Consider the following 56,692-nt stretch of genomic DNA (forward strand, 5'->3'; position numbering starts at 1 on the left):
AACCAGCGTCCGCAGGGAGGCCGGGTCCAGTGCCCCGGTCAGGGCGTCACGCGTCGCGCGCGGCCCACCACGCCCGCAGGCGCTCCTCGGCGAGGTCCGCCCCGAGCGGCCCCTCGTCCATCCGCGCCTCGAGCAGGAAGCGGTACGCCTCACCCACCGCACGCCCCGGCGGGATGTCGAGGATCCGCATGATGTCGTCACCCGTCAGGTCCGGGCGGATCGAGTCCAGTTCCTCCTGCTTGGAGAGGACGTCGATCCGGTCCTCCAGGTCGTCGTACGCGAACGCGAGCCGGTCGGCCTTCCGCCGGTTCCGCGTCGTGACGTCGGAGCGGGTGAGCTCGTGCAGGCGCTCGAGCTGGGGACCGGCATCCCGGACGTAGCGGCGGACGGCCGAGTCGGTCCAGGCGCCGTCGGTGTACCCGAAGAAGCGGAGGTGCAGCTCGATCAGGCGGGCGACCGCGGCGATGGTGTCGTTGTCGAAGCGCAGCGCACGAAGCCGCTTCTTCGCGAGCTTGGACCCGACCAGGTCGTGGTGGTGGAAGCTCACCGCACCGCCGGGCTCGAGCTTCCGCGTCGCCGGCTTCCCGATGTCGTGCAGGAGCGCCGCGAGCCGCAGCACCGTGTCCGGGGCCTCGCCGGCGTGCCGCTCGTGCTCGTACCCGATCGCCTGGGTCAGCACGGTGAGCGAGTGCTCGTAGACGTCCTTGTGGTGGTGGTGCTCGTCGATCTCGAGGCACATCGCGGGGAGCTCGGGCAGGAACCGCTCGGCGAGCCCGGTGTCGACGAGGAGACGGAGCCCGGGCACGGGGTCGTCCGTGTTGAGGAGCTTGACGAGCTCGTCACGGACGCGTTCGGCGGAGACGATCTCGATCGAGTCGGCGAGCTCCGTCATCGCGGCCCGGACGTCGTCGGCGACCGTGAACCCGAGCTGCGCCGTGAACCGCGCGGCCCGCATCATGCGCAGGGGGTCGTCGCGGAAGGAGACGGTCGCGGTCTGCGGCGTGCGGAGCCGTCCGGCCAGCAGGTCCTCGACGCCCCCGTGCACGTCGACGAGTTCCCGCGCGGGCAGCCGCAGTGCCATCGCGTTGACCGTGAAGTCGCGCCGGAGCAGGTCGTCCTCGATGGTGTCGCCGAACGCCACCTCGGGCTTCCGGGTCTCGCCGTCGTAGACGTCACTGCGGTACGTGGTGATCTCGACCTGCTCGCCCTCGATCCGGGCGGCGATCGTGCCGAACTGGCGCCCGATGTCCCACGTGGCACTCGCGATCGGCTCGACGATGCCGAGGACCACGTCCGGACGCGCGTCGGTGGTGAAGTCGAGGTCGGTCACCGGGCGACCGAGGAAGGCGTCGCGCACCGGACCGCCGACGAGCGCGAGTTCGTGCCCGGCATCCGCGAAGGCGCGGGCGAGGACGGCGACGGGCGCGGTGGCGGCGAGTGTGTCGAGACGTTCGACGGCCTGGGCAACGGACTGCATGACGGTCTCGATCATCCCAGATCGACGCCGTCGGTTCTCCACGACACCGTGGTCACGCCGGTCTCTCATGGTCCGGCCTCATACACTCGTCCGAGGTCTGCTCCGATCACGGACCCTCCAGCATGCACATTCTCCGCACCTCGCTCGCCGCCGCCGCGTCCGCCCTGGTCGCCCTCGGTCTCGTCGTCACGCCCGCGTCGGTCACCGCCGCGCAGGCCACGACCACCTCCTCCGCGACCACCCGTCTCGCGCACCCCGCCGCGTCCCAGGAAGGCAAGGCGTCGATCGAGATCGTGCCGTCCGGCCGCGGGATCCTGCAGCCGGACCAGGACCTCTCCCTCACGCTGACAGTCACGAACGACACCGACGCGGACCTGCCGGCCGGCAGCGCCGAGCTCGACATCTTCCGGCAGTACGCGGGCACCCGCGACGTCCTCAGCGACTGGCTCGCCGACACCAGCACGACCGGTTACCTCGGTGCCCCGATGGACACTGTGGACGTCCCGGCCGTCCCGGCGCACCGATCGGTCACGCTCGACGACGTCACCATCGTCTCGGGCAACGTGGCACTCGGCGGGTACACCTCCTTCGGTGCCCGACGCATCGCGGCGGACTACACGGCCGGCTCCACCTCCGCCGTGGACCGCTCGGCGATCACCTGGTACCCGGACTACGAGCAGACCCCGGTCGGCGTCTCCGTCGCGATGCCGATCACGATGCCCGCGAACGCCGACGGGGTGATCGGCGCGAAGGACCTCGCCGCCGCCACCTCCGTCGACGGCACCCTGACGCAGCAGCTCGACGCCGCCCAGGACCACAACGTGGCGCTCGGCATCGACCCGCGCATCATCGCCTCCATCCGGATCCTCGGCGAAAACGCGCCGTCCTCGGCGACCGCCTGGCTCGACCGACTGCAGCGGATGCGCAACGAGACCTTCGCGCTCTCCTACGCCGACGCCGACGTCACCGGTCTCCGCCAGGCGGGCGCTTCGGGCATCCTGTCGCCGATCTCCCTCGACCAGTACGTCAAGACGGAGAACTTCCCGGGCGCGACGACGCCGTCGCCCACCGCGACGAACACGCCGAGCGCGACGACCCCGGCAGCGACGGCGACGCCGGACTCGAACCCGACGACGGACGCCCAGGACGAGCCGGACGACACCGTCCAGACGCTCCCCACCACGGCCTCGCTGCTCGACTTCCCGTACTCGATGTCGTCCATCGCGTGGCCTTCGGACGGCACCGTCGCGACCGACGACCTCGGCGCCCTGGCCACTGCCGGCACGAAGTCCACGATCGTCTCCAGCGGCAACACCTCCGCCGGTGCCGCCACGACGGTCACCGCGTCGGAGAAGATCGACGACCACCAGGTCCTCGTCTCCGACCAGGGCATGTCGACCCTGCTCCGCGACGCGGCGGCGGCGTCCACGCAGCGTGCCTGGTCCGGCGCGATGAGCGAGCTCACCGCGACCCTCGCCACGGCGTCCCGGCAGGGCGGGACGACCGGTCCGGTCCTCCTCACCCTCGGCCGTGACTGGCCGACGGACTCGGCGCGGCTCAGCCAGGCGCTCGACGCGCTGGAGAGCACCGCGTGGGTCTCCCCGTCCGACCTCTCCACCGCGGCCGCGGTCACCCCGGGGTCCCTCACGCTGAGCAGCTCCTCGGACAGCAAGGCGCGGCTCGACCAGCTCCGTCGCCTCGTGCAGTCCGAGCGCAACCTCACCGACTTCGCCTCCGCGATCGAGAACCCCGCCGACCTCACCGCACCGGCCCGCCTGACGACCCTCGCCGCGTCCTCGAACGCGTGGCGTGACGACGACGACGGCTTCGTCCATGCGGTCGACGCCCTGGTGGCCAAGTCCGCGAAGACCGTCTCGAGCGTCGGCATCCTCGACGGCAGCAGCATCACCCTGCTCGGCGACCGGTCGTCCCTGCCGATCTCGATCCGGAACCGCTCGGAATACCCGGTCACGGTGTTCCTGACCGTGCAGCCGTCGAACTCGTTCCTCCGCATCGAGAAGAACGCCGTGAAGGTGACGGTCCAGGCCGACTCCTCCAGCCGCGTGACCTTCCCCGTGCAGTCCGTCGCGAACGGCAAGGTCGAGCTGACGATGTCGCTCACCAGCGCGACGGGTGTCCGGATCGCGGACCCCGCCACCGTCGAGATCAACGTGCAGGCGCAGTGGGAGACCTTCATCACCGCCGCTGCAGCGATCGCCGTCATCGCGATCTTCGGTCTCGGCATCTTCCGCAACGTCCGCCGCCGCATCCGGCGCCGCCGGAACGGCGAGCCGGAGGAAGAGGACGAGGACCCGAACCGCCTCTACGTGGAGACGCCTGCTGCGGAGGAGACCCCGCCGGGAGGCCCGGATCACCTCCCCGGGTCCGCCACCGCTCTCGCCGTGGCCGGGTCCGGTACCTCGCTCGCCGCCGCCCAGGAGCCCACCATCAGCACCACACAGCCCGAACCCGACGTCGACGCCGAGCCGGTCGTCGAACGGAGCCTCGGGCGAGCGAGCGCGATGCTCGCCGCCGGGACCATGCTCTCCCGCGTGCTCGGGTTCGCGAAGACCTTCGTCCTGGCGTTCGCGATCGGCCAGTACCAGAGCCCGTCCGCCGACGCCTTCGCCATCTCGAACCAGCTCCCGAACAACATCTACGCGCTCATCGCCGGCGGGCTCCTGTCGGCCGTGCTCATCCCGCAGATCGTCCGGTCGATGAAGCAGCACACCGACGGCGGGACGGCGTACGTCAACAAGATCGTGACGCTCGGCGGCTCGCTCTTCGTCGTCATCACGATCATCGCGACGTGCTTCGCGCCGTTGCTCGTGCGCATCTACAGCTCACAGTCGACGACGGGCAAGGGGCTCTCGCCGGAGGCCTTCGACCTCGCGGTGCTCTTCGCGTTCTGGTGCCTCCCGCAGATCCTCTTCTACGCGATGTACTCGCTGCTCGGCGAGGTCCTCAACGCACGGCAGGTGTTCGGTCCCTTCACCTGGGCGCCGCTCATCAACAACGTGATCAGCATCGCCGGACTCGTGGTCTTCATCGCCCTGTTCGGCGACCGCACCGTGAACTCGGCCGCAGACGACTGGACCCCGGTGAAGATCGCGGTCCTCGCCGGCAGCGCGTCGGTGGGCGTGCTCGCCCAGGCCGCCTTCCTGCCGTTCTTCTGGCGCCGCGCAGGGCTGACGTTCCGTCCCGACTTCCGGTGGCGCGGCGTCGGCCTGAAGTCGACCGGGACGGCCGCGGGGTGGCTCTTCGCGATGATCCTCGTCACCCAGCTGGCGGGCATCGTGCAGTCGCGTGTCGCGTCCCTCGGCAGTGGCAACGCCGGCAACGCGGTGCTGCAGAACGCCTGGCTCCTCTTCATGCTGCCGCACTCGATCATCACGGTGTCGATCGCGACGGCGTACTTCACCCGCATGAGCCACGACGCCGAACGCGGCGACCTGGACGCTGTCCGACGGAACCTCTCACTGTCCCTGCGCATCGTCGGCCTGTTCACGGTCTTCGCCTCGATCGCACTGATGGTCGTGTCCGTGCCCTTCGGCCGCATGTTCGCCAACACGTTCGACGGCGCGCTCTCGATCGGGGCCGTGCTGCTCGCCTACATGCCCGGCCTGGTGCTGTTCAGCATGCTCTTCATCATCCAGCGCGTCTTCTGGGCGATGCACGACCACCGCACGCCGTTCCTGATGCAGCTCGTGCAGTCGGGCCTGTTCATCATCGGTGCCCTGGCCGTGACGACGCTCCCGAGCCACTCGATCGGCGTCGCGGTCGCCGCGTGCACCACCCTGGCCGGCTCGGCGCAGACGATCGTCGCGCTCGTGATCGTCAAGCGCCGGCTGCACGGCATCGACGGCCCGAACGTGACCCGGTCGCACGTGCAGTTCATCATCGCGGCACTCATCGCCGGGGTCGTCGGGCTCCTCGTGGCGAACTTCTTCGGCGCCTTCTCGGCGGACGGCTTCGCGATGTCCGACTTCACCGGTGCCCTCATCACGGTCGTGCTGTCCGGCGTGGCGATGGTGCTCGTCTACTTCGGGGCCCTCGTCGTCGCGAAGAACGGCGAGATCCGCGGCGCCGTCGACATGCTCAAGGCGCGCCTCGGCCGCTGACTCGCACGTCACCGCACGTTCCCGGGTGCTGCGGAATGGCACGCCGGTAGCATGTGTTGACCCGGTCAGAAGCAACGGAAGGGCACTGAAGGCATGCGCCAGCTCATCATCATCGGTTCCGGCCCGGCCGGGTTCACCGCCGGCATCTACGCCGCGCGGGCCCAGCTCAAGCCGCTCATCGTCGCGTCCAGCGTCGAGACGGGCGGCGAACTCACGAAGACGACCGAGGTCGAGAACTTCCCGGGCTTCCCGGAGGGCATCCAGGGCCCCGACCTCATGATCAAGATGCAGGAGCAGGCCGAGAAGTTCGGTGCTGAAGTCCTGTACGACGACGCGGTCTCCGTGGAGCTCACCGGCGACGTCAAGAAGGTCACGGTCGGCTCCGGCGAGACGTACGAGGCCCTCGCGGTCATCTACGCCACCGGCTCGGCCTACCGCCAGCTCGGCCTCGCCGACGAAGAGCGCCTGTCCGGCCACGGTGTGTCCTGGTGCGCGACCTGCGACGGCTTCTTCTTCCGCCAGAAGAACATCGCCGTCGTCGGCGGTGGCGACTCCGCGATGGAAGAAGCCACGTTCCTCACCCGCTTCGCGGACAAGGTCACGGTCATCCACCGCAAGGACACCCTCCGTGCGTCGAAGATCATGCAGGACCGCGCGATCAACGACCCGAAGATCGAGTTCGCCTGGAACAAGGAAGTGGTCGGGATCACCGGCGCCTCCGCGGTCGAGGGCGTCACGCTCAAGGACACCGTCACCGGCGAGACCTCGGAGCTCGCGCTCGACGGCCTGTTCATCGCGATCGGCAACGACCCGCGCGTGCACCTGGTCCACAAGCAGCTCCAGCTCGCTCCGGAAGGCACCATCGCCGTCGAGGGCCGTACCTCGAAGGCCGTCGGCGTCCCCGGTGTGTTCGTCGCCGGTGACGTGCTCGACCACACCTACCGTCAGGCGATCACCGCTGCCGGCTCGGGAGCGGTCGCCGCACTCGACGCCGAGAAGTTCCTCGCCGACCTCGACGACACCCTGACCAGCGCTGCCGAGGGCGAGACCCCGGCCGAGCCCGTCACCATCTCCGCGTAGGGAATGGTCCGGCGCCCGTCGCCGTTCCACCCACCGAACGACTTCTCGAAGGAGTACACATGTCCAACGCCAAGGCAGTCACCGACGCCACCTTCTCGGACGAGGTCCTGAAGTCCGACAAGACGATCCTCGTCGACTTCTGGGCAGAGTGGTGCGGCCCGTGTCGCGCCGTCTCGCCGATCCTCGACCAGATCGCCGAAGAGCACGCCGGCAAGATCGAGATCGTGAAGCTCAACGTCGACGACAACCCGCAGTCGGCCATGAACTACCAGATCACGTCGATCCCGGCGATGAAGGTCTTCAAGGGCGGCGAGGTCGTCAAGACCGTCATCGGTGCCAAGCCGAAGCCGGCCCTCGAAGCCGACCTCGCGGAGTTCCTCGCGTAGGCACCCGCTGCACCGACTCGAACGCCCCGTCCTCCATTCCATCGGAGGGCGGGGCGTCCGTCCGGGGACGGGGCCACCGGTTCCGGATCGGCCCTCGTCACCGTGCCCGGGTTTCCGGGACGGATGTCGTACTGTGGCTGGAATGCCGAGTGAACGGAGCCCTCGATGACCAACGGCAACAGTCTCGACCCCTGGTACGACTCCTACGCCCAGCGCACCGCCGGGCTGAGCGCCTCCGAGGTACGAGCGCTGTTCGCCGTCGCGTCGCGGCCCGAAGTGGTCTCGCTCGCCGGCGGCATGCCGTTCGTCTCCGCGCTCCCGCGTGAGCTCGTCACGGGCTCCCTGGACCGTGTGATGGCGGAGGACGCCGCGATGGCCCTGCAGTACGGCGGGGGACAGGGTCTGCGGGCCCTGCGCGAGCACATCGTCGACGTGATGTCCCTCGAGGGCATCCGTGCCAGCGCCGAGGACGTCGTGGTGACCACGGGCTCGCAGCACGCGCTCGACCTCGTCACGCGGCTGTTCATCGACCCGGGCGACGTCGTCCTGGCCGAGTCCCCGTCCTACGTCGGCGCCATCGGCGTGTTCCGGTCGTACCAGGCCGAGACCGTCCACGTGACGACCGACGAGCACGGGCTGGTGCCCGAGGCGCTGCGCGAGACGATCGCGAACCTGCGCGCCGCTGGCAAGCGGATGAAGTTCCTGTACACGATCCCGAACTTCCACAACCCCGCGGGCGTCACGATGAGCCGCGAGCGCCGCATCGAGGTGCTCGACATCTGCCGCTCGAACAACATCCTGGTGCTCGAGGACAACCCGTACGGGCTCCTCTGGTTCGACGAGCCGGCCCCACAGGCCATCCGGTCCATCGACGACGAGGGTGTCGTGTACCTCGGCTCCTTCTCGAAGACCCTGGCGCCGGGCTTCCGGGTCGGGTGGGCCCTCGCGCCGCACGCCATCCGCGAGAAGCTCGTGCTCGCGAACGAGTCGGCCGTCCTCGCGCCGAACTCGTTCGGTCAGTACGTCGTCAACGCCTACCTCGACGCGGCGGACTGGCGTGGGCAGATCGACACGTTCCGCGGCATCTACGCCGAGCGCCGTGACGCGATGTTCCAGGCGCTGGGGGAGTTCCTGCCCGACCTGACCTGGACGCGGCCGAACGGCGGCTTCTTCGTCTGGCTGACCTTGCCGGAGTCCCTCGACTCGAAGGGCATGCTCCCGCGCGCCGTGAAGGAACTCGTCGCGTACACCCCGGGGACCGCGTTCTACGCGGACGGTCGGGGTGCCCAGCACATCCGCCTCTCGTTCTGTTACCCGACGCCCGAGCAGATCCGTGTCGGCGTCAAGCGCCTCGCGAACGTCGTCAACGACGAACTCGAGCTCATCGAGACGTTCGGTCCGAGCACCCGGCCGAACTCGGTGGTCCGCCAGACCTCTTCGGTCAGTGGACCGCCGCCGAACATCTCCTGATCAGCACTTTTCCTCGTTCCACCGCAGTACCGGAGGTCCCCACGCATGGCCGAGCTCACCCGTCGTCACGTGGTCGTCGTCGCGGGCGGCATCTCGCACGAGCGCGATGTCTCCCTGCGATCAGGGCGTCGGGTCGCCGACTCGCTGACTGGCTACGGCTGGCAGGTCGACCTCCGGGACGCCGACGCGACCCTGCTGCCGGCGCTGCGTGAATCCCGTCCGGACGTCGTGTGGCCCGCCCTGCACGGCGCCTCCGGTGAGGACGGTGCGCTCCGCGGCATCCTGGAGGCCGTCGACATCCCGTTCGTCGGCTCGCGTTCGACGTCGGCCCGGCTGGCATGGGACAAGCCAACGGCATCCGCATTGGTCGCCAGGACGGGGGTGCACACCCCTCGCTCGGTGACCCTCTCGCACGACGTCTTCCGCGAACTCGGGGCCGTCGGTGTCCTCGACAGCATCGCCGCCGAACACCCGGTCCCACTCGCCGTGAAGCCGGCGCGGGGCGGCAGCGCGCAGGGCGTGACCCTCGTCGAGGACACGAACGACCTGCCCCGGGCGATGGTCACCGCGTACACCTACTGCGACGACGTCGTGGTGGAGCAGCTCATCCGCGGGACGGAGGTCGCGGTCGGGATCATCGACACCGGCGACGGCCCGGTCGCGCTCGCTCCGGTCGAGATCGTGCCGCGGAACGGGTTCTACGGCTTCGAAGCGCGCTACAACGCAGGGGAGACGACCTTCTACACACCCGCCCGTCTGTCGGAGGAGCACGCGGCCGCGGCTGCTGCGGCGGCCGTGGCAGCGCACGAGGCGCTCGGACTCCGCCACATCTCCCGCGTGGACCTCATCATCGACGGGGCCGGGACTCCGTGGTTCCTCGAGGCGAACGTCCTCCCGGGCCTCACCGAGACCTCCCTCGTCCCGCAGGCGCTGTCGGCATCCGGATTCGACCTCGGATGGACCTACGCCGAGCTCGCCGAGCAGGCCATCCGCGACGACCACGCCTGATCTACGCATGACCCGCCAGCTTCATGTTCCACGTGGAACACGGCGCGCAATCGCGGCGGTCGTTGTGGGAACCGGCTCCGTCCTGCTCTGGGCGGAGCTCGTGCACGCGCGAGCTCGTACCCGGCGGCTCGGCCCGACGCCGCGCGTCCGCTCAGGCCCCGGTGCGGTCGTGGTCCTCGGCTTCGCGAACCGCGGCATGCGGGCGAACGTCGTCAACCGATGGCGCGCGCGAATGGCCGTCCGGAGCGCGGGGACCAGTGACGCCGTGACGATCATCACCAGCGGAGGCCCCGTGCGGGGCGAGGCACCCGAAGCCTCGGTACTCGCGCAGTACCTCCGCGACGAGCTCGGCTGGACGGGGTCCTTGCTCCAGGAGACGGAGAGTCGTTCCACGTGGGACAACGTCCGGAACATCATCCCGATGATCGAGTCTGCGGAGTGGATCGTGTTCGCGTCGAACGGCCTCCACGCGGAGAAGGCCCGCGAGTACCTGCGTCGCCAGCGTCCTGATCTCGCGGACCGACTGGTGATCGGCGGCGAGTACCGCTTCGGCGAGATGATCCTCTTGAAGCCGTTGTTCGCCGTGGTCGGTCTTCGGAAGCTCCGGCACCTGCGCTGATCGTGCCAACGTCAACCGAGGCGATGTTCCACGTGGAACCAGGACTGGACGAGTCCGTCAGCGCCTCACTACGGGGCGTAGAGACCGCATCCCTCACGCGGACCCGAGACGGGCATGTTCACGCCGTCAGTCGCCGTACAAGGCCCCTGCGCAACGGCTGAGGGCGATTCATCGCCGCGGGCCGGTCAAGGACGGACATCAGGATCGGTCGTAGGTCGAGACGACGAGCCCAGCCGACGTCCGGACGACGTCACGAAGGTCGAACGCGGTCTGCTGACCCGGCCCGATCAGCTGCCGACCGGATCCCAGGATCACCGGGTGCTGGATGAGGACGATCGTGTCGATGAGTCCCAGCGGCAGGAGTGACCGAACCAACACTCCGCTGCCCATGACGACGAGGTTCCCCGGCTCGACCTCCTTGAGCCGACGGAGTTGCGCGGGGACGTCGCCGGAGATCAGCCGCGACTTCGGCCAGGGGAGCTGAGCGGTCGGGTCCCGCGAGACGACGAGTTTCTCGACGGTGTTGAACCCGTCCTTGAACGGCCCACCGACGGCGTTCCAGTGCCCGACCACGTCCTCGTACGTCCGGCGGCCGAACAGCCACGAGAACGACGGCCCCATGGCCTGCCCCATGGCTGCGCCCAGAGCCCCGTCCGGCCCGGCATCGCCCAGGTCAGCCCAACCGCCGAGTGCGAAGCCGTCTCGGATGTCTTCGTCGGCCCTTCCCGGCGACTGCATGACCCCGTCGAGACTGACGTGGTTGATGACGACGATGCCCATGGCGCGCTCCTCGTGGATGTTCCACGTGGAACGTACGCCGGTTCAGCCGTTCACGCCCTCCGCGCCGAGCTCGCCGAGGATGCGGTTGAGGTCGGCCGCATTGGCGAAGTCGATCGTCACACGGCCCTTCCGCGCGCCCACAGCGATTCGCACGCGGGTGTTCAACCGATCGCCGAGCCGCTCGGCGACGTCGGCGAAGTGCGCGTCGCGCTTCGACGGCTGCGCCGGAGCCTTCTTCGGCGATCCCTGCGCGAGCTGCTGTGCAGCGGCTTCTGCCTGGCGGACGGAGAGGTCCTCGTTGACGATCTTCTCTGCGAGGTACTCCATCGCCTCGGCGTCGGGTGCGGCGAGGATCGCGCGAGCGTGGCCGGCGGACAGCACGCCAGCCGCGACTCGGCGCTGCACGGGGGAGGGCAGCCGCAGCAGTCGGATCGTGTTCGTGATCTGCGGACGCGACCGGCCGATGCGCTGACCGAGCTGCTCCTGGGTGATCCCGAAGTCGGCGAGCAACTGCTGGTACGCCGACGCTTCCTCGAGCGGGTTGAGCTGCGCGCGGTGCAGGTTCTCCAGGAGCGCGTCCCGGAGCATGGCGTCATCGGGGGTTTCCTTGACGATCGCCGGGATCGTCGCCAGCCCCAGTTCCTTCGTCGCCCGGAGACGGCGCTCGCCCATGATGAGCTCGTACTGCGGCTCAGCACCGGAGGCTCCTTCGATGGGACGAACCACGATGGGCTGCAGGAGACCGATCTCGCGGATCGAGTGAACCAGCTCCTGCAACTCTTCTTCGCGGAATTCCTTGCGGGGCTGCTGCGCGTTCGGGACGATGTCGAGCGGGTTCAGGTTCGCGAGACGAGCTCCGGGAACAGCGACGAGCTCCTCAGCGGTGGCACCATCTGCCATCGGTGCCGACGCCGGGGTCCCTCCGGTGGGGAAGAACACGTCGACGGGACGGTCCTGCTGGTCGGATGCCGTGGGGATGAGGGCGCCGATGCCCCGGCCGAGTCCGGTCCGCTTGGGTGCCATCAGTGCTGTGCTCCTCGTGCTGCGATCTCGGCGGCCGCTTCCAGGTAGGAAAGCGATCCGGTGGAGTTGACGTCGTACGCCACGACGCTCTGCCCGTAGCTCGGCGCCTCACTCACCCGTACCGAGCGGGGGATCATGGCCTTCAGGACCTGGTCACCGAAGTGCTCTCGGACGTCCGCTGCCACCTGGTTCGCCAGGTTGGTCCGTCCGTCGTACATGGTCAGGAGGATCGTCGAGACCCGCAGGTTCGGGTTCAGGTGCCGTTCGATGAGCTCGATGTTGCGCAGGAGCTGGCTGAGGCCCTCCAGCGCGTAGTACTCACACTGGATCGGGATCAGGACTTCCTGTGCAGCGACGAATGCGTTGATCGTCAGCAGGCCCAGGGACGGCGGGCAGTCGATGAAGACGTAGTGGTACGGCTCGTCGAGCGAGGAGAGGTACTGATCGAGCGCGGTACGGAGGCGCTGCTCACGAGCGACGAGCGAGACCAGCTCGATCTCCGCGCCGGCGAGGTGGATCGTTGCCGGGACGCACCAGAGCGTCTCGGACTCGGGGGACTGCTGCACCGCATCGGCGATCGGAGCTTCATCGACGATCACGTCGTAGATGCTGGCGACCTCTGCCTGGTGATTGACGCCGAGCGCCGTTGAGGCATTGCCCTGCGGGTCGAGGTCGATGACCAGGACGCGGGCACCACCGCGTGCGAGTGCCGCAGCGAGGTTCACGGTCGTCGTGGTCTTGCCGACGCCGCCCTTCTGGTTCGACACCGTCATGATCCGGGTCTTCTCCGGCAGCGGGAACTGCTCCGAAGCGATCGCACGTCGTCGCCGATTGAGGTCAGCGATCTCGCGGGCGAGCGGTGTCGACGCGTCGTAGTCGGTCGATGAACTCAACGAGTGCCTCTTCCCCGGTTCGATGTTTCACGTGGAACGCGGGGCGCTGCACACGATCCACGAGTGGTCTCAGCGCCGCGCGGCGTCAGTCAACTGTAGCCCGGAAGACGCGCGTGGTCTCCTCGACCACACCGACGCCGAGCTCGACGACTTCGACGTCAGACAAGCGCTTGCGGAGGATGACCTTGCGCGCTGCGGCCATCTCGTCGTCGACGCGCGCACCCTTCATCAGGATGAGCTGACCTCCCGACCGCACGAGCGGCACGGTGATCGGGATCAGCTTCGAGAGGGCACTCACCGCGCGAGCCGTGACCTGGTCGAGCACCAGGGAGTCGGCGACGTCCTCCGCACGCCCACGGAGCACCGTGACGTTCGTCAGATCAAGTCGATCGGCTTCCGACCTGAGCCACTCGACCCGTCGCTCCATCGGTTCGATGAGCGTGAACGTGACGTCCGGACGGGCGATCGCCAGAACGAGGCCAGGCAGCCCCGCTCCGGAACCGACGTCACCAACGTGACCATCGGCCTCCAGGAGGGGAGCCAGCAGGGCAGAATTGAGGATGTGTCGCGTCCAAAGGCGGGGCAGTTCAAGCGGGCCGATCAGGCCCAGCTCCTCACCGCGCCGCGCGAGCTCGTTCGTGAACGACCGCGCGACCTCGAGCCGGTCGCCGAAGAGCGTCGCAGCGGCAGCCGGCTCCGCTTCGAGCACCGGCGCCTCGGACGGCTCCGACGCGGCAGCCGCGTCGAGAGGAGCGTCCGTCATCGGGTGATGACCGTGTGACGGTCGCGACCCTCGCCCTCGGACTCCGAACGGAAGCCCTTCTCGGCGACCAGGTCGTGCACCAGCTTGCGCTCGTAGGACGACATCGGAGGCAGGGACGCCGTGGGGGAGCCGGCCTCGATCCGCTCGACGGCGGTGTCCACGAGCCGCTGGAGCTCGGACGCCCGGGCGTCCCGCGAACCGCCAACGTCGAGGATGAGCCGGCTGAACTCGCCGGTCTCGGCCTGGACGGCGATACGGGTCAGTTCCTGGAGCGCCGACACCGTGTCCGGCTTCGCGAGCACCCGCAGTGCGTTGCCCTCGTCGGTCACCGAGAGGTACACGCGGCCCGCGCGCTCCTCGATCTCGATGTCGCCGTCGAGGTCGCAGATGTCGAGGAGTTCCTCGATGTAGTCCGCGGCGATGTCAGCCTCGTCGCGGGCGTCCTCGACCTCGGTGTCGGTGGTCTCCACGGCTGCGGCGGTGTCCTGCTCGGTCACTTACTTCTTCCCGTTCTTCTTCGAGCGCTGCTTGCCGACCGGCTGCGAACGCTGGGTCGTGACACGCACGGCTTCGATCTCCGCCGCACCGGCACCGGCGCCGGCCTCGGCCAGGACGCCCGCGGGGACGCCGCGACGCTGGGCCTTCTTCGCCAGACGGGCTTCGCGGGCGAGTGCCGCCTCGGAGCCGGGCGTCGGCATGCTGCGGATGACGAAGTACTGCTGCGCCATCGTCCAGAGGTTCGACGCGAGCCAGTAGAACATGACGCCGAGGGGGAACGAGAGACCCGAGATCACGAAGATCAGGGGGAGCACGTACAGCATCATCTTCTGCTGGCGGTACATCGGGGAGGCCTTGGTCTCCGGCGACATGTTCTTCGCGACGAGCTGCAGCTGCGTGATGAACTGCGACGCCGTCATCACGACGATCATGAAGCCGGCGATCGCGCGGACTTCCCAGCCGGAGGCGTTCGTGAACGTCTCGTGCAGCGGGGCACCGAACAGGGCCGCATCGCCGAAGGACTTCGCGAGGTCGTTGGTCAGCAGGCCGATGCCCACCTTGTTGATCTGCGCTTCGTGCAGCACCGAGTACAGCGAGAAGAAGATCGGCATCTGCAGCAGCAGCGGCAGGCAGGAGCTCAGCGGGTTGGTGCCGGTCTCCTTGTAGAGCGCCATGGTCTCGCGGGACATCGCCTCTCGCGAGAACTGGTCCTTCTTGCCCTTGTACTTGTCCTGGATCTTCTTCAGCTGCGGCGCCACCTCGAGCATGCGTCGCTGCGACTTGATCTGCCGCACGAAGATCGGGATGAGCGCCGCGCGGACGACGAACGTCAGGAAGATGATCGACAGCACCCAGGTGATGCCCGCGGAGGGGTCCATCCCGATGCTCTCGAAGATCCAGTGGAAGCCGACGAGGATGGCCGAGACCACCCACTTGAGGGGCCAGAGGATCGTTCCGATGAGGTCCATGAGGACGGTCACGCCTTTCGAGTGCGCTGGGGGAGCAGGACCGGTCGGACGATGCCGACCGGGGACTGCGACTGCTGCCGTGCCGGGGCGAGCACGAAGCCGAACCGGTTGACGTTGTAGGGGCGACGACGGTCAGGGACGTCGTCGATGCCGCCGGCCGCCCAGGGGTTGCAGCGGCCGATGCGCCAGGCGCCCATCGCGGTCCCGCGCACGACGCCGTACTGCTGGATCGCTTCGAGCGCGTAGCGCGAGCACGAGGGGTGGTACCGGCAGACGTTGCCGTAGAGCGGGGAGATCACGGCGCGGTAGGCCCGGAGCACGACGACGCAGGCGTTGCGCGGGAGCAACGCCACGGTCCACAGGACCTGCACCAGGAGCGTCCGGTTCATGCTGCCTTCTCCACACCGCGCGCGAACGATCGCGAGACGTCTTCGAGCAGGGTAGGCCATGTGGCCTGCGCAGCGGCTGGCAGTGCGCGCACCACCACGTCGTACCCGGTGGGGTCCGTCGTCAGCAGCTCGTGGGCGATGCCCTTGAGCCGTCGTCGAACGAGGTTGCGGGTGACCGCGTTGCCGACCGTCTTCGCCACGATGAAGCCGAACCGTGTCGGCTCCGCGGGCCGGGAGACCACCGAGACGACGACGTTCGCCGTGGCGCTCCTGCGGCCACGACGGACGGTCATGCGGTAGTCGTTCCCGAGGACGATCCGGTTCACGCGCGCGAGCACGACGTCACCATGCTGCTCGCAGGCACACCGAAGCGCCGCGCGGCAGGACGGGTCCCGCCGGCACGGCGCCGGATGCAGCTCGGATCGACCAAGCCCGGATCGAGCAAGCTCGGATCGAGCAGGTCCGAATCAAGCAGCTCTTGAATCAAGCAGAGAGCTCGGTGCGGCCCTTGGCGCGACGGGCGGCCAGGATCGCACGACCCGCACGCGTCCGCATGCGGAGACGGAAGCCGTGCTTCTTGGCGCGGCGACGGTTGTTCGGCTGGAAGGTGCGCTTGCTCATGATCTTCTCCACACGGCTGCTCGACGCGAGCCGTCACGAATACGTTTGGTTGACGCAGGTGGGCGCGACCAAGGGGCCGCAGTCAACTTCTCAACGGTACGTGACGGAGCCGGAGAGGTCAAACCCCGGGCGGGACCGGGGGTTCTCCACATTGGGGACAACTTCCGTTCGGTGGGACCGGCCTCGGTCCTTTACAGTTGGTGGATCGAACCGCCCTCCGGCCCGGTACGACGGGGGAGTACCCCGTTCCAGCGGACCAGGGCGGTCGTGGACAAGACTGTGGACAACCCTGTGGGAAGCCCGCGGCACAACGGCGTCGACGAAGCCACCCGAGCCACGGACGACTCGCCGGGAACGGTGTCGCTGCGCCCGCCCGAGCGCCCGGAACGCCCCTGCCCACACACGGACGACACGAGACCCTGGAGACGAGCGCGACATGACGATGCCGGCCGACCCCGTCGAGGACCTCTGGTCTTCCGTCCTCGGACTCCTCGCGGACGACGACCGCATCACGCCGCAGCTGCACGGCTTCCTGAACCTCGTCGAGCCGAAGGGCGTCCTCGCCGGCACCCTCTACCTCGAGGTGCCGAACGACCTCACCCGCGGGATGCTCGAGCAGCGGATCCGTGTGCCCATCACCGAGGCCGTCTCGCGCATCGGCGACGACTCGGTGGCGAACTTCGCGATCACCGTGAACCCGGACATGGCATCGGAGCCCCGCGTCGAGCCGACGGTCCCCTCCTACGCGGAGCCGGTGCAGCAGGCGGTCGAGCAGAGTGCGGCGCCCCGTCAGTACATCGAGGCACCGTTCGTCCCGAGCCAGATCGACGCTCCGGGCACCAGCGGTCGCCCGGAGTCCCGGCTGAACCCGAAGTACAACTTCGACAACTTCGTCATCGGCGCCTCGAACCGGTTCGCCCACGCAGCGGCGGTCGCCGTGGCGGAAGCGCCGGCGAAGGCGTACAACCCGCTCTTCATCTACGGCGACTCCGGGCTCGGCAAGACCCACCTCCTGCACGCGATCGGCCACTACGCCGAGAGCCTCTACCCGGGGATCCGAGTGCGGTACGTGTCGAGCGAGGAGTTCACGAACGACTTCATCAACTCGATCGCGAACAACCGGTCGAACCAGTTCCAGCAGCGGTACCGCGACATCGACATCCTGCTGATCGACGACATCCAGTTCCTCCAGGGCAAGGACTCGACGCAGGAAGCCTTCTTCCACACGTTCAACACGTTGCACGACCACAACAAGCAGGTCGTCATCACCTCCGACGTCGCGCCGAAGCACCTCACCGGGTTCGAGGACCGGATGCGCAGCCGCTTCGAGTGGGGCCTGATCACCGACGTCCAGGCGCCCGACCTCGAGACGCGCATCGCGATCCTCCGCAAGAAGGCGCAGTCCGACCACCTGCAGGTGCCGGACGACATCCTCGAGTTCATGGCGTCGAAGGTGTCGAGCAACATCCGGGAGCTCGAGGGGACGCTCATCCGCGTCACCGCGTTCGCGAGCCTGAACCGGACGGCCGTGGACATGGCCCTCGTGCAGACGGTCCTCAAGGACCTGATCACGCTCGACGAGGACAACGTCATCGCGCCGACGGACATCATCAACCACACCGCGGAGTACTTCAAGCTCTCGGTCGACGACCTCTACGGCTCGTCCCGGTCGCAGGCGATCGCCACGGCCAGGCAGATCGCGATGTACCTCTGCCGTGAGCTGACGAGCCTCTCCCTGCCGAAGATCGGACAGCTGTTCGGCAACCGCGACCACACCACGGTGATGTACGCGAACAAGAAGATCGCGGAGCTCATGAAGGAGCGACGGTCCATCTACAACCAGGTGACCGAGCTGACGAGCCGCATCAAGCAGGACCGCCGGTACCGCTGAGCGCGTTGCGCTCGCGTCCGCCAGAACAAACGTTCTGACCGCCGGGAGGCTCGACTCACCCCGTGAGATCGGCCCACTTCGGCGCGCGTCCACCATCTGAGACGGTTCCATGCGGCGGAGTTCTCACAGTGTGGAAAGCCTGTGGATAACTGTGGAGGACACGCCGGACGGTTGTACACAGACGGGAGGGCCTCTGTGGAGACTGGGGATGGAAGTGGATAGATGAGTTTCATTCATCCCGAGAGCGCCAACAGGCCGCTCACAAGTCACACGGTTGTAGTTCCCTGTCGCTGAGCGGCATCCCCAGGGTTATCCACAGTGTGCACAGGCGTTAATACTCTTGTTCCTGTTTTTCTCTCTGGATCACTGGGCCAACCTTGTGGACGGCCGAATCACACGAAATCCGGGCTCGGCTCCGCTGTGCCACAATGGGGCGGCCGGACAGTCCAACGATCGACAGGGGTCCCAGCTGTGAAGTTCGAGGTCAACCGGGACGTCTTCTCCGAAGCCGTCTCCTTCGCGGTGAAGCTCCTCCCACAGCGAACGACCCTCCCGATCCTGTCGGGTGTCCTGATCCACGCAGAGGGCGACCGGCTCACCCTCTCCTCGTTCGACTACGAGGTGTCGGCGCAGACGTCGATCTCGGCGCAGATCGACGACGCGGGCACGGTCCTCGTCTCCGGTCGACTGCTGAACGACATCGCGAGCCGCCTGCCGAACGCCCCCGTGACGTTCTCCACGGAAGAGTCACGGATCACCGTCACCTGCGGCTCAGCGCACTTCACGCTGCTGAGCATGCCGGTCGAGGAGTACCCGACCCTCCCGGAGATCGGCGCACAGACCGGTGTCATCCCCGGCGACGCGTTCTCCGAAGCGGTGTCCCAGGTCGCCGTGGCCGCCAGTCGGGACGACGTCACCCCGGTGATCACCGGCGTCCAGCTCGAAGTCGGCGACAACGACCTCTCCCTGATCGCCACGGACCGCTACCGCGTCGCAGTCCGCACCATCGCGTGGGACTCCGGCCGCGTCGGCTCCGACCCGATGCACGCGCTCGTCCCGGCCCGCACCCTGCAGGAAGTGGGCCGCACGTTCGGCTCCGCGTCGACGGTGTCGGTGTCGATCAGCGGCACCTCGGACCGCGAGCTCATCGCGTTCCAGGCCGACGACAAGACCGTGACGTCGCTGCTCATCAAGGGCAACTACCCGCCGGTCCGCCGGCTCTTCCCCGAGACCGTCCAAGACCACGCCGTGATCAACACGGCCGAGCTGGTCGAAGCGGTCCGACGGGTCTCCCTCGTCCTGGAGCGCGAAGCGGCGCTCCGGTTCTCCTTCACGGTCGACGGGCTCACGCTCGAAGCGATCGGTTCCGAACAAGCGCAGGCGTCAGAGTCGATCGATGCGTTGCTGACCGGTGAGGAAACGGTGGTCTCGTTGAAGCCCGCCTTCCTCCTGGACGGGTTGAACGCGGTGCACTCCGAGTTCGTCCGGATCTCCTTCACCAAGACGGAGAACCCCAACAAGCCGGGTCCGGTGCTCATCACCGGCCAGTCCTCGCGTGAGGAACCGGCGACGGACGGATACCGGTACCTGCTGCAGCCCAATCTCCTGCTGCGATAGCGCAACAGCCGAACACTGCGCTGACGCGCCACCCCTGCATCAGCGCGACGACGAACAGAAGAGGAAATCATGCACATCGGTCTTGTCGGCCTCGGTCGCATGGGCAACAACATGCGTGCCCGTCTCCGCAACGCAGGCATCGAGGTCACCGGGTACGACGCCAACCCCGCCGTCTCCGATGTCGCCAGCCTCGCCGACCTCGCGGCCGCGCTGCCCGAGGGCCAGAAGCTCGTGTGGGTCATGGTCCCGCACGGCAAGATCACCGACGACGTGATCACGGAGCTCGCCGGCGTCCTCGCCGAGGGTGACCTGGTCATCGACGGCGGCAACTCGAAGTGGCTCGACGACACCACGCACGCCGAGCAGCTCGGTGCGCGCGGCATCCGCTACATGGACGCCGGCGTCTCCGGTGGCGTCTGGGGCAAGGACAACGGCTACGGCCTCATGGTCGGCGGTGACGCCAAGGACGTCGAGTTCGCGATGCCGGTCTTCGACGCGCTCCGCCCCGAGGGCCCGCGCGAAGAGGGCTTCTCGCACGCCGGCCCGATCGGCGCCGGCCACTACGCGAAGATGGTCCACAACGGGATCGAGTACGCGATCATGCAGGCCTACGGTGAGGGCTACGAGCTCCTCGAGGCCAAGGACCTGATCACCGACGTCCCCGCCGTGTTCGCCGGATGGCAGCGCGGCACGGTCGTCCGCTCCTGGCTGCTCGACCTCATGGTGCTGGCCCTCAACGAAGACCCGAAGCTCGACGAGCTCGAGGGCTACGTCGAGGACTCGGGCGAAGGTCGCTGGACCCTCGAAGAGGGCATCGAGCTCGCCGTGCCGATGCCGGCGCTCTCCGCGTCGATCTTCGCGCGCTTCGTCTCGCGTCAGGGCAGCGCGTCCCCGACGATGAAGGCCGTCGCGGCGCTCCGCAACCAGTTCGGCGGCCACGCCGTCAAGAAGTCCTAGGACTTCCCGGGGAAACCCGGCCTCGGCCCGCGTGCACGTCGACCATCTCCAACTGACCGACTTCCGGAACTACCGGGAGGCGGACGTCGACCTCGTACGCGGGCCGAACCTCTTCGTCGGGCGGAACGGCCAGGGCAAGACGAACCTCGTTGAGTCCATCGCCTACCTGTCCACGCTCGGCTCCCACCGCGTCCCCACCGACGCGGCCCTCGTGCGACAGGGCTGCGACGCCGCGATCGTGCGGGCCCGGCTCGCACACGACGACCGGAGCATCCTCGCCGAGGTGCAGATCAACCGGTCGGGGTCGAACCGGGCGCAGATCAACCGCGGCGCGATCAAGCCGCGCGAGCTCCCGCGGTACTGCACGAGCGTGCTCTTCGCGCCGGAGGACCTGGCGCTGGTCCGCGGCGAACCGGCCGGCCGCCGGCGGATGCTCGACGAGCTCCTCGTCCAGATCGCGCCGCGGATGCAGGGCGTCATCGCGGACTACGACCGCACGCTCCGACAGCGGAACACCCTGCTGAAGTCCGCGCGGGCAACCGGCGCGAAGTCCGGATCGCTCGCGACGCTCGACGTGTGGGACGAACGACTCGTGGCGTTCGGCTCCGAGATCATCGCCGCGCGCGACCACCTCACCCGCCGACTCGCACCCTTCGTCGCCGAGGCGTACGCGACCGTCGCCGGTGAGCGGCACGAGGCCTCGATCACCGGTGTGCTGAGCGTCCGTGGCGGCGATCCCGAGGACGCCTCGGCGACGGACCCCGTGCTCGGGACACCAGATGAACCGGTTACCGTTCCCGCCGCGGCGGAGGCGTTCCGCGGAGCGCTCGAGCGACGTCGACGCGACGAACTCGATCGCGGGCTGACGCTCGCCGGGCCGCACCGTGACGACGTCCTCTTCACCCTGAACGGGTTACCGGCCCGTGGATACGCCAGTCACGGCGAGTCCTGGTCCTTCGCCCTGGCGATCCAGCTCGCATCGGCGTCGATCCTCCGCGCCGAGTCGACCCTCGGCGACCCGATCATCATCCTCGACGACGTGTTCGCCGAACTCGACGAGTCCCGGCGCGAGCGCCTCGGGAACGCGGTGGCGGACTACGAGCAGGTCCTCATCACGGCGGCGGTGTTCGGCGACGTGCCCCCACAGCTGGCGGCCCACACCGTCCGGATCGAGTCGGGGACCATCGTGACGGACGAGGCGGAGCCGACCACGGCCTCCCGTCCGGACGACACCACGGCAGCGGACACGACGGAAGCCGGCGTCTGATGCCCCGCCCGTGGAAGCCCACCGAACCGAGCCGGGTGTACCAGCACCTCAAGGCGGTCTTCGGCGACCCGACGAAGCGCGGCGTCGACGCGCGCCGCCGCCGTGCCAAGGAGATCGACGCGGACACCGTGCCGTACGGGCGCGGCCGGGAACCGAAGGGCCTCGGCGACATCGTCGGTTCCCTCGCCGCCGAACTCGGCTGGACCGAGCCGCTCGCCCGCTCCGAGCTCTTCGTGGACTGGCCGAGCGTGGTCGGTGACGAGCTCGCCAAGCACTCCCAGCCGGTCACCATCGAGGACGGCGCACTGGTCATCCGGTGCGACTCGACGGCGTGGGCGACCCAGCTCCGGCTGATGCGCGCGAGCGTCACGACGACCATCGCGGAACGGCACCCGGAGGCGGGGGTCGAGTCGATCCGGGTTTCCGGCCCGGACGCCCCCACGTGGAAACGCGGTCTCAGGACGGTCCAGGGGCGCGGTCCTCGCGACACTTACGGTTGAGCCGACAAAACCATCCCCTCGTGGCGAAATCGGCCGTCCAGGGGCCGTTTTCGCCCTCGGAAGAGGGCCTCCTGCGATAGACTGGGCGGTGCAGTGCGCGGGTGTTCCGCGCGCAGGCAGGAGCACTCTCGACATGGCATCAGGATCTGAACAGGACCGACAGGACCCCCGCGGCAACCCCGCCGCAGAAGAACCGTCGTACGGCGCAGACCAGATCCAGGTGCTCGAAGGGCTCGAGGCAGTCCGCAAGCGCCCGGGCATGTACATCGGGTCCACCGGTCCCCGCGGTCTCCACCACCTGGTGCAGGAGATCGTCGACAACTCCGTGGACGAAGCCCTCGCCGGCTACTGCGACACCATCGACGTCACCATCCGCGAAGACGGCGGCGTCCGCGTGGTCGACAACGGCCGTGGCATCCCGGTCGGCATCCACGCTGCCGAAGGCGTCTCGACCGTCCAGGTCGTCCTGACCGTCCTGCACGCCGGCGGCAAGTTCGGCGGCGGTGCGTACGCGGTCTCCGGCGGTCTGCACGGCGTGGGTTCCTCCGTCGTGAACGCGCTGAGCTCGGAACTCGACGTCGAGGTCCGCCAGCAGGGCCACGTCTGGCGCCAGAGCTACACCGACGGTGTCCCCGTCGCGCCGCTCTCCCAGGACGAAGCGTCCGACGACCACGGCACCACGATCACCTTCTGGCCGAACGCCGAGATCTTCGAGACCGTCGTCTTCGACTACGAGACCCTCCGCGCCCGCTTCCAGCAGATGGCGTTCCTCAACAAGGGCCTCCGGATCAACCTCCGTGACGAGCGCACCCCCGACGAAGGCGAAGAGTCGCGCCACGACTCCTTCCGCTACGAGCGGGGGCTCGCCGACTACGTCGAGTACATCAACGCGCAGAAGAAGGCCGACCTTGTCCACCCGGACGTCATCGGCTTCGAGGCAGAGGACACCGAGCGCAAGATCGCGCTCGAGGTCGCGATGCAGTGGAACACCTCCTACCAGGAGAGCGTGCACACCTTCGCGAACACGATCAACACGCACGAGGGCGGCACCCACGAAGAAGGGTTCCGCGCCGCGCTCACCACGCTCGTGAACCGCTACGCGCGTGAAGCCAAGATCATCAAGGAGAAGGACGACAACCTCACGGGTGACGACATCCGTGAAGGGCTGACCGCCGTCATCTCCGTCAAGCTCGGCGAACCGCAGTTCGAAGGCCAGACGAAGACCAAGCTCGGCAACACCGAGGCGAAGTCGTTCGTCCAGCGCGTCGTCGGCACCGAGCTCACGCACTGGTTCGAGAGCAACCCGACGCAGGCCCGCGACGTCGTCCGCAAGGCGATCCAGGCATCGCAGGCCCGTCTCGCCGCCCGCAAGGCGCGCGAGACCACCCGGCGCAAGGGGCTGCTCGAGTCGGGCGGCATGCCCGGCAAGCTGAAGGACTGCCAGTCGAAGGACCCGACACTGTCGGAGATCTTCATGGTGGAGGGCGACTCGGCCGGTGGTTCCGCCGTGCAGGGCCGCAACCCGATGACCCAGGCCATCCTGCCCCTCCGCGGCAAGATCCTGAACGTCGAGAAGGCACGCCTCGACCGTGCCCTCGCCAACCAGGAGATCCAGTCGATGATCACGGCGTTCGGCGCCGGCATCGGTGAGGACTTCGACCCGGACAAGGCCCGGTACCACAAGATCGTGTTGATGGCCGATGCCGACGTCGACGGTCAGCACATCACCACGCTGCTGCTCACGCTGCTCTTCCGCTACATGCGTCCGCTCATCGAGCGCGGGTACGTGTACCTCGCGCAGCCGCCGCTGTACCGCCTGAAGTGGTCCAACTCCGCGCACGAGTACGTCTTCAGCGACCGTGAGCGCGACGCCCTGCTGCAGGCGGGCATCGCCGCCGGCAAGCGCATCCCGAAGGACAACGGGATCCAGCGCTACAAGGGCCTCGGCGAGATGGACTACAAGGAGCTCTGGGACACCACGATGAACCCGGACACCCGCACCCTGCTCCAGGTCACGCTGGAAGACGCGGCGGCCGTCGACAGCGTCTTCGCCACCCTGATGGGTGAAGACGTCGACGCACGTCGCCAGTTCATCCAGCAGAACGCCAAGGACGTCCGGTTCCTGGACATCTGAGGTCCGACATCTGATCACCGGACAGGAGGCGCGGTGCCAGCCGCGTGCCCTCGTCCCGACCACCTGTGGTCGCGCCCACCGCGACGAACGTCACCACGGCCTCCAGGCCGTCAGAAAGGTACTGAAGCCACATGGCTGACGACAACGAGACGAACGACGACCAGCCCGAGATCGTGCACGGCGACAGCGGGGACATCGTCGTCTCCGGTGACCGCATCTCGCAGGTCGACCTGCAGCTCGAGATGCAGCGCTCCTACCTCGACTACGCGATGTCCGTCATCGTCGGTCGCGCGCTGCCCGAGGTCCGCGACGGCCTGAAGCCGGTCCACCGCCGCGTGCTCTACGCGATGTACGACGGCGGCTACCGCCCCGACCGCGCCTTCTCGAAGTGCTCGCGCGTCGTCGGCGACGTGATGGGGCAGTTCCACCCGCACGGTGACAGCGCGATCTACGACGCGCTCGTCCGCCTCGTGCAGCCGTGGTCGCTCCGCTACCCGCTCGCGCTCGGCCAGGGCAACTTCGGTTCCCCCGGCAACGACGGCGCCGCCGCCCCGCGGTACACCGAGACCAAGATGGCGCCGCTCGCCATGGAGATGGTCCGGGACATCGACGAGGAGACCGTCGACTTCCAGGACAACTACGACGGCCGTACGCAGGAACCCGCGATCCTGCCCGCCCGCTTCCCGAACCTGCTGGTCAACGGCTCGGTCGGCATCGCGGTCGGCATGGCGACGAACATCCCGCCGCACAACCTGCGGGAAGTGGCCGCCGGCGCGAAGTGGGCGCTCGAGCACCCGGACGCCACCCGCGAAGAACTCCTCGCCGCGCTCATGCAGCGCATCAAGGGACCGGACTTCCCGACCGGCGCGCAGATCCTCGGCGTCAAGGGCATCCAGGACGCCTACCGCACCGGTCGTGGCTCGATCACGATGCGTGCCGTCGTCAGCGTCGAGGAGATCCAGGGGCGCACCTGCCTCGTCGTCACCGAGCTGCCGTACCAGGTCAACCCGGACAACCTGGCGATCAAGATCGCCGAGCTCGTCAAGGACGGCCGTCTCGCCGGCGTCGCGGACATCCGCGACGAGACCTCCGGTCGTACCGGTCAGCGCCTCGTGATCGTGCTGAAGCGCGACGCGGTCGCCAAGGTCGTGCTGAACAACCTGTACAAGCACACGCAGCTGCAGGAGAACTTCGGCGCGAACATGCTCGCGATCGTCGACGGTGTCCCGCGCACCCTGGCACTCGACGGCTTCATCTCCGCGTGGGTCGACCACCAGATCGACGTCATCGTCCGCCGCACCCAGTACCGGCTGCGCGAGGCCGAGAAGCGCGCCCACATCCTGCGCGGCTACCTGGCGGCGCTCGACGCCCTCGACGAGGTCATCGCGCTCATCCGCCGCTCGCCCGACGTCGAAGAAGCCCGCACCGGTCTGATGGACCTGCTGGCCGTCGACGAGATCCAGGCGCGCGCGATCCTCGAGCTCCAGCTCCGTCGTCTGGCCGCCCTCGAGCGCCAGAAGATCCACGAGGAAGCGGAAGCCCTCGAACTCAAGATCGCGGACTTCAACGACATCCTCGCGCGCCCGGAGCGCCAGCGCTCGATCATCGGCGAGGAGCTCGACGAGATCGTCGAGCGCTTCGGTGACGACCGCCGCAGCGAGATCATGTTCGGGTACGACGGCGACATGTCCATCGAGGACCTCATCCCCGAGGAAGAGGTCGTCGTCACCATCACCCGCGGTGGCTACGTCAAGCGCACCCGCAGCGACCAGTACCGCTCGCAGCACCGCGGTGGTCGTGGTGTCCGCGGCGCCCAGCTCCGCGCGGACGACGTCGTGGAGCACTTCTTCGTCACGACGACGCACCACTGGCTGCTGTTCCTCACCGACCAGGGCCGCGTCTACCGGGCGAAGGCGTACGAGCTGCAGGAAGCCGGGCGTGACGCCAAGGGCCAGCACTCCGCGAACCTCCTCGCCATGCAGCCGGACGAGCAGATCCAGCAGGTCCTCGACATCCGTGACTACGAGGCAGCGCAGTACCTCGTGCTCGCCACCGAGCACGGCCTCGTGAAGAAGACCGCGCTCACCGAGTACGACACGAACCGCACCGGCGGCATCATCGCGATCAACCTCCGCGACGGCGACAAGCTCCGCTCCGCGCTGCTCGTCGACGAGTCCGACGACCTGCTGCTCGTCTCGCGCCACGGGATGTCGCTCCGCTTCACCGCGACGAACGACACGCTCCGGCCGATGGGTCGTTCGACCTCCGGCGTGAAGGGCATGTCCTTCCGCGACGGCGACTCGCTGCTCGCAGCGCGGGTCGTCTCGGACGACGGGTTCGTCTGGGTGATGACCGAGGGCGGCTACGCGAAGCGCACTTCCGTCGACCAGTACCGCATCCAGGGACGCGGTGGTCTCGGCATCAAGGTGGCCAAGCTGGCCGCCGACCGAGGCGACCTTGTGGGTGCTCTCATCGTGGGTGAGGACGACGAGGTGCTCGTCGTGCTGCAATCGGGCAAGGTGGTAAGGTCTGCCGTGGCCGAGGTCCCCGCCAAGGGTCGTGACACGATGGGCGTCGTCTTCGCGAGGTTCGCGGAGAACGACCGGATCATCGCGGTGGCCCGGAACACAGAGCGGAACCTGGACGACCAGGACGACGCCGAGATCGAGCCCGCGGGCCCGGTGGAGACGGTCAGCCCTGCCGAAGCGGCCCCGGACTCCACTGATCCCACCGACACCGCGCCTGATGTAGACGAGGCCGGAGAGGACCAGTCAACCAATGAGTAGTGTCGCCGAGAAGCTCCAGAAGAAGGCGAAGCGTCCCGTCGGCACCCGCCAGGTCCGACTGCGGCTCGTGTACGTCGACTTCTGGTCGATGGTGAAGCTGAGCTTCCTCATCGCCCTGGCCGGCAGCATCGTGATCGTGGTCGCCACGGCACTGGTGTGGGTCATCCTGAACCAGACGGGGGTGTTCACCCAGATCGACGCCCTGCTGAAGGACGTCACCGGGCAGAACAACTACTCGATCATGGACCAGTTCTCACTGGGCCAGGTCCTCGGGTTCTCCGTCGTCGTGGGCATCCTCAACGTGGTCGTCGGCACCGTGCTCGGCGCAATCGTGAGCGTCCTCTACAACCTCAGTGTGCGGATCACGGGCGGCCTGCTCGTGGGCTTCACGAACAACTGACACACCCGGGCCGGGTGCGGCCTCCCGCTCGATTTCGTTCCGGCGAGATCGTACGGTAGGCTTTCATCCGGTCTGAGGGGCTATAGCTCAGGCGGTTAGAGCGCTTCGCTGATAACGAAGAGGTCCAAGGTTCAAGTCCTTGTAGCCCCACCACATCTCCCAGACATCCGTACCATGGGTGTCCCGGGGCCTTAGCTCAGTTGGTAGAGCGCCTGCTTTGCAAGCAGGATGTCAGGAGTTCGATTCTCCTAGGCTCCACTCGTACCGGCCCCTGGTCGGCGACTCCGTCGCCTTCCCAGGGGCTTCGTTCTGTGCTCATCCGCGCCGCCGCCCCTGCGGCGCGACGTCGCGACCTGCCGCTCGCGGTCATGCTCGTCTGCGCGGGCCACGCTCGGGCTTCTCGCGGGCTGTGGACGGCGTGGAGGCCGCGGGGGCACCACCGTCGGACTGGAGGTCCGGGTCGGGCCCGCACCGTGCCTCCCGTCCAGCTCGTCCCGCGTCCCCCGCGTCCCCCGCTCTGCACCGGTGAGATCGCAGTACTCGTCGGACCGCGGATTCGGAGGCGACACGAAGTGCGATCTCGGCACCGCCGTGCGTGATGCGCCCGTTCTGCCGCCGCCGGCGGCGCCCCTGGCGCGCGCTCGGGCTCGGGCTCGGGCACCGGTGAGATCGCAGTACTCGTCGGACCGCGGATTCGGAGGCGACACGAAGTGCGATCTCGGCACCGCCGTGCACTGCGCGCCCCGGGGACGACGAAGGGCCCCGGCGTGTGCCGGGGCCCTTCGTACGAACCGGGAGGTCAGGCGGCGGACTTGTCCGCCGAGTCGGCGTCGTCGGCGACCCACAGGTCGTCGTCGGCGCGGAGCGTCTGGTACGCGGCATAGGCGGCACCGGCGACGGCGACCACCCCGACCACGATCAGCGCGACACCGCCGAAGCCGATGCCCTTCTTCTTCTGCGCGGCGGCGGGCACGTACTTGACGGCCGCCTTCTTCGCCTTCTTGCCCTTCTTCTGGGCGTCCTTCACGATCTTCTGGACCCGGGGGTCCTTCGCGAGGTCGACCACGCTCAGCACGGAGCCGGCCGTGGACACGAGTCCCGGCACGACCTCGGACTGGAAGCGGTGCGAGGCGTTCTGTGCTGCCGAGGTGGCAGCGTGCACACCCGTGGCGACAGCCGGGCGGATGCCGCTGTCGATCGCGTGCTGGACGCGGGGTGCGATGTCCTTGCGGGCAGCGTCGGCTGCGTTGGAGCGCGCCTCGGAGAGGATCGCGTTCGCGTGCTCGAGGACCTTGCGCTGCTCGCCGAGGAGCGAGGCGGTCTGGCCCTTGAGCTTCTTGATCTGCTTGCGACGCTTGCGCGGCAGTTCGATCGTCGTCATCTGGTACCTCCATCGGAACGGCGTGCGTCCCATCCTGCCACTGCACCACCTGACAGGTCACGGAGTCGCACCTGTGGGTACCGTCTGTACGCAGCGGACGCATGCGAGAATCGGAACATGTCTCTGCACACTGCTGTCGCAACGATCCACACCAACAAGGGCGACATCCGCGTCAACCTGTTCGGCAACCACGCTCCGAAGACCGTCAAGAACTTCGTCGACCTCGCGACGGGTCAGCAGGAGTGGACCCACCCGGGGACCGGCAAGGTCTCGACCGACAAGCTCTACGACGGTGTGGTCTTCCACCGCATCATCAAGGACTTCATGATCCAGGGCGGCGACCCGCTCGGCCAGGGCATCGGTGGCCCGGGCTACCGTTTCGACGACGAGATCTCGCCGGAGCTCACCTTCCAGAACCCGTACATCTTCGCGATGGCCAACGCGGGCATCCAGGGCGGCCGTGGCACCAACGGCTCGCAGTTCTTCATCACGACCGTCGCCACCCCGTGGCTCCAGGGCAAGCACACCATCTTCGGTGAGGTCGCCGACGACGAGTCCCGCAAGGTCGTCGACGCGATCGAGGGCGTGGCCACCGACGGCCGTGACAAGCCGCTCGAGGACGTCGTGATCAACAGCATCGACGTCGAGTCCGTCTGACCTCTGTGAGCGATCAGGCGTACAACCCGGCCAACTACTGCTACCGGCACCCGGACCGGCAGAGCTTCATCCTGTGCCAGCGGTGCGGGCGGACGATCTGCACCGAGTGCCAGACGCCGGCGGCGGTCGGGGTGCACTGCCCTGAGTGCGTGCGTGACCAGCGCATGCAGTTCGCTGCGAACCGCCGTGCGTCCGGGGCCCCGAGTGGGCTCACGGTCGCACGGCGGCGCTTCGCGATGCTCGACCAGAAGGCGACGGTCGTCATCGTCGCCGTCTCGGTGATCATCTGGCTGCTCGACCAGGTGTCGGGACGCTTCTTCACGCAGCTGTTCTTCTACAACGCCGCGTACCTGCCGACGCAGCCGTGGCGGATGGTCACGTCGCTGTTCGTGCACTCGGGGATCTTCCACATCGCCTTCAACATGTGGGCGGTGTGGATCTTCGGCCGGATGCTCGAGAACATGCTCGGGACGTGGCGGTTCCTCGCGCTGTACTTCCTCTCCGGGCTGGCCGGGTCGATGGCGGTGACGCTGATCTCCCCGGGGACCTCGGTCGTCGGGGCCTCCGGCGCGATCTTCGGGCTCTTCGCGGCGTTCTTCGTGCTGCAGCGGAGCCTCGGCGCCAACGCCGTGTCCCTGCTCGTGATCATGGGCCTCAACCTCGTGATCGGGTTCCTGCCCGGCACGAACATCGCCTGGCAGGCCCACGTGGGCGGCATCGTCGCGGGCTTCGTGACCGGGTACGTCTTCGCCAAGACGCGGAACGTCCGGCAGCGCGGTCTGCAGATCACGCTGCTCGTCATCGAAGCCGTGGTCATCGTCGCCCTGACCTACGTCGGGTACGCGATCGCGGTGAACTGACCCGGACACACGCTCGACGCTCGTACGCCCCGTCACTCTTCGGAGTGGCGGGGCGTTCGTCGTCCTGTGGAGAACTCGCTGAGTTACACCGGTGTGATTATCCCCATTGTGGACTGAGCTGTGGATAACTCCGGGGCGAGGGTGTGGATCGTCGTGTGGAGAACTCGCACTCCTGTGGAAAACGAGTGGAGAGCGTGCAGACGACGCGATCCCCTGTGGAAAACGACGACGCCCGCCGCACCGTTCGGTGCAGCGGGCGTTCGAGGGGTCGAAGCGGCGGTCAGCGCCACCGGGTGGTCATGAGGAAGCCGACGAACATGATGCCGAAGCCGATGAGGATGTTCCACGAGTTCAGCGAGGGGACCGGAAGGGTGCCCTGCGAGATGTAGAAGACGATCACCCAGGCGAGGCCGATGAGCATGAAGCCGAACATGACCGGCTTGAACCACACGGGGTTGGGCGCATCGCCCGCCGTGTCGACCGAGTCGGCTCGGGTCTTCCGGGCGGGCTTGGTGCGGTCCTTGTCCTTGGCCATGGCCGGTATCCTACCGTGAACATGTGTGTGCACCGGCCCCACGGAGGCTGCACACGACCCCCACGAGTACGGTGAACCGACCATGACCAAGATCCTCGTCGTCGACAACTACGACAGCTTCGTCTACACGCTCAACGGCTACGTCCAGCAGCTCGGCGCGGACACCGACGTCGTCCGCAACGACGCCTTCCCCGAGTCCGAGATCGCGGACCGCATCGCCGAGTACGACGGCGTGCTGCTCTCCCCCGGTCCGGGCACCCCCGCGGACGCCGGTGTCTCGATCGCCACGGTCCGTGCCGCGATCCAGGTCGACAAGCCCCTCCTCGGTGTCTGCCTCGGCCACCAGGCCATCGCCGAGGCCCTCGGCGCGACGGTCACGCACGCCGAAGAGCTGATGCACGGCAAGACGTCGCTGGTCGACCACGACGACAGCCCCCTCTTCACCGGGGTCCCCCACCCCTTCACCGCGACGCGGTACCACTCGCTCGCGATCGTCGAGGGCACCGTCCCCGACGAACTCACCGTCACTGCGCGCACCGCCGGCGGCGTCATCATGGGCGTCCAGCACGAAGGTGCCCCCGTGTACGGCGTGCAGTTCCACCCCGAGTCGGTCCTGACCGAGGGCGGCTACCGGATGGTCGGCAACTGGCTCGAGACCGCCGGTCTCGCCGGCGCAGCCGAGCGCGCTGCGGGCCTCGGCCCGCTCATCGCGGCCCGACGGGACTGACGCGCGTGCGGGCCACGGCCCGCGACGTCACCACCTGACGGCCTGGAGGCTCGTGGCGGGCCCGCACCGGGCCTCCCGGCTGGTGCATGGCCGGCCCCGGGGCCCAGCCGTCAGCGGTCGACGTCAGTTGCCGTCGGTGTTGCCGCTGTCCCCGCCGTCGTCGTTCCCGCCACCGTTGCCACCACTGTCGCCGTCGGACGGCGTGGACGTGGCCGGAGCGGTCGGCTGGTTGGACGCGGCGCAGTACGTGAGGGCAACCGTGCTGCCCTGTGCGACGTCACCGGCCGGCTTGTCCTGCTGCGTGACGGTGCCACCGACGCACGAGTAGGAGGGCTGCGGCGTCACCTTGAGCCCGAGCCCGGCCAGGGTCGAGTTCGCCGTGGCGAACGGCTGCTGCGTCACGTCGGGGAGCTGGACCATCCCGTTGGAGACGGTGAGGTTGATCACCGTGCCCTTGGTGTGCGTCGTGCCCGATGCCGGGTCGGAGCTCATGACCGTCCCTTCGGGGACGGACGGTGAGTAGTCGGTGTTGATCGCGCCGATCGTGAACCCAGCGGTTTCCAGGGCCTTCTGCGCGGCGTCCTGCGCCTGGTTCGCGACGTCGGGGACGGCGACCTGCTCCGGACCGAGGGACACCACGACCCGGATGTTCTGGGACCGGGCGACGTTCGTGCCCGACCCGGGTTCCGTCCGGATCACCGAGCCCTTGTCCACCTTGTCCGAGTTCTCGTCGACCCGGACCGCGACGAGGTCGCGCTTCTTGAGCGCGTTCTCGGCGGAGTCGTACGTGGCGCCGACGACGTTCGGGACGCTGACCGACGAGGACACCGGAGCCTGTCCGGGCTGGAGGTTCGCGACCCAGAAGATCACGCCGGCGATCACGGCGATGGTCAGGACGATGCCGACCCAGATCCACGCGACCGGGGGGCGGTTCTGCGTGCGCTGCGGACGGTGTTCCTGCGTGTCGTCGAGTTCTCGGAAGGCGACTTCCGGGTTGGACGTCGTGCGCGGGTTCACGCCGAAGAGCATCGTCGAGGCGTCGTTCGCGCTCTGGTGGAGCTTCTTCGTCGACGCGGGGACCTGTCCGGCCGCGGCCTGCTCGAGGTCACGGCGGAACTCGGCGGCGTTCTGGAAGCGGCGCGTGCGGTCCTTGACGAGGGCGTGCAGCGTGACGGCGTCGAGTGCGGGCGAGACAGCGGGGGTGATCGTCGACGGGGCGACGGGCTGCTCGCTGACGTGCTGGTAGGCGACGGCGACGGGCGAGTCCCCCAGGAACGGCGGACGTGCCGTCAGGAGCTCGAAGAGGACGATGCCGGTCGAGTACAGGTCGGTGCGGGCGTCGACGGTCTCGCCGCGGGCCTGCTCCGGGGAGAAGTAGGACGCGGTGCCGAGGATCGACGTGGTCTGCGCGACGGTCGCAGAGGTGTCGGTGATGGCCCGGGCGATGCCGAAGTCCATGACCTTGACCTGGCCGGTGTGCGTGACCATCACGTTGGCGGGCTTGATGTCGCGGTGCACGACACCGGCGCGGTGCGAGTACTCGAGCGCGGTGAGGATGCCGCTGGTGATGCGGACGGCTTCGTCCGGGTCGACCGGCCCCTCACCGATGATGTCGCTGAGCGGACGCCCCTCGACATACTCCATGACGATGAAGGGGACCTGGACCTCTGCGCCGGACTGCTCCGTGACGGTTTCTTCGCCGGCGTCGTAGACGCGGACGATCGTCGGGTGCGCCATGCGCGCGGCCGCCTGGGCTTCCTGACGGAAGCGGGTGCGGAAGGCCGGGTCGTTCGCGAGGCTCGGCTTGAGCAGCTTCACCGCGACACGTCGTCCGAGCCGGGTGTCCTGCCCCACGTGCACGGTGGCCATGCCGCCACGACCGATGACGTCACCGATCTCGTAGCGATTTGCGAGGAGCGTGATCCCCGCGGTCACACCTTCTGGCACGTACTCCTCCGAATGTCCGTCGGGGGCAAGTGTACGACAGCGCACCCTGGTGAGACGCTGGCCGCGGGCCGTCCGGACGAACCGTTACCGGAACGGTGTGGACGGCCGCGCGGCCCGGTCGTGACTAGTCCCCTGAGCCCGAGTCGGTGCCGACCGTGGGGTCGGCGGTCGGGGTCGAGGTGGGCTGCTGCGCGTACGTGCCCGAGGCCGTGTCCGAGGACGCGGACTGCAGGTCACCGCAGTTCACGACGTAGCTGAGGCTGACGTCACCCGGCTGGGCGGCGGTCACCTGGACGGCCGTGCCGCGCGTCGCACCGGAGCTGTTGCCGGACGAGTCGGTGCCGTTCGTGATCGTGTACGTGTACCCGGTCAGCTCGTAGCCGGCGGGGCACTGCGTGTAGGCGCTCCACGAGAACGTGACCTGCCCGCTGTCGGACACCGTGCCGGCAGTGGGCGACGCCGGGGTCTCCAGCGTGGGCTGCGCGGTGTAGGCGCGGAGCACGATCGCGGTGCCGACGGGCAGGCTGCCGGTCGGGCTGATCGACTGCACGGTGCCCTGCTTGTCCGAGCTCGGGGCGGCGTCGCCGTCCGCGATGCTCGTCTGGAACCCGAGCGCATCGAGCTCGGCCTTCGCCTGCTCGGCGTTCTTGCCCACGTAGTCGCTCTGGTTGACCGTGATCCGCGTCGTCTGGGTCGGCGTGGCGGACGGGGTCTGCGAACGGGTCTGCCGGGGCGTCGAGCTCTGGCTCGAGCTCGCCGACGGCTTCGGGTCGTCGTTGTCGTTCGTGAACGCGAAGGCGGCGATCACGCCGCCGGCGATGAGCACGACGGCCGCCGCGACCACCCACCAGATCCAGGTGCGCTTCTTCTTCGGGGTCTCGTCGTCGTCACCGGACGGCGAACCCGGGGTGCCCGGTCCGCCGACGCCTGCGCCACCGACCGTGCCACCGGCCTGGGTGCCGATGAGGGCCGTTGCGGCGTCGTTGCCCTGTGGCGGGTTGAACGCCACGGTCCCGGCGCCGCCGAGTGCGGGGACGGCCACGGTCGCCGCGGCGACGTCACCACGACGGAGCGCCTGCGCCGCACGGGCCAGGTTCGCCGCGGTGGCCGGTCGGTCGGCGGGCTTCTTCGCGATGCAGGACATCACGAGGGCCGCGACGGGCTCCGGGATGTCGCCCGGGAGTGCCGGCGGCTGCTCGTTGATGTGCGCCATGGCGATCGCCACCTGCGACTCACCGGTGAACGGACGGCGTCCGGCCAGGCACTCGTACGCGACGATGCCGAGCGAGTAGATGTCCGTCGACGGCGACGCCGGGTGCCCGCTCGCCTGCTCCGGCGAGAGGTACTGCACGGTGCCCATGACCTGGCCGGTCGCGGTGAGCGGGACCTGGTCGGCGATCCGGGCGATGCCGAAGTCGGTGATCTTGACGCGGCCGTCCGGCGTGATCAGCAGGTTGCCCGGCTTGATGTCACGGTGGACCAGGCCGACGGCGTGCGCGGCCTGCAGGGCGTTGGCGGTCTGCGCGACGATGTCGAGGACCTTGTCGACCGGCAGGGTGTGCTCGCGCTCGATCATCGTCGAGAGGGCTTCGCCGGGGACGAGCTCCATCACGAGGTAGGCGCTGCCGTCTTCCTCGCCGTAGTCGAAGACGTTCGCGATGCCCTCGTGGTTGACGAGCGCGGCGTGGCGGGCCTCGGCGCGGAAGCGCTCGAGGAACCCGGGGTCGCCGAGGTACTCGTCCTTGAGGATCTTCAGGGCGACCGTGCGACCGATGACGAGGTCGGTGGCCTGCCACACCTCTCCCATGCCGCCGATGGCGACCCGGGACGAGAGTTGGTACCGCCCACCGAAGGTGAGTCCGCTGGTGGGTCTCATTTGTTCAGCACCGCCTCCATGACTTTCTTCGCGACCGGGGCCGCGACCGTGTTGCCGACACCGGACTGTCCGAGTCCGCCGCCGTTCCCGACGACGACCGCCACCGCGACCTCCGGGTCCTTCGCGGGCGCGAACCCGGTGAACCAGAGCGTGTAGGGATCGCCCGTGCCGTTCTCGGCCGTTCCCGTCTTCCCTGCGACGTCGACCCCGTCGATCTTCGCATTGGTGCCGGTCCCCGCGTTGACGACGCTCTGCATCGCCTCGGTCAGGTCGTCGGCGTCGTCGGACGAGATCGGGTCGCTGTACTGCTTCGGGGAGAAGGACTCCACCGTCTTCAGGTCGCTCGTGGTGATCGAGTCGATGAGCGAGGGCTGCATGACCTTGCCGCCGTTCGCGATCCCGGCCGAGATCATCGCGATCTGCAGCGGGGAGACGCGGACACTGGCCTGGCCGAACGAGCTCAGCATGAGCTGCGCGGTCGAGTCGACGGCCGGGTACTGGCTCGGGGTGGCCTTCATCGGCACCTCGATCGCATCGCCGAAGCCGTACTTGTCGGCCATCCGCTTGATCGTGTCGTACCCGAGCTTCTGTCCGAGCTCCGCGAACGGGATGTTGCAGGAGTTCTGGATCGCCACGCGGAGCTTGACCTCGTCGCCACCGCCGCAGCTGCCGCCCTCGGCGTTGTTGATGTTCGTGCTCGTGCCGGGCAGGCGCAGGGTCGAGGGGTTCGGGAGCGTCGAGTCGAGGTTCCAGTCGCCGCTCTCGAGCGCGGCCGAGGCGACGACGAGCTTGAAGACGGACCCCGGCGTGTACAGGTCCCCGCCGATGGCACGGTTCTGCAGCGGCTTCGACGCGTCCGACTCGAGCGCCTTGTACTGCGCGATGACGTCGGTGGTGTCGTGCGAGGTCAGCGAGTTCGGGTCGTAGCCCGGCTTCGACACCATCGCCAGGATCTTGCCCGTCTTCGGCGCGATCGCGACGACGGCGCCGGTGTTCGATCCGAGGGCGTCGTACGCGGCCTGCTGCACGTCGGGGTCGATCGTCAGGTTGACGTTGTCGCCCTGGACGTCCTGGCCGGTCAGGATCGAGTTGAGGTTCTGGAAGAACGAGTCGTCCGAGTTGCCGGACAGCACCGTGTTCTCCGAGCTCTCGATGCCCGAGTTGCCCTGGCCGATCGTGAAGTAGCCGGTGACCGCGGAGTACAGGTCACCGTTCGCGTACTTGCGCTGGTACTTGTACTGGTCGTCGACGGCGGTGGACTCGGCGATCGGGGTGCCGTTCACCAGGATGGCACCGCGCTTGTTCGAGTAGCTGTCGAGGATCGTGCGGGAGTTCCGCGGGTCGGCGCGGAGCGCGTCGGCGGAGAAGAACTGGATCGAGGTCGTCGACACGAAGAGTGCGACGAACATGAGCACGACGATCGTGGAGACGCCGCGGAGCTGCCGTTTCATCGACGCTCCTTCCTGGTCCGCCCACGGGCGGCCTTCCGGTCGGCGGCACTCGGGCCACCGCGCTCGGAGAGGACACGCTGTTCCGCGGGGATGGAGTCGGTCAGCCGCAGCAGCATCGCCGCGATGATCCAGTTCGCCACCAGGGAGGAACCACCCGCGGCCATGAACGGGGTCGTCAGGCCGGTCACCGGGATGATCCGGGTGATGCCGCCGACGACGACGAAGACCTGCAGGGCGATCGTGAAGCCGAAGCCGATCCCGAGCAGCTTGCCGAAGTCGTCCTGCGCCATGAAGCCGACCCGGATGCCGCGGGAGACCAGCACGATGAAGAGCGCCAGGATCGCGAAGACGCCGATCAGGCCCAGTTCCTCACCGAGGGACGAGATGATGTAGTCCGCGTTCGCGACCGGGGTGATGTACGGGCGTCCCTGGCCGAGACCGGTGCCGGTGATCCCGCCGTTCGCGAAGCCGAAGAGGCCGTTCACGAGCTGGTAGCTCGCCTGCGTGTCGGCGTAGTACGTGGAGTTCGCGAACGGGTTGAGCCACTGCTCGAAGCGGCCGTGCACGTACTCGAGCGAGCTCGCCGCGACGAGCGCACCGCCGACGAACAGCACGAGCCCGATGAGGACCCAGCTGAGGCGGGCGGTCGCGACGTAGATCATCACGAGGAACAGGCCGAAGTACAGCAGCGCCGTGCCGAGGTCGCGCTGGAACACCAGCACGCTCATCGCGACGCCCCACACGATGAGGATCGGGCCGAGGTCACGGGCGCGCGGGAAGGTCATCCCGAGGAACTTCTTGCCGACGATCGACAGGCTGTCCCTGGCGGTCACGAGGTAGCCGGCGAAGAACAGCGCCATCGTGATCTTCGCGAGCTCACCGGGCTGGAACGAGAACGGGCCGAGCTTGATCCAGACGCGGGCGCCGCCGACGTTCAGGCCGATGCCCGGCAGCATCGGCAGGAGCAGCAGCACGATGGTCAGGAACATGAAGATGTACCGGTAGCGCTGCAGGAACCGGTGGTTCTTCACGAGGATGACGGTCAGGATCGCGAACACCATCGCCAGGAGCGTCCAGACGATCTGCTTCACGCCGATGGCGTCCCAGCCGGACAGGCCGTTGTGGACGTCGATGCGGTAGATCTCCGCGATCCCGATGCCGTTGAGCACCAGGGACACCGGCAGGACGAACGGGTCGGCGTTCTTCGCCACGATCCGCAGCACGACGTGCATGACGAGCGCCAGACCGAGGATCGTCGAGCCGACCCAGAGCACCGAGGTGTCGAAGATCTCGCCCTTGGTGCCGAGCTGCACGAGGACCATCGCGCCGGCGCAGATGCCGCACGCGATGACGAGCAGGAACAGCTCGAGGTTCCGGGCGCGCGCGGGTTCCCGGAGCTTGATCGTGATCGCCTGGGTGAAGGACTGCTGTGCGGTCGTGGTCATCGGCCACCGCCGGTCGGCGAGGAGGACGGCGTCGGCGTGCCCGAGCGGGTGGACGTGGGCGTCGGCGACGAGGACGCGCCACCGTCACCGCCCGTGCCGCTCTGGTCCTGGCCGGTCTCGGCCGCCGTCCGGAGCCGGTCGACGATGTCCCGCGCGTCGGAGAGCGAGGCGGCGTTGATCGTCGAGCGCACGTTCTCCCGCGTGTACTCGGGCAGGTCGGACACCTCGATGCCGGAGTCCTCGTACACGTCGGAGAGCTGGATCGGGCCGATCTGCTGCTGGACGCCCTTGTAGATCGCGACCTGACCGCGGTCGGAGCCGACGTAGTAGTGGTCCTGGACGATGCGCCAGCCGAGGAACACCGCACCGACGAGGGCGGCGACTGCGAGCACGAGCGCGATCGTCCAGCTGATCCGGCGGCGCACCCGGCGTCGCCGGTCCTCGGCGATGAGCTCCGCGAAGTACTGGTCGCTCTCCGGCTCGAAGTGCGAGTCCTCGGGAGCGGTGGTGACCTTGAGCGGGTGCAGCAGGATCGTGGGGAGGCGGATCGGCTTGCGACCGGTCGACGCCTCGAAGGTGAGGGGCGCTGCGGCGGAACCGACCGTGGTGGCCGCGTCGTCGTCGTCCTCGGTCGGGGACGCGTCGGTGACGTCCATCGCGACGACCGTCACGTTGTCGGGCGCGCCGTGGTCGAGCGTCTCCTTGACGAGCCGCTGCGTGACCTGGTTCGCGTCCATGTTCGACGCGAGCGCGTGCCGGATGCGTTCCTCGGCCAGGTACGACGACAGACCGTCCGAGCAGAGCAACCAGCGGTCGCCCGGCTTGATGTCCATGATCGCGGTGTCGACTTCCGGTGCCGCGTCGACGTCGCCGAGCACGCGCATCAGCACGGAGCGGCGCGGGTGCACCGCGGCTTCTTCCGGGGTGATGCGGCCGCTGTCCACGAGCCGCTGCACGAAGGTGTGGTCCGAGGTGATCTGCTGCAGCTCGCCGTCACGGAAGCGGTAGATGCGGGAGTCGCCGATGTGCGCGATCGCGAGCTGGTCGCCGACGCGGATCATCGCGCTGACGGTGGTGCCCATCCCGGTGAGCTCCTGGTGCTCGAACACCGTCTCGGTGATGAGCTGGTTCGCGGCGATGAGGGCGGACTGCAGCGCGAACTCGGCGTCGTGGGCCGACGGGAACTCGCGGTCGACTTCGCGGATGCGACGGATCGCGATCGCCGAGGCGACGTCGCCGCCGGCGTGGCCGCCCATGCCGTCCGCGACCGCGAACAGGTGCGCCCCGGCGTAGCCGGAGTCCTGGTTGTTCGCGCGGATGCGCCCCACGTGGGACACAGCGGCGCTCAGCGTGCGAGCCGTCATCCGGGGTTACCGCCGCAGCTCGAACGTCGTGGTCCCGATCGTGATCGGCGTCCGCTCTGCGACGGTCACGGGGGCGGTCACCTTCTGACCGTTGACGAACGTGCCGTTCGTTGACTCGAGGTCGATGACGACCCATCCCGACTGCTGGAGTTCCAGACGGGCGTGGTGGGTCGACGTGTAGTCGTCACGGATGACGACGTTGCTCTCGCTGGAGCGGCCGACCGTGATCGGGCCGCGACCGAGCGGCATCTCCATGCCCTCGCGCGCGCCCTCGGTGATCACGAGACGGGTGGCGACGTCGCCGGAGGGCTGCTGCGCACCCGCGGACGGGCTCTGACTGATGATGTCGGTGAAGGCCCCGCCACCGCCTGCGGGTGCACCGGCTGCGGGGATCGTGGGGGTCGTCGGACCCGACGGCGCACCCTTCGGATCGGTGGGGATGGTGCGCACCCGCTGGCCGAACAGGTCGCTCCGGAGTGCGAACACGATCACGAAGACGAACAGCCACAGCACCGCGAGGAACGCGAAGCGCAGGACGAGCAGTGTCAGTCCTGTGGTCATCGCGCACCTCCGTCGTTCTCCGGGATCACCCGGAACACCATACGGGTACGACCGATCTCGATGGTGGAGTCCGGCTCCACGATCGCCTGCTGGAAGCGCTCACCGTTCAGCTTCGAGCCGTTCGTGGACCCCAGGTCGTTGGCCTGCGCGTGCTTGCCGTCCCACACGATCTCGACGTGCTTCCGGCTCGTCCCGGTGTCCGCGACGGTGATGTCGGCGTCCGTTCCACGACCGATCACGGTGCGTCCGCGCTGCAGTCGGTGGCGCTGGGAACCGATGTCGAGCACGGCGACCCAGGCGACGTCCCGCTGCACGGTGGTGGAGTCCACCTGCAGGATCCCGGTCGACAGGGTGCCGTCCTGCTGCAGGCGGATCGTGACCGGTCCGGAGAACGAGTAGTTCTGGGCGACGGCGTGCTGCTGCACCATCTGCGTGAGTTCGTCGATGAGGGGTCGACCGACGTCGTTCATGCGCGTGAAGTCCGGTGGCGCCAGGCGCACGGTGAACTCGTTCGGCACCAGGATGCGGTCGCGTGAGACCACGGCCGCCTTCGTGTCGAGTTCTCGTCGGAGCGTGCTCGAGATCTCGACCGGCTGCACGCCGGAGCGGAAGGTCTTCGCGAACGCACCGTTGACGGCGCGCTCCAGCCCCCGCTCGAAGCTGTCCAGTAGGCCCATGGGTCTCCCACGTTCTCGGTCGTTGACCTCTGCATGGTAGTAGGTGGCAGCTGAGGCAGTCTGTGCATGGTAGTGTTTTCGGGCTGGCGCGAGTGGCGGAATTGGTAGACGCGCACGGTTCAGGTCCGTGTGCTGGAAACGGCGTGGGGGTTCAAGTCCCCCCTCGCGCACCAGTGCTTGTGAAACACCAGGCAAGAATGAGAAGGCCCCCGATCGAGAGATCGGGGGCCTTCGTCCTTTCCGGAGCGCGGGTGGTGGCGCGGCCAACAGGCGGACGGGAGGCCCGTGTCGGCCTGGCACCGCGCCTCCAGTCCGCCTCGGATCGCCACATCCGCGCCGGCCTACGGTGGCCGCATGAGCAGCAGCAAGCGCGTCGTCGTCATCGGCGGCACCGGACACATCGGCACGTTCCTGGTCCCGCGGCTCGTCCGCGCCGGACACGACGTCGTGAACATCAGCCGCGGATCCCGCCGGGCCTACGCCGACGCGCCCGAGTGGGAACGGGTCCGACAAGTCGTCGCCGACCGCGAGCAGGAGGACCGCGAGGGCACCTTCCCCAATCGTGTCGCGGCCCTGGACCCCGACGTCGTGGTCGATCTCGTCTGCTTCACGCTCGAGTCCGCGACGGCACTCGTCGAGCGGCTCCGCGGGAGCGACGTCCACCTGGTCCACTGTGGATCGATCTGGCGTGCGGGACCGAGCGAGGTGCTGCCGATCACCGAGGACACCATGACGGCACCGTTCGGCACCTACGGCATCGAGAAGGACCGGATCGCCCGGATGCTCAAGCAGGAAACCAGCGATGGGGGTGTCGCCACGACGTCATTGCACCCCGGGCACATCAGCGGACCGGGGTGGGCGCCGATCGGTCCGGTCGGCAACCTCGACCCGTCGGTGTGGCGGACGCTTTCGGCCGGCGAGCCGCTCGCGATCCCGGGGCTCGGCGCCGAGACGATGGCGCACGTGCACGCCGACGACGTCGCGCAGGCGTTCGAACTCGCGGTCGAGCACCGGGACGCCGCAGCCGGCGAGGACTTCTCGGTGGTCGCCGCCGACGCACTGAACGTCCGCGGGTACGCGGCGCTCGCGGCGTCGTGGTTCGGGCAGGAGGCCCGGCTGGAGTCCGTGTCGTGGGACCGGTTCCGGGAGACCACCGACCAGGACGCGGCGCAGGCGAGCTGGGAGCACCTGTCCCGCAGCCAGGTGTTCAGCATCGAGAAGGCGCGCCGGCTGCTCGGGTACGAGCCCCGGCACACCGCCGGGGAGACGGTCGAGGAAGCCATCCGCTGGTTGGTCGAGCACGGCGAGCTCGAGGGCACGCGCCCGCTGAGCCTCTGACGGCGGTCAGGAGCGCGGGTGCTGCCGGCGACCGCTGCGGTCGGCGAAGGCATCGAGCGCGTCGATCACGTCGTCGTTGATCCAGATGCGGTTCCGTTGCTTCGAGTTGCCGAGTCGGAGCACCCCGAGGTCGACGAGCTGCGCGAGAGCGTTCAGCACCGCGGGACGGGTGGCGCCGATCCGCTCGATCGCGAGCCTCGAGTTGAGGACCGGATGTTCGATCGAGAACCGCGCGATCCGCCGGGCGGTGGCGTCGGCGCGGAGTCCCCGCATCGCGAAGTCCCACCGCGACTCGAGTTGGCGGAGATCGTCGGCGAGCACGGAGGCGTTCCGGAGTCCCGCGAGTGATGCCTCGGCCACCACGTCGACGACCTGGGACGCGTCCCCTCGTCGGTAGGCGTCGAGCGCCGCGAAGTAGGCTTCGAGATCGGTCAGGAGCCCGCTGCTGACCGGGACCGTCAGGTGCTGCAGCACGCGACCACGTCGGAGGATCGCCTGGACGAGCGCCCGCCCGGTCCTGCCGTTGCCGTCCGGGAACGGGTGGATGGTCTCGAACTGCGCGTGCGCGATCGCGGCCTGGACGAGCACGGGGACGTCGGTGCGGCGGATGAAGGACACCAGGTCGTCCATGGCATCCGGCACCCTGGCGTGGTGCGGTGGGACGAACTCCGCGGTGTGGGGGAGTCGCCCGCCGATCCAGACCTGCTCGTCGCGGTACCGGCCGACCATCGACGGCGCGGTGTCGGCGAGGAGCTCGTGGTGCATCGCGATGATCGTGTCGTTGCTGATGTCGTCGGACAGCGCGATCGCGGCTTCCACGGCGCGGACGTTCCGGACGATCTGCGGTGCGTTCCCCTGGACCCGTTCGTCGATCTCGGCTTCCGAGATCGCTCGGGCACCCGCGGTGAGGTGCTCGATCTCGGAACTGGACGCTGACTCGCTGCGGAGGAGCACCGCGGAGAACGGGGCCGGGAAGTGCGCGTACGCCGCGTCGAAGCGGGTGATCGCTCCGGAGGCATCGGTCGCCTCGGCGAGGGACCGTGCGCTGACGGAGAGGTCGAGACCGGCGATCGCGGGCGTGACAGCGGCTCGGTACGGCGTGCTCCGCGTCTCGCGCTGGCCACGGGAGAGCAGGTCCGGGTTGTCGAGTCGGGGCAGCGTGTGCGCTTCCCACTCGACCGCGGTCGTCCCCGCCATCCTGCACCATCCTCGTCCGTTGGTGAAGGTTAGCGCAGATCCTTTACTGAAGGCGCGCCGAGGTGAGGCCGACAGCGCCGGCGATCGTGGCGACGACGAGGTCCTCGCGTTCGGCACGTGAGCGGTAGTCGACGAGGGCGTAGCCGTTCGCCGCGTCGACGAGGGCGAACAGCAGCAGTGCGACGCGCTCCGGGTCGTCGGTGCGCATCGAGCCGTCCGCCACGCCGTCCGCCACGACCGAGTGGGCGAGCGCCTGCCAGTCGTCCATCACGGACCGTGCCGCGTCGGCGAGCTCCGGGTTGCCGCGGCCGATGCTCCAGGCGTCCGACCACACCGCGGCGACGTCGTCACGCGCCGGGTCGTTGATCGCGTGCAGCAGCGCGGCGAGCCGGGCGACGGGTGCTGGTTCGACGCCGACGACGGACGCCACCTCGGCGACCTCGGCCGTCGCGATCGACCGGAACGTGTCCGCGACGAGGGACTCCATCGACGGGCGGTAGTGCGCGACGAGCGACGGTGCGACCCCGACCGCCGCGGCGACCGCGCGGAGTGTGACCCCGGCGAGGCCGTCGACGCGGGCGAGGGTCACCGCCGCAGCGTCGATCTGCGTCAGGCGTTCCGCGGCACTGAGACGACGACGGGGCGAGGGGGGCACGGTGTCAGCCTAGGCAGCGGGTCGTGGATCACGCAGCGGGTGCGGGTCACGCGGGCAGCGCGACGAACGCCGCCCAGACGTCCGCCCGGGTCGCGAAGAGCCCGAGGTCGCGGTCGAGCAGGCGGCCCGCGTGCTCGATGCGGGCGCGCGCGGTGTGCCGGTGGACGCCGAGGGCCTGCGCGGTGCGGTCGTACTCGCAGTTCTGCTCGAGCCACGTGCGGACGGTGCGGGTGAGGTCGGTCCCGGACGCCGCGTCGTGGTCGGTGAGGGGTGCGAGGAAGGCGCGGGCGATCTCGGACGCGCCGGTGTGGGCGAGGTGCGCCAGGACACCGTCCCGGGCGAGGTCGCCGAACTCCACGATGCCCGCCCGCCCCTCGCGGCTGCGGTCGAGCGCCTGCACCGCCTCGGCCCGTGCGCGCGCGAACGACGTGAAGGTCGCGCCGTCGGACAGGCCGGCGTGCAGGCCGTACTGCTCGGTGAGGCGCTCCACCGGTGTGGTGTCGTTCGCACTCACGCAGAGGAACAGGGCGTCGTCGACGGCGAAGAAGAGCTGCCCGGGCGTCTCCTGGACCCAGAGTTCGAGCAGGTCCACCACGGAGTCGGTCCGGTCGTCGGCGACGTCGATCGCGGCCACCCGGATCGGTTCGGCGGGCAGCGGCCCCCAGAGTTCCCGGGACGTCGTCTCGACCACCTCGGAATCGCCGAACGAGAGCATCGTCAGGAGCCCGGTGCGGAGCAGACCCCGCGCGCGGGCGAGTTCGCGGTTCTGCTGGAGCGCGAGGCCGGCGAGGGCGATGACGGCCGTCACCACCTCGCGCCCGGCCTGGTCGAGCGAGCCGGTGGCGATCGCCAGGACCCCGTCCAGGTGGCCGCCGGCCCCGAGGGTCTGCAGCGTGAAGCCCCCGTGGGCGGTGCTCACCGGCAGGCTCGCCCGCTGCCCGCCGCGGAGCAGCCGCGCTCCTTCGGCCTGCAGCTGGTCGCGTTCGTCCGCCGGGATCCCGTCGGGCGGGAACTCGCGGTCCAGCCGACCCGAGACGTCGAGCAGGCCGACCCAGCAGTCGAGCTGCCGCGAGAGCTCGGCCAGGGTGGCACCGAGTCCGTCCGGCCGGAGTGCCGCGAGCGAGATGGCGCGCTGTGCGGCGAGGGCCCACCCGCTCCGGGCGTTCGCGTCCCGGGCAACCGTCTCGGCGTTCGCCTGCGCCACGGCGATGAAGGAGGTCTCGTACGGGACCTCGAAGAGCGGGAGGCCGTGCGCGCGGCATGCGTCCACGAGCGCGTCCGGGGTGCCGGCCTGGACGACCTCGGTGCCGAAGCCCAGGGCGACGACGCCGTGGTCGGCGAGGCGTGTGACGTACGCGTCGATGCGCTCCGCCGACACCGCCGTGCCCGTGCCGAACTGGGTGCCGGTCGTCAGGAGTGCCTGACCGGCGGCGAGGAACGGCGTGGGGTCCGGCAGGTCGGAGCTGTGCAGCCACGAGATCGGCACGTCGGTCGGTCCGCCACCGAGGAGTCGGAGCCGCAGGTCGCGTCGGGAGAGCAGGGAATCCAGCGTCGCGGGCATGCGGTGAGCTTATCCGCCGTGGCGATCGGAGTACGGTCCGCTGTACACCGCGGACAGCACCTGCACCGACCCGAGGCTCCTACCATCGGCGCATGTCCTCCACCGCGCTCGCAACCACCACAACCGGCGGACCGGGTCTCCCACAGGAGCGCCGCCTGGTCACCGCGATCCCCGGCCCACGCTCCCAGGAGCTGCTGGCCCGGAAGGCCGCCGCGGTGCCGAACGGCGTCGGCGTCGCCGTGCCGATCGCCGTCGCCGCAGCCGGTGGCGGGGTCGTCGTCGACGCGGACGGGAACTCGCTCATCGACCTCGGTTCCGGGATCGCCGTGACCTCCGTCGGGAACGCCCACCCCGGCGTCGTGGCAGCCGTCACCGCCCAGGTCGCCGCGTTCACCCACACGTGCTTCACCATCGCGGCCTACGACGGGTACGTCGACGTCGCCGAGGCCCTGAACCGCCTGACGCCCGGTGACCACGAGAAGCGCACCGCCCTCTTCAACTCCGGTGCCGAGGCCGTCGAGAACGCGGTGAAGATCGCGCGGAGCCACACCGGGAAGCAGGCCGTCGTGGTGTTCGACCACGCGTACCACGGCCGCACGAACCTGACGCTGGCGCTCACCGCGAAGAACCAGCCGTACAAGAGCGGCTTCGGTCCGTTCGCCCCCGAGGTCTACCGCGTCCCGATGTCGTACCCGTACCGCGACGGACTCACCGGCGCGGAGGCCGCGAAGCGCGCGATCAGCCAGATCGAGAAGCAGGTCGGCGCGGAGAACACCGCGGCGATCCTGCTGGAGCCGATCCAGGGCGAGGGCGGCTTCGTCGTCCCCGCGGACGGCTTCCTGTCCGCCCTCGCTGGATGGGCCGAGGCGAACGACGTGGTGTTCATCGCCGACGAGGTGCAGACCGGGTTCGCCCGCACCGGCGCCATGTTCGCCAGCGACCACGAGGGGGTCGTCCCGGACATCGTGACGACCGCGAAGGGCATCGCCGGCGGGCTCCCGCTGTCCGCGGTGACCGGCCGCGCCGAGATCATGGACTCGCCCCAGGTCGGCGGCATCGGCGGCACCTACGGCGGCAACCCGATCGCGTGCGCCGCGGCGCTGGCCGCCATCGACGCGTTCGAGCACGACGGTCTCGTCGAGCGTGCGCAGGAGATCGAGGGCATCGTCCTCGGCGCGCTCCGAGCCGCACAGGAGCACGACCCGCGCATCGGCGACGTCCGCGGTCGCGGTGCGATGATCGCGATGGAGCTCGTCGATCCGGGGACCGGCGATCCGGACCCCGGGCTGACCGGCCGCGTCGTCCGCTACGCCGCCGAGCACGGCGTCATCGCGCTCACCGCCGGCACGTACGGCAACGTCGTCCGCTTCCTCCCGCCGCTCGCCATCGACGACGCACTGCTCGCCGAGGGCCTGGGAATCGTGCTCGAGGGGCTGGCAGCATCATGACGATGACCGAGACGACCAGCACCGAGCACGACCTCCTCGCCCGCGTCCCCGACGGGCTGTTCATCGACGGGGCGTGGGGCCCCGCGAGCGACGGCGGCACGTTCACGGTCCAGGACCCGTCCACCGGCGCGGTCATCGCGACCGTGGCGAGTGCCACCGCCGAGGACGGCCTCCGCGCACTCGACGCCGCGGACCGTGCCCGTGCGGCGTGGGCGGCCACCCCGCCCCGGAAGCGCGGGGAGCTCCTCCGAGCCGCCTTCGACCTGCTGCAGGAACGCCGCGACGACTTCGCGCTCCTGATGACCCTGGAGATGGGCAAGCCGCTCGCCGAGGCGAACGGCGAGGTCACCTACGGCGGCGAGTTCCTCCGCTGGTTCGCGGAGGAAGCGGTCCGCATCGGCGGGTCCTACGGCACCAACCCCGAGGGCACCGGCCGGACCATCGTCTCGCACAAGCCCGTCGGCCCCGCGTACCTGATCACCCCGTGGAACTTCCCGCTCGCGATGGCGACCCGGAAGATCGCACCAGCGCTGGCCGCCGGCTGCACCGTGGTCGTGAAGCCCGCCGAGCTCACCCCGCTGACCACGCTGCTCTTCGTGGACCTGCTCCGGGAGGTCGGCGTGCCCGACGGCGTCGTGAACGTCGTCCCGACGACGAACGCCGCGGCCGTCTCCGAGCCGGTGATCGCGGACCCGAGGCTCCGGAAGCTGTCGTTCACCGGCTCCACGCCCGTCGGCCGCACGCTCCTCGCCCAGGCGTCCGCGAACGTGCTCCGCACCAGCATGGAACTCGGCGGCAACGCCCCGTTCCTGGTCTTCGCCGACGCCGACCTCGACGAGGCCGTGGCCGGGGCGCTCGCCGCGAAGTTCCGGAACACCGGGCAGGCGTGCACCGCCGCGAACCGGTTCCTCGTGCACGAGGACGTCGCCGAGGCGTTCGCCGACCGGCTCGTGGCGGAGGTCGAGGCGATGACCGTGGGGCGGGGCACCGAGGAGGGCGTGGCCATCGGCCCGCTCATCGACGACCGCGCCGTGGCGAAGGCCGACCGGCTCGTCACCGACGCGGTCGCCCGTGGTGCCACCGTCCGCACCGGTGGACACGCGGTCGAGGGCCCGGGCACGTTCTACGCGCCGACGGTCGTCACCGACGTGCAGCCGGGCAGCGACATCCTCACCGACGAGATCTTCGGCCCGGTCCTGGCGATCAGCACGTTCACCACCGACGACGAGGCGATCACCCGCGCGAACGACACCGAGTACGGTCTGGTCGCGTACGCGTTCACGGAGGACCCCGCTCGCGGGCAGCGCCTGATGGAGCGCCTGGAGACCGGCATGCTCGGCCTCAACACCGGCGTCGTCTCGAACGCCTCCGCCCCGTTCGGTGGCGTGAAGCAGTCCGGGATGGGCCGCGAGGGCGGCGCCGAGGGCATCTCCGAGTACCTGGAGACCATGTACACGCTCACCCCGGACCCGTTCCGGCAGCGCACCACGACAGGAGACGCACGATGATCGAGAGAGACGTCGTCATCATCGGCGCCGGCGTCACCGGCCTGACCGCCGCGACCCGCCTGGTCGCCGAGGGCAAGACCGTCGCCGTGCTCGAGGCCCGTGACCGCGTCGGCGGCCGCACCTGGACGAACGACATCGAGGGCGTGACGCTCGAGATCGGCGGACAGTGGGTGTCGCCCGATCAGACGGCACTGCTCGAGACCCTCGACGAACTCGGCCTCGAGACGTACGACCGCTACCGCGAGGGGTCCAGCGTCTACATCGACGCCGACGGCACCCGGACCGAGTACACCGGCGACATCTTCCCGCTGCCCGAGGCGACGGCGAACGAGATCGAGCGCCTGGTGTCCGTCGTCGACGAGTACGTCGCCCGGGTGGACCCCGCGGCGCCCTGGGAGTCGCCCGACGCGAAGCGTCTCGACGAGACGAGTTTCCGCGACTGGCTGCACGCCCTGAGCCCGGACCGCGTCGCGACCGACAACGTCGAGCTGTTCATCGCCGGTGCGATGCTCACCAAGCCCGCGCACGCCTTCTCGGCACTGCAGGCGCTGCTCATGGCCGCCTCGGCCGGCAGCTTCACGAACCTGGTCGACGCCGACTTCATCCTCGACAAGCGTGTCGTCGGCGGGATGCAGCAGGTCTCGCTCCGTCTCGCCGAGCGGCTCGGCGACGACGTGCACCTGAACGCTCCCGTCCGGATGCTCCGGTGGACGGACGAGGGCGTCGTCGCGATCGCCGACGGCGGCATCGAGGTGCACGCCCGGCAGGCGCTCGTCGCGGTCCCGCCGCCCCTCTACACGCGGATCTCCTACGACCCGCCGCTGCCCCGACGCCAGCACCAGCTCCACCAGCACCTGTCGATGGGCTTCGTGATCAAGGTGCACGCCGTCTACGACCGGCCGTTCTGGCGGGACGCCGGGCTCTCGGGCACCGCGTTCAGCCCGTACGAGCTCGTGCACGAGGCGTACGACAACACCTCGCACGGCAAGGAGCAGGGCACGCTGGTCGGGTTCATCTCGGACGAGCACGCCGACGCGGTCTTCGCGCTGAGCGCCGAGGAGCGGAAGTCGCGGGTCCTGCAGTCACTGGCGCACTACTACGGGCCGGAGGCCGCGGACCCCGTCGTGTACTACGAGAGCGACTGGGGCACGGAGGAGTGGACCCGCGGCGCGTACGCGGCGAGCTTCGACCTCGGCGGTCTGGCACGCTACGGGGCCGACCAGCGTGCGGCCGTCGGTCCGATCCGCTTCGCGTCGAGCGACCTGGCCGGTGCCGGCTACCAGCACGTCGACGGTGCGGTCCGGATCGGCCGTGAGGTCGCTTCGGAGATCCTGGCCGCCCTGCCGCAGCCCGCGACGCTCTAGTCGCCACCAGATCCGGACGGGAGGCTCGGTGCCAGCTGGCACCGAGCCTCCCGTCGATCAGACGAGCCGGCCCGCAGCCGACCTGGCGGCCGCCGCCCACGGACGTGTCGCGTCGGCCTGCGCGCTCGCCATCGCGCCGTCGTAGAGCAGGCACAGCTGCAGCGCCGTGCCCGTCGGGTCGTCGTGCCCCGCCTCGGTCAGGAGGCCCTCGAAGAGCTGGCGTACCCAGTCCCGGTGCGCCAGCGTCACCTCGTGCGTGGGGTGACCCTCGCCGTACTCGGCCTCGGCGTTGATGAACGGGCACCCGTGGTACCCCGGCAGGACGAACCACTCGCCGAGCATGTCGAACACCGCGAGCAGGCGATCACGGGCGGTCTCGCCGCGTGACGGCAGCTCTGCCGCGACGTGCTCCTGCCACGCCGTGCTGCGCCCCGTGAGGTAGCCGACGACGAGGTCGTCCTTCGTCCGGAAGTGCGTGTACAGGCTCGCCTTGGAGATGTCCGCCGCCGAGGCGATCTGGTCGACGCCCACCGCGTGGATGCCCTGTTCGTAGAACAGCCGGTCGGCGGTGGCGACCGCACGCTCGTACGCGGGGCGGCGACGGGTGCGGGGTGCGGTCTGCTCGGGCATTGTTTGACAATACCAAACAGATCGGTACAGTTACCAGCACCAAACCGAACCGATCTGTTCAGACAGGACATCCACCATGACCAAGACCGCTCTCATCACCGGCGCCACGAGTGGCATCGGCCGCGCGACCGCCGAGCTCCTCGCCGCCCGAGGACTCCACGTCGTCGTCTCCGGCCGCAACGCCGAACGCGGCGACGCCGTCGTCCAGGGGATCCGTGCCGCCGGTGGTTCGGCCGACTTCGTGGCAGCCGACCTCCGCGACGAGGCGAGCGCGAAGGAGCTCACCGCACGCGCATCGGAGCTCGGCGGCGGCCACGTCGACGTCCTCGTGAACAGTGCCGGGATCTTCCCGTTCGGTCCCACCGCGTCGACCACGACGGAGGGCTTCGACGACGTGTTCGACGTGAACGTCAAGGCGCCGTACTTCCTGGTCGCGGCCCTCGCGCCGGCGATGGCGGGACGCGGTGACGGTTCGATCGTCAACGTGACGACGATGGTCGCCGAGTTCGGTGCGGCCGGCATGGGCATCTACGGCGCGAGCAAGGCGGCGCTGGTGCTGCTGACGAAGTCCTGGGCCGCCGAGTTCGGACCCGCGGGCGTGCGCGTCAACGCCGTGAGCCCCGGCCCGACCCGGACCGAGGGCACCGCCGCGATGGGGGAGAGCCTCGACGCGCTCGCCGCAGCAGGTCCCGCCGGCCGTCCGGGGACGGCGACCGAGGTGGCCGAGGCGATCGTGTTCCTCGCCACGGACGCGGCGTCCTTCGTGCACGGCGCGGTCCTGCCGGTCGACGGCGGGCGCATCGCGGTCTGACGCTGTGCGCGCCTCCACGCCGGTCCGCGTACGGTCCGCGGCATGAGTGACACCACGCCGAACGGATCCAGCGACCCCACCGAGGAGCAGGAGCAGCGCACGGCCGACCTGCCGGACGGCTCGCCGTCCGGGCACGCCACCGAGGACCCGCACGAGGACAGCGACCACGACTCCGGCGGCGAGCCGGCCGACCCGCAGTAGCTCCGGTGCGCGACTCCGCAGACGTCTGTCTCGCGGTGACCTGTCACGACCCGCTGGGACGCTTCGCCGCGGGGGTCGAGGAAGCCGGACCTGCCCTCGGAGCGGTGTTCGGCGCGCTGGCCGTCAACGCGACCGCCGAGACCCACCCGGCGACCATGGCGGCCCTCCGTGCGCTGGACGTGCCGACGTTCGCCGCCGAGCACGGAGCCGGCACGGTGGGGATCGGGACGGCCAGGAAGGACGTCCTGGCGCTCGGACTCCGGAGCGCCAGCCCCCGGCTGTTCTACTCCGACCTCGACCACGTCCTGCGCTGGCTGAGCACGTCGCCAGACGAGGTGGAGCGGTGTCTGGCCCGGCGCGACCACGACCTCCTGGTCGTCGGACGATCGCCTGTCGCGATGGCAGCAGCTCCTGAGCGTCTCCGACGTACCGAGGAGCTGGTCAACCACGTGTACGGACTGGCGAACGGGCTCGACGAGCGCTGGGACCTGATGATCGCGATGCGTCTGATGACCCGGGACGCGGCGCGGACCATCGTCGTGGACAGCCGCGAGACCTCGATCGCGAGCGACGTCACGTGGCCGATGCTCGTGTCGGCGAGCGGGGGCACCGTGGGGTCCTTCGACGCGGACGGCATCCGGTTCCTGGCGCGGGACGACTTCGGCGAGGAAGTCGATCGCCGGGATCACGACCCCGAGGAGTGGTACCGACGCATGGTCACCGCCACTGCACACATCGCGGCGATCGTGGGCTTCGACGCGGCGTGAGCCGGTCTGCACCGGATCTCAGCCGATGCGGATGAGCTTCTTGTTGACGAACTCGTCGGCGCCCAGCGGTCCGAGCTCGCGCCCGAAACCGCTCGCCTTCACCCCACCGAAGGGCAGTTCGGGGCTGTCCGCGCCGACGAGGTTCACGTAGACCATGCCCGCCTCGATGCGGTCCGCGACCCGGAGCGCCTGGTCGGCATCGGTCGTGAACAGGTACGACCCGAGGCCGTACGGGGTGTCGTTCGCGAGCCGGATCGCGTCGTCCTCGTCGGCGACGCGGTAGACGGCCGCCACGGGGCCGAAGAACTCCTCGCGGTACGCGTCGTTGTCGGGGGAGACGTCCGTCAGCACCGTCGGCGTGAAGGCGTTGCCGGATCGCTCTCCACCGGTCACGACCGTGGCGCCCTGCTCCTTCGCGGCCGTCAGCTGCTCCTCGAGTCGGTCGGCCGCGGCCGGTGACGACAGCGGGCCGAGTTCCGCTCCCGGCGTCGTCGGGTCCGTCGGCCCGACCGCAGCCATCGCCTCGGTGAACTTCGACAGGAACCCGTCGTACAGGTGGTCCGCGACGAGGAAGCGCTTCGCGGCGTTGCAGACCTGGCCGTTGCCCTCGAGGCGGGTCGCGACGGCGGACTCGACGACGGCGTCGAGGTCGTCGGTCGAGAGCAGGATGAACGGGTCGGACCCGCCGAGCTCCAGCACCACCTTGGTGAGGTTGCGCCCGGCGATCTCGGCGACCGCGGCGCCGGCGCGGGCCGAACCGGTGAGCGAGACGCCCTGGACACGCGGATCGGCGATGACGTCGGCGATCTGGTCGTTCGTGGCGAACACGTTCGTGTACGCGCCCTCGGGGAAGCCCGCGTCGGCGAAGATCCGCTCGATCGCCAGCGCCGATTCCGGGCACTGCGGTGCGTGCTTCAGCAGGACGGTGTTGCCGATGACCAGGTTCGGGCCGGCGAACCGGGCGATCTGGTAGGCCGGGAAGTTCCACGGCATGATGCCGAGCACCACGCCGATTGAGTCCTTGCGGATGAAGGCGCTGCCGTCGGAGCCGGGGGCCAGCGTGATGGGCTCGTCCGCCAGGAAGCCCTCCGCGTGGTCGGCGTAGTAGTCGTAGATGTCGGCGCAGAAGTCGACCTCGCCGACGGCCTGGTCGATCGGCTTCGCCATCTCGCGGACGATCGTCGCTGCGAGCTCGTCACGTCGTTCCCGGTAGAGCTCGGCGACCCGGTGCAGCAGCGCGGCACGGTCGGCCACGGTGCTGGTGCGCTCCCGGTGCGCGCGGTCGGCGGTGTCGATCGCGGCCCGCAGTTCGTCGTCGGTGATCGTCGGGAACGTGGCGAGCGTGGTCCCCGTCGTCGGGTCGGTGACGGCGTAGACGGTGTCGGTGCTGGTGCTCGTGTCGGTCATCGGGGCTCCTGTGCCTGTTCGTCGGTCAGCTGCTTGTTCACGCCGGTCACCGGCTGGTTCTCGTCGAAGCCCTTCGGCTGGACCCGGAAGCCCTTCGTGATCACCAGCAGGTACACGAAGCCGATCGCGGCCCAGACGCCACCGGCGATGAGGGCGTCGGCGTGCAGCTGTGACCAGAGAACACCGGTGAGCAGCATCGCGACACCGGGCAGCACGATGTAGGCGAAGCGGTCCCGGGCCGTGTGCCGTCGTCCCTGCCGGTACGCGAAGTGCACGATGACCGTCGCGTTCACGAACGTGAAGGCGATGAGGGCGCCGAAGTTGATGTAGGACGAGATGGTGTCGAGGGAGAAGGTCATCGCGAGCAGCGTGACCGCGCCGACGATGATCACGTTCGGGATGGGCGTCCGGGTACGGGGGCTGACGTAGCCGAACACCCGCTTCGGCAGCACGTTGTTCCGGCCCATCACGAGGAGCATGCGGGCGACGCTCGCGTGCGAGGCGAGACCGGAGGCCAGTGCCGCGACGAACCCGGCAGCCACGAGGACGGCCTGGAACACCGGGCCGCCGACGATCCGGCCGATCTGGGGGAGCGGGTCGTCGGTGAACTCGCCGAACGGGGCGTTCGTCGGGAAGCGGAGCTGCGCGAAGTACGCGGACACCAGGAAGATCAGGCCGCCGATGAGCACGGTCATCAGGATCGCCTTCGGCATGATCCGGATCGACTTCGCCTCTTCCGTGTACATCGTCACCGCGTCGAAGCCGATGAACGAGAAGCACACGACCGTGGCCCCGGTGAGGAGCGCCGACATCGTCACCCCGTCGTGCACGAACGGCTCCGTGCTGGCGATCGTCCCCGCCCCGGCACCGTGGACGAGCTCGATCACGGTGAACACCACGAAAGCGATCATCGCGAGGATCGCCCCGATGAGCAGCACCATGTTGAGGTTCGACGTGCCGCGCATCGACAGGCAGATCACCGTCGTGACGAAGACCGTGTAGACCACGACCGTCACCCAGGCCGGCAACGCGGGGAAGACCTGCTCGAGGTACAGCCGGATGATGAGCGCGTTCACCATCGGCAGCAGGAGGTAGTCCAGCAGCGACGCCCAGCCGACCATGAAGCCGGCATTCGGGTGGATGGACTCCCGGACGTACGTGTACGCGGAGCCGGCGGCCGGGTAGACGCGGACCATCTTCCCGTAGCTCACCGCCGTCAGGAGCATGATCACCAGCGCGATCAGGTACGCGCTCGGGACGGCGCCGTTCGTCTCGCCGGACACGATCCCGAAGGTGTCGAACACCACGGTCGGGGTCATGTAGCCGAGACCGAGGCCGACGATCGCCCAGAGACCGAGGCTCCGCTTCAGGGAGCCGCCGCGGGCGGGTGCCGTCGGTGCGGCGACCGCGATGGGTGATGCCATGGGAGTTCCCTCCTCGGCGCGAACGGGTGTCGCGGGGCCGGGGTCCGTGCGTCGTCGCGTGGACCGGTTGCAGAACCCTACCGACGGGCGAGCGTCGGGCGGAGTGGACGCGGTGTACTTCTGTGGCGGGCCAGGTGTACACCGCGTCAGGTGTCATCGGAGGGTTGTCACCGGAGGATTCAGTTCGCGGCGGCCCTGAGCGTGGCGAGCCCTTCGACGAACGAGTGCTCGAAACGCGTCAGATCTGACGAGCGCACGCCGTTAGCCGCAGCGACGTCGCGCCAACGGTCCAGCGCTCCGACGATGACGGTGAGCTCCGCTCTCGCCTGTGTCGGGGAGAGTCGGCACAACTCGGCGAACGCGATCAGCCCCTCGGCCTGGCTCCGCCCGTGATCCGTCCCGACGATCGTCGTCTGACGAGCAGCCGTGTCGGGATTCGGGTTCAGATCGAAGGCAGGGCTGAGCGCCCACCCGCCGCGATCGCGGAGGAACCCGTGGTTCCGGAGGTGGTCGTCGGTGTTGTTGAGGCCGACGCTGACGGCCGCCCTGCGGAACAGTTCGCGAGCGTCGCTGCTCGGCCGGCTGCTCATCTCGGGTAGCCGCTCGACGATGTCTCCGTAGTCCGAGGTCTGCCCATCCCGTTGCTCGAGCACGGTCATCGCGCTCAGGTAACCGATCCGACGACGCTTCGCGCGGTCGAAGCGCTCGAGCAGCAGGAGGTGGCGTCCGTCGACGCGAGAGAGGTGATGCAGCGCCACCGTGACGCCCGCGGCGCTGGCGAGGTCGAGGGCCGTGGCTTCCCATGCCATGACGTCCCAGGCGTCCGCGTGGTGCGGGAACTTCGCGATGAGCGCCCGACCGTCATCGCCGAGCACGGACGCCTTGGGACGTGCCCCTCCGAGCGACCCGGTCCCGGCGTCCAGCAAGGCCTTCACCGCCATGTAGTCCTCGGTGTCGCCACTGGCAACGTCCGCGGCACGGAGCAGCTCGGGGAGGTGCACCAGCTTCGGAACGTCATGACCGGGGTCGAGGAACGCGCCGCCCGCCTCTGTGCGGAAGCGCAGCGCTCCATGACGTGTGGCGTCACTGACGCGCAGGAGGTAGTCGACGTCATCAAGCGTCCGCGATGCTCGCGATTCCAGTCCAGCCCGCGCACGCTCCTGCTTCTGGATGAGATTGCGCCCCCAGCGATCCGGCGCCGAATCGCTGAAGGCGCCAGGGAGTCCGGGCGTGTACTGCGTGCCGGACGTGA

General features: G+C 69.1%; 50 protein-coding genes and 3 tRNA genes (1 of these 53 cut by a window edge). 27 read left to right on the forward strand and 26 right to left on the reverse strand.

The features are described from left to right. Positions 1-46 precede the first annotated feature (46 nt). Positions 47-1,477 (reverse strand): CCA tRNA nucleotidyltransferase, encoded by a 1,431-nt coding sequence (locus tag EDF24_RS02440; RefSeq protein WP_123701423.1) that lies wholly within the window; start codon positions 1,475-1,477, stop codon positions 47-49. A 122-nt stretch (positions 1,478-1,599) separates the two neighbouring features. Here EDF24_RS02440 and EDF24_RS19345 point away from each other — a divergent pair, with 122 nt between their 5' ends. The 6 genes from EDF24_RS19345 (at position 1,600) to EDF24_RS02470 (ending at position 10,161) form a co-directional block, all read left to right on the forward strand. Next, complete coding sequence (locus EDF24_RS19345) at positions 1,600-5,598, forward strand: DUF6049 family protein (protein ID WP_221181334.1); 3,999 nt, start codon at positions 1,600-1,602, stop codon at positions 5,596-5,598. A 93-nt stretch (positions 5,599-5,691) separates the two neighbouring features. After that, the gene (gene trxB, locus EDF24_RS02450; protein WP_123700999.1) at positions 5,692-6,678 is read left to right on the forward strand and encodes a thioredoxin-disulfide reductase; all 987 of its coding nucleotides are present in this window, start codon (positions 5,692-5,694) and stop codon (positions 6,676-6,678) included. Positions 6,679-6,737: 59 nt separating this feature from the next. Then, complete coding sequence (gene trxA / locus EDF24_RS02455; protein WP_017887828.1) at positions 6,738-7,064, forward strand: thioredoxin; 327 nt, start codon at positions 6,738-6,740, stop codon at positions 7,062-7,064. Between the two features lie 165 nt (positions 7,065-7,229). Continuing rightward, entirely contained in the window at positions 7,230-8,534 is a 1,305-nt protein-coding gene (locus EDF24_RS02460; protein ID WP_123655011.1) for a PLP-dependent aminotransferase family protein, read from the forward strand. Positions 8,535-8,579: 45 nt separating this feature from the next. Next, complete coding sequence (locus tag EDF24_RS02465) at positions 8,580-9,542, forward strand: D-alanine--D-alanine ligase (protein ID WP_123701000.1); 963 nt, start codon at positions 8,580-8,582, stop codon at positions 9,540-9,542. Positions 9,543-9,606: 64 nt separating this feature from the next. Further along, a complete protein-coding gene (locus EDF24_RS02470) occupies positions 9,607-10,161 on the forward strand; it encodes a YdcF family protein (RefSeq protein WP_260233335.1) in 555 nt (184 codons plus the stop codon). A gap of 198 nt (positions 10,162-10,359) precedes the next feature. On the opposite strand, the gene EDF24_RS02475 is transcribed toward EDF24_RS02470, so the two are convergent. The 9 genes from EDF24_RS02475 to rpmH form a co-directional block, all read right to left on the reverse strand. Then, complete coding sequence (locus tag EDF24_RS02475; RefSeq protein WP_123701002.1) at positions 10,360-10,941, reverse strand: dihydrofolate reductase family protein; 582 nt, start codon at positions 10,939-10,941, stop codon at positions 10,360-10,362. A 42-nt stretch (positions 10,942-10,983) separates the two neighbouring features. Next, positions 10,984-11,964, reverse strand: a complete 981-nt coding sequence (locus EDF24_RS02480; protein ID WP_123701003.1) for a ParB/RepB/Spo0J family partition protein — start codon at positions 11,962-11,964, stop codon at positions 10,984-10,986. After that, entirely contained in the window at positions 11,964-12,857 is an 894-nt protein-coding gene (locus EDF24_RS02485) for a ParA family protein (RefSeq protein WP_279433176.1), read from the reverse strand. Before EDF24_RS02485 ends, EDF24_RS02480 begins: the two co-directional genes overlap by 1 nt. 85 nt (positions 12,858-12,942) lie before the next feature. Beyond that, entirely contained in the window at positions 12,943-13,620 is a 678-nt protein-coding gene (gene rsmG, locus EDF24_RS02490; RefSeq protein WP_123701005.1) for a 16S rRNA (guanine(527)-N(7))-methyltransferase RsmG, read from the reverse strand. Then, on the reverse strand, positions 13,617-14,117 hold the full coding sequence (locus tag EDF24_RS02495; protein WP_123655018.1) for a R3H domain-containing nucleic acid-binding protein: 501 nt from the start codon (positions 14,115-14,117) through the stop codon (positions 13,617-13,619). Before EDF24_RS02495 ends, rsmG begins: the two co-directional genes overlap by 4 nt. After that, positions 14,118-15,086, reverse strand: a complete 969-nt coding sequence (yidC, locus tag EDF24_RS02500) for a membrane protein insertase YidC (protein WP_123655019.1) — start codon at positions 15,084-15,086, stop codon at positions 14,118-14,120. A gap of 8 nt (positions 15,087-15,094) precedes the next feature. After that, complete coding sequence (yidD, locus tag EDF24_RS02505; RefSeq protein WP_185021540.1) at positions 15,095-15,475, reverse strand: membrane protein insertion efficiency factor YidD; 381 nt, start codon at positions 15,473-15,475, stop codon at positions 15,095-15,097. Beyond that, a complete protein-coding gene (gene rnpA / locus EDF24_RS02510) occupies positions 15,472-15,813 on the reverse strand; it encodes a ribonuclease P protein component (RefSeq protein WP_123701006.1) in 342 nt (113 codons plus the stop codon). Before rnpA ends, yidD begins: the two co-directional genes overlap by 4 nt. A 145-nt stretch (positions 15,814-15,958) precedes the next feature. Next, entirely contained in the window at positions 15,959-16,096 is a 138-nt protein-coding gene (rpmH, locus tag EDF24_RS02515) for a 50S ribosomal protein L34 (RefSeq protein ID WP_071299798.1), read from the reverse strand. Positions 16,097-16,532: 436 nt separating this feature from the next. Between rpmH and dnaA the strand changes: the two genes are divergently transcribed. From dnaA to EDF24_RS02565, 10 genes are all read left to right on the forward strand, one after another. Beyond that, positions 16,533-17,987 (forward strand): chromosomal replication initiator protein DnaA, encoded by a 1,455-nt coding sequence (dnaA, locus tag EDF24_RS02520; RefSeq protein WP_123655022.1) that lies wholly within the window; start codon positions 16,533-16,535, stop codon positions 17,985-17,987. A gap of 471 nt (positions 17,988-18,458) precedes the next feature. Then, the gene (gene dnaN / locus EDF24_RS02525) at positions 18,459-19,604 is read left to right on the forward strand and encodes a DNA polymerase III subunit beta (protein WP_123655023.1); all 1,146 of its coding nucleotides are present in this window, start codon (positions 18,459-18,461) and stop codon (positions 19,602-19,604) included. A gap of 69 nt (positions 19,605-19,673) precedes the next feature. After that, complete coding sequence (gene gnd / locus EDF24_RS02530; protein WP_123655024.1) at positions 19,674-20,561, forward strand: phosphogluconate dehydrogenase (NAD(+)-dependent, decarboxylating); 888 nt, start codon at positions 19,674-19,676, stop codon at positions 20,559-20,561. A gap of 31 nt (positions 20,562-20,592) precedes the next feature. Beyond that, positions 20,593-21,828: a DNA replication/repair protein RecF gene (gene recF, locus EDF24_RS02535; protein ID WP_123701007.1), complete on the forward strand. Its 1,236-nt coding sequence runs from the start codon at positions 20,593-20,595 to the stop codon at positions 21,826-21,828. Further along, entirely contained in the window at positions 21,828-22,328 is a 501-nt protein-coding gene (locus tag EDF24_RS02540) for a DUF721 domain-containing protein (protein ID WP_123655026.1), read from the forward strand. Before recF ends, EDF24_RS02540 begins: the two co-directional genes overlap by 1 nt. 133 nt (positions 22,329-22,461) lie before the next feature. Then, entirely contained in the window at positions 22,462-24,462 is a 2,001-nt protein-coding gene (gene gyrB, locus EDF24_RS02545) for a DNA topoisomerase (ATP-hydrolyzing) subunit B (protein WP_123655027.1), read from the forward strand. Between the two features lie 131 nt (positions 24,463-24,593). Next, entirely contained in the window at positions 24,594-27,248 is a 2,655-nt protein-coding gene (gyrA, locus tag EDF24_RS02550; protein WP_243698188.1) for a DNA gyrase subunit A, read from the forward strand. After that, a complete protein-coding gene (locus tag EDF24_RS02555) occupies positions 27,241-27,648 on the forward strand; it encodes a DUF3566 domain-containing protein (protein ID WP_022907014.1) in 408 nt (135 codons plus the stop codon). Before gyrA ends, EDF24_RS02555 begins: the two co-directional genes overlap by 8 nt. Positions 27,649-27,724: 76 nt before the next feature. Next, positions 27,725-27,801: transfer RNA gene (locus tag EDF24_RS02560), tRNA-Ile, on the forward strand. A 32-nt stretch (positions 27,802-27,833) separates the two neighbouring features. Continuing rightward, positions 27,834-27,906, forward strand: a tRNA-Ala gene (locus EDF24_RS02565). A gap of 541 nt (positions 27,907-28,447) precedes the next feature. Here EDF24_RS02565 and EDF24_RS02570 read toward each other — a convergent pair. After that, positions 28,448-29,029 (reverse strand): hypothetical protein, encoded by a 582-nt coding sequence (locus EDF24_RS02570; protein WP_123655028.1) that lies wholly within the window; start codon positions 29,027-29,029, stop codon positions 28,448-28,450. Between the two features lie 117 nt (positions 29,030-29,146). On the opposite strand from EDF24_RS02570, the gene EDF24_RS02575 reads away from it, so the two are divergent. Together EDF24_RS02575 and EDF24_RS02580 are read left to right on the forward strand one after the other, a co-directional pair. Next, positions 29,147-29,686 (forward strand): peptidylprolyl isomerase, encoded by a 540-nt coding sequence (locus EDF24_RS02575; RefSeq protein WP_123655029.1) that lies wholly within the window; start codon positions 29,147-29,149, stop codon positions 29,684-29,686. 149 nt (positions 29,687-29,835) lie between these two features. Then, positions 29,836-30,546, forward strand: coding sequence for a rhomboid family intramembrane serine protease (locus tag EDF24_RS02580; RefSeq protein WP_243698187.1), 711 nt, complete (start codon positions 29,836-29,838; stop codon positions 30,544-30,546). A 280-nt stretch (positions 30,547-30,826) separates the two neighbouring features. Here EDF24_RS02580 and EDF24_RS02585 read toward each other — a convergent pair whose 3' ends face one another. Continuing rightward, a complete protein-coding gene (locus EDF24_RS02585; protein ID WP_123655031.1) occupies positions 30,827-31,081 on the reverse strand; it encodes a cell division protein CrgA in 255 nt (84 codons plus the stop codon). A gap of 82 nt (positions 31,082-31,163) precedes the next feature. Here EDF24_RS02585 and EDF24_RS02590 point away from each other — a divergent pair, with 82 nt between their 5' ends. Next, positions 31,164-31,808 carry an aminodeoxychorismate/anthranilate synthase component II gene (locus EDF24_RS02590; RefSeq protein ID WP_123655032.1) on the forward strand — a complete coding sequence of 215 codons (645 nt, stop codon included), beginning with the start codon at positions 31,164-31,166 and terminating at the stop codon, positions 31,806-31,808. Positions 31,809-31,931: 123 nt separating this feature from the next. Here the strand turns inward: EDF24_RS02590 and pknB are convergent, their stop codons facing one another. The 7 genes from pknB to EDF24_RS02625 all read right to left on the reverse strand — a co-directional run bounded on the left by pknB (position 31,932) and on the right by EDF24_RS02625 (position 41,129). After that, positions 31,932-33,755: a Stk1 family PASTA domain-containing Ser/Thr kinase gene (gene pknB, locus EDF24_RS02595; protein ID WP_260233336.1), complete on the reverse strand. Its 1,824-nt coding sequence runs from the start codon at positions 33,753-33,755 to the stop codon at positions 31,932-31,934. Positions 33,756-33,879: 124 nt separating this feature from the next. Further along, the gene (locus EDF24_RS02600; RefSeq protein WP_123701008.1) at positions 33,880-35,631 is read right to left on the reverse strand and encodes a serine/threonine-protein kinase; all 1,752 of its coding nucleotides are present in this window, start codon (positions 35,629-35,631) and stop codon (positions 33,880-33,882) included. Then, the gene (locus EDF24_RS02605; protein WP_123655034.1) at positions 35,628-37,082 is read right to left on the reverse strand and encodes a penicillin-binding protein 2; all 1,455 of its coding nucleotides are present in this window, start codon (positions 37,080-37,082) and stop codon (positions 35,628-35,630) included. Before EDF24_RS02605 ends, EDF24_RS02600 begins: the two co-directional genes overlap by 4 nt. Further along, on the reverse strand, positions 37,079-38,527 hold the full coding sequence (locus EDF24_RS02610; RefSeq protein WP_123655035.1) for an FtsW/RodA/SpoVE family cell cycle protein: 1,449 nt from the start codon (positions 38,525-38,527) through the stop codon (positions 37,079-37,081). Before EDF24_RS02610 ends, EDF24_RS02605 begins: the two co-directional genes overlap by 4 nt. Continuing rightward, complete coding sequence (locus EDF24_RS02615) at positions 38,524-39,891, reverse strand: Stp1/IreP family PP2C-type Ser/Thr phosphatase (RefSeq protein WP_123655036.1); 1,368 nt, start codon at positions 39,889-39,891, stop codon at positions 38,524-38,526. The genes EDF24_RS02610 and EDF24_RS02615 overlap by 4 nt, the downstream gene beginning before the upstream one ends. 6 nt (positions 39,892-39,897) lie before the next feature. After that, complete coding sequence (locus EDF24_RS02620) at positions 39,898-40,452, reverse strand: FHA domain-containing protein (RefSeq protein ID WP_123701009.1); 555 nt, start codon at positions 40,450-40,452, stop codon at positions 39,898-39,900. Next, positions 40,449-41,129 carry a DUF3662 and FHA domain-containing protein gene (locus EDF24_RS02625; RefSeq protein WP_123655038.1) on the reverse strand — a complete coding sequence of 227 codons (681 nt, stop codon included), beginning with the start codon at positions 41,127-41,129 and terminating at the stop codon, positions 40,449-40,451. The genes EDF24_RS02620 and EDF24_RS02625 overlap by 4 nt, the downstream gene beginning before the upstream one ends. Before the next feature lie 86 nt (positions 41,130-41,215). On the opposite strand from EDF24_RS02625, the gene EDF24_RS02630 reads away from it, so the two are divergent. After that, a tRNA-Leu gene (locus tag EDF24_RS02630) sits at positions 41,216-41,302 on the forward strand. 181 nt (positions 41,303-41,483) lie between these two features. Beyond that, positions 41,484-42,467: an NAD(P)-dependent oxidoreductase gene (locus EDF24_RS02635; protein ID WP_123701010.1), complete on the forward strand. Its 984-nt coding sequence runs from the start codon at positions 41,484-41,486 to the stop codon at positions 42,465-42,467. Between the two features lie 6 nt (positions 42,468-42,473). Here EDF24_RS02635 and EDF24_RS02640 read toward each other — a convergent pair whose 3' ends face one another. From EDF24_RS02640 to EDF24_RS02650, 3 genes are read right to left on the reverse strand one after another with little or no spacing between them, the layout of a single operon-like run. After that, positions 42,474-43,664 (reverse strand): Fic family protein, encoded by a 1,191-nt coding sequence (locus EDF24_RS02640; protein ID WP_123701011.1) that lies wholly within the window; start codon positions 43,662-43,664, stop codon positions 42,474-42,476. Between the two features lie 43 nt (positions 43,665-43,707). Then, positions 43,708-44,319 carry a TetR family transcriptional regulator C-terminal domain-containing protein gene (locus EDF24_RS02645; RefSeq protein WP_123701012.1) on the reverse strand — a complete coding sequence of 204 codons (612 nt, stop codon included), beginning with the start codon at positions 44,317-44,319 and terminating at the stop codon, positions 43,708-43,710. A gap of 46 nt (positions 44,320-44,365) precedes the next feature. After that, positions 44,366-45,880, reverse strand: coding sequence for a PucR family transcriptional regulator (locus tag EDF24_RS02650; protein ID WP_123701013.1), 1,515 nt, complete (start codon positions 45,878-45,880; stop codon positions 44,366-44,368). Positions 45,881-45,972: 92 nt separating this feature from the next. Here EDF24_RS02650 and gabT point away from each other — a divergent pair, with 92 nt between their 5' ends. Genes gabT through EDF24_RS02665 form a run of 3 tightly spaced genes read left to right on the forward strand, consistent with a single transcriptional unit; the run spans position 45,973 to position 50,200 of the window. Continuing rightward, positions 45,973-47,328 carry a 4-aminobutyrate--2-oxoglutarate transaminase gene (gene gabT, locus EDF24_RS02655; protein ID WP_123655043.1) on the forward strand — a complete coding sequence of 452 codons (1,356 nt, stop codon included), beginning with the start codon at positions 45,973-45,975 and terminating at the stop codon, positions 47,326-47,328. A 2-nt stretch (positions 47,329-47,330) separates the two neighbouring features. Next, positions 47,331-48,836, forward strand: coding sequence for an NAD-dependent succinate-semialdehyde dehydrogenase (locus tag EDF24_RS02660; protein WP_207909556.1), 1,506 nt, complete (start codon positions 47,331-47,333; stop codon positions 48,834-48,836). Next, on the forward strand, positions 48,833-50,200 hold the full coding sequence (locus EDF24_RS02665) for an NAD(P)/FAD-dependent oxidoreductase (protein WP_123701014.1): 1,368 nt from the start codon (positions 48,833-48,835) through the stop codon (positions 50,198-50,200). Before EDF24_RS02660 ends, EDF24_RS02665 begins: the two co-directional genes overlap by 4 nt. 57 nt (positions 50,201-50,257) lie before the next feature. Here the strand turns inward: EDF24_RS02665 and EDF24_RS02670 are convergent, their stop codons facing one another. Then, complete coding sequence (locus EDF24_RS02670; protein WP_123701015.1) at positions 50,258-50,830, reverse strand: TetR/AcrR family transcriptional regulator; 573 nt, start codon at positions 50,828-50,830, stop codon at positions 50,258-50,260. Positions 50,831-50,906: 76 nt separating this feature from the next. Between EDF24_RS02670 and EDF24_RS02675 the strand changes: the two genes are divergently transcribed. Genes EDF24_RS02675 through EDF24_RS02680 form a run of 3 tightly spaced genes read left to right on the forward strand, consistent with a single transcriptional unit; the run spans position 50,907 to position 52,609 of the window. Continuing rightward, positions 50,907-51,641 carry an SDR family NAD(P)-dependent oxidoreductase gene (locus EDF24_RS02675; RefSeq protein WP_123701016.1) on the forward strand — a complete coding sequence of 245 codons (735 nt, stop codon included), beginning with the start codon at positions 50,907-50,909 and terminating at the stop codon, positions 51,639-51,641. Positions 51,642-51,683: 42 nt separating this feature from the next. Then, complete coding sequence (locus EDF24_RS18995; RefSeq protein WP_165931350.1) at positions 51,684-51,842, forward strand: hypothetical protein; 159 nt, start codon at positions 51,684-51,686, stop codon at positions 51,840-51,842. Between the two features lie 5 nt (positions 51,843-51,847). Beyond that, positions 51,848-52,609, forward strand: a complete 762-nt coding sequence (locus tag EDF24_RS02680) for a hypothetical protein (RefSeq protein ID WP_123701017.1) — start codon at positions 51,848-51,850, stop codon at positions 52,607-52,609. 18 nt (positions 52,610-52,627) lie between these two features. Here EDF24_RS02680 and EDF24_RS02685 read toward each other — a convergent pair whose 3' ends face one another. The 3 genes from EDF24_RS02685 to EDF24_RS02695 all read right to left on the reverse strand — a co-directional run. Beyond that, positions 52,628-54,016, reverse strand: coding sequence for an NAD-dependent succinate-semialdehyde dehydrogenase (locus tag EDF24_RS02685; protein ID WP_123701018.1), 1,389 nt, complete (start codon positions 54,014-54,016; stop codon positions 52,628-52,630). Then, entirely contained in the window at positions 54,013-55,440 is a 1,428-nt protein-coding gene (locus EDF24_RS02690; RefSeq protein WP_123655049.1) for an APC family permease, read from the reverse strand. The genes EDF24_RS02685 and EDF24_RS02690 overlap by 4 nt, the downstream gene beginning before the upstream one ends. Before the next feature lie 179 nt (positions 55,441-55,619). Continuing rightward, positions 55,620-56,692, reverse strand: partial view of a type II toxin-antitoxin system HipA family toxin gene (locus EDF24_RS02695; RefSeq protein WP_123701019.1) — the 3' portion only. The gene runs 172 nt beyond the window's last position; 1,073 of the gene's 1,245 nt are visible here — the last part of the coding sequence; the start codon falls outside the window, past its right edge; it ends in the stop codon at positions 55,620-55,622.

The organism is Curtobacterium sp. PhB130 (genome assembly GCF_003755165.1).
Taxonomy (GTDB): domain Bacteria; phylum Actinomycetota; class Actinomycetes; order Actinomycetales; family Microbacteriaceae; genus Curtobacterium.

Excerpts from the sequence above, each read along its gene's own strand:
- EDF24_RS02440 (WP_123701423.1), bottom strand. The coding sequence starts at position 1,477 with ATGCAGTCCGTTGCCCAGGCCGTCGAACGTCTCGACACACTCGCCGCC.
- EDF24_RS19345 (WP_221181334.1), top strand. The coding sequence starts at position 1,600 with ATGCACATTCTCCGCACCTCGCTCGCCGCCGCCGCGTCCGCCCTGGTC.
- trxB (WP_123700999.1), top strand. The coding sequence starts at position 5,692 with ATGCGCCAGCTCATCATCATCGGTTCCGGCCCGGCCGGGTTCACCGCC.
- trxA (WP_017887828.1), top strand. The coding sequence starts at position 6,738 with ATGTCCAACGCCAAGGCAGTCACCGACGCCACCTTCTCGGACGAGGTC.
- EDF24_RS02460 (WP_123655011.1), top strand. The coding sequence starts at position 7,230 with ATGACCAACGGCAACAGTCTCGACCCCTGGTACGACTCCTACGCCCAG.
- EDF24_RS02465 (WP_123701000.1), top strand. The coding sequence starts at position 8,580 with ATGGCCGAGCTCACCCGTCGTCACGTGGTCGTCGTCGCGGGCGGCATC.
- EDF24_RS02475 (WP_123701002.1), bottom strand. The coding sequence starts at position 10,941 with ATGGGCATCGTCGTCATCAACCACGTCAGTCTCGACGGGGTCATGCAG.
- EDF24_RS02480 (WP_123701003.1), bottom strand. The coding sequence starts at position 11,964 with ATGGCACCCAAGCGGACCGGACTCGGCCGGGGCATCGGCGCCCTCATC.
- rsmG (WP_123701005.1), bottom strand. The coding sequence starts at position 13,620 with ATGACGGACGCTCCTCTCGACGCGGCTGCCGCGTCGGAGCCGTCCGAG.
- yidC (WP_123655019.1), bottom strand. The coding sequence starts at position 15,086 with ATGGACCTCATCGGAACGATCCTCTGGCCCCTCAAGTGGGTGGTCTCG.
- yidD (WP_185021540.1), bottom strand. The coding sequence starts at position 15,475 with ATGAACCGGACGCTCCTGGTGCAGGTCCTGTGGACCGTGGCGTTGCTC.
- rpmH (WP_071299798.1), bottom strand. The coding sequence starts at position 16,096 with ATGAGCAAGCGCACCTTCCAGCCGAACAACCGTCGCCGCGCCAAGAAG.
- dnaA (WP_123655022.1), top strand. The coding sequence starts at position 16,533 with ATGACGATGCCGGCCGACCCCGTCGAGGACCTCTGGTCTTCCGTCCTC.
- gnd (WP_123655024.1), top strand. The coding sequence starts at position 19,674 with ATGCACATCGGTCTTGTCGGCCTCGGTCGCATGGGCAACAACATGCGT.
- EDF24_RS02540 (WP_123655026.1), top strand. The coding sequence starts at position 21,828 with ATGCCCCGCCCGTGGAAGCCCACCGAACCGAGCCGGGTGTACCAGCAC.
- gyrB (WP_123655027.1), top strand. The coding sequence starts at position 22,462 with ATGGCATCAGGATCTGAACAGGACCGACAGGACCCCCGCGGCAACCCC.
- gyrA (WP_243698188.1), top strand. The coding sequence starts at position 24,594 with ATGGCTGACGACAACGAGACGAACGACGACCAGCCCGAGATCGTGCAC.
- EDF24_RS02555 (WP_022907014.1), top strand. The coding sequence starts at position 27,241 with ATGAGTAGTGTCGCCGAGAAGCTCCAGAAGAAGGCGAAGCGTCCCGTC.
- EDF24_RS02570 (WP_123655028.1), bottom strand. The coding sequence starts at position 29,029 with ATGACGACGATCGAACTGCCGCGCAAGCGTCGCAAGCAGATCAAGAAG.
- EDF24_RS02575 (WP_123655029.1), top strand. The coding sequence starts at position 29,147 with ATGTCTCTGCACACTGCTGTCGCAACGATCCACACCAACAAGGGCGAC.
- EDF24_RS02585 (WP_123655031.1), bottom strand. The coding sequence starts at position 31,081 with ATGGCCAAGGACAAGGACCGCACCAAGCCCGCCCGGAAGACCCGAGCC.
- EDF24_RS02590 (WP_123655032.1), top strand. The coding sequence starts at position 31,164 with ATGACCAAGATCCTCGTCGTCGACAACTACGACAGCTTCGTCTACACG.
- EDF24_RS02600 (WP_123701008.1), bottom strand. The coding sequence starts at position 35,631 with ATGAGACCCACCAGCGGACTCACCTTCGGTGGGCGGTACCAACTCTCG.
- EDF24_RS02605 (WP_123655034.1), bottom strand. The coding sequence starts at position 37,082 with ATGAAACGGCAGCTCCGCGGCGTCTCCACGATCGTCGTGCTCATGTTC.
- EDF24_RS02610 (WP_123655035.1), bottom strand. The coding sequence starts at position 38,527 with ATGACCACGACCGCACAGCAGTCCTTCACCCAGGCGATCACGATCAAG.
- EDF24_RS02615 (WP_123655036.1), bottom strand. The coding sequence starts at position 39,891 with ATGACGGCTCGCACGCTGAGCGCCGCTGTGTCCCACGTGGGGCGCATC.
- EDF24_RS02620 (WP_123701009.1), bottom strand. The coding sequence starts at position 40,452 with ATGACCACAGGACTGACACTGCTCGTCCTGCGCTTCGCGTTCCTCGCG.
- EDF24_RS02625 (WP_123655038.1), bottom strand. The coding sequence starts at position 41,129 with ATGGGCCTACTGGACAGCTTCGAGCGGGGGCTGGAGCGCGCCGTCAAC.
- EDF24_RS02635 (WP_123701010.1), top strand. The coding sequence starts at position 41,484 with ATGAGCAGCAGCAAGCGCGTCGTCGTCATCGGCGGCACCGGACACATC.
- EDF24_RS02640 (WP_123701011.1), bottom strand. The coding sequence starts at position 43,664 with ATGGCGGGGACGACCGCGGTCGAGTGGGAAGCGCACACGCTGCCCCGA.
- EDF24_RS02650 (WP_123701013.1), bottom strand. The coding sequence starts at position 45,880 with ATGCCCGCGACGCTGGATTCCCTGCTCTCCCGACGCGACCTGCGGCTC.
- gabT (WP_123655043.1), top strand. The coding sequence starts at position 45,973 with ATGTCCTCCACCGCGCTCGCAACCACCACAACCGGCGGACCGGGTCTC.
- EDF24_RS02660 (WP_207909556.1), top strand. The coding sequence starts at position 47,331 with ATGACCGAGACGACCAGCACCGAGCACGACCTCCTCGCCCGCGTCCCC.
- EDF24_RS02665 (WP_123701014.1), top strand. The coding sequence starts at position 48,833 with ATGATCGAGAGAGACGTCGTCATCATCGGCGCCGGCGTCACCGGCCTG.
- EDF24_RS02670 (WP_123701015.1), bottom strand. The coding sequence starts at position 50,830 with ATGCCCGAGCAGACCGCACCCCGCACCCGTCGCCGCCCCGCGTACGAG.
- EDF24_RS02675 (WP_123701016.1), top strand. The coding sequence starts at position 50,907 with ATGACCAAGACCGCTCTCATCACCGGCGCCACGAGTGGCATCGGCCGC.
- EDF24_RS18995 (WP_165931350.1), top strand. The coding sequence starts at position 51,684 with ATGAGTGACACCACGCCGAACGGATCCAGCGACCCCACCGAGGAGCAG.
- EDF24_RS02685 (WP_123701018.1), bottom strand. The coding sequence starts at position 54,016 with ATGACCGACACGAGCACCAGCACCGACACCGTCTACGCCGTCACCGAC.
- EDF24_RS02690 (WP_123655049.1), bottom strand. The coding sequence starts at position 55,440 with ATGGCATCACCCATCGCGGTCGCCGCACCGACGGCACCCGCCCGCGGC.